The sequence below is a fragment of the Mesorhizobium sp. WSM4830 genome, from assembly GCF_055811495.1.
In genome coordinates, this window is sequence record NZ_JBVVQI010000003.1 from 262,599 (window position 1) to 317,859 (window position 55,261).

A 55,261-nucleotide genomic window follows, 5' to 3' on the forward strand; every position below is an offset into this window, starting at 1 on the left:
CGAAGGCGGTCAGCCTGTTTGCGTGGGACTCGGCAACGATCAGCGTCTTGTTGTCAGGCGTCACCGCCATGCCATTGGCGAAGGCGAGGTTCTCAGCCACCTGCTGAACCGAGCCATCAGGTGCGACTTGCACGATGGTGCCGGGGCCGAAATGCTGGCCGGGAGCCGGAGCAGGCCCACCGCCATTGACGTAGATATTGCCGCGCCCATCGACCACGATCTCGTTCCACGGGCTCTTCGACAGGTGTCTCAGATCGGCATGGGTGACCAGCCTCTCGCCTGCCTCCTGCCTGAGGACCAGCCCTTCGCGGCCGGAGACGACAAGCAGGCGCCCGTCCGGAAGCCAGTCGATGGAATAGGGCAGGGTGGCCGGCACGGTGAGCACGATCTCGCTGTTGCCTTGGGCGTCAACGGCGATGATCTGGCCTGTGCCCCAGTTGCAGAACCACAGCCGGCCATCGTGCCAGCGCGGCGACTCGCCGAAGGCCAAGCCGTTCATCACCACTCGCACTTGCCTAGCTGCTGATTTCTGCATGGGCCGAGAACCTCCGGGTTGGCGCAAATCGTCCTGGCCGAAAGGCCAATGAGAGGCGCTGTCTTACCAAGGACGGGCGAGAGTGCTGCGTTCCGACAACGAGGATTGCGACGGCGTCGTTTATATTTGACCTGAGTAGCCGCACGGAACCGCGCGATGCGCCGTGCGCATCCACGGTCGCTGTCGACCTCTTGCTGCGCAGGGCCGGGTTCGATCCGACCGATGCTGTCGTCTCTGCGAACTCGGTCGTGCCTATGGAAGGCGGCGCGGTTGTGAACTGGGTGGTTATGGCCGACGAGCATGTATTCCTCCTCCAGTCGACCCCGAGAGGCGGCGTGCTACGCGGCAGCCACGAAGAGAGCTTGGCGGAGGCCGATCGGCGCGAGCTCGAGGAGTATTTCGACCAAGCGGCGGCAGCGGGTGCCTGAGGGGATTTCGCTTGGCCGTTCTGAGACGGCGACGACCGCCACCTCCAAGCGCTCCCATTGTCGCGTTGCGAGCGCGGGGTGTTTCCGCTATTGAAGCCGGACTTGGAAACCAAGGTTATCCTCATCCCATGAGCCTCGTCGACACGATCAAGAATGCGTTCGTTCCGATCCATCGCGAGGGTTATCCCTTTATCGCTGCGTTCGGCGCGGCGACGCTCTTTCTCGGCTATTTCTCCTCGACCCTGTTCTGGATCGGTCTCATCCTGACCGCCTGGTGCGCCTATTTCTTCCGCGATCCCGAGCGTGTCACGCCGATCGACGACCGGCTGGTTGTCAGCCCTGCCGACGGCATCGTCTCGGCGGTCGGCCCGGCCGTGCCGCCGCGCGAGCTTGGCCTCGGCGGCGGTGAAATGACCCGCATCTCGGTGTTCATGAACGTCTTTTCCTGCCACGTGAACCGCTCCCCGGTGCGCGGCCGCATTTCCAGGATCGAGCATCGGCCAGGAAAATTCCTCAATGCCGAACTCGACAAGGCAAGCACCGAGAACGAGCGCAACGGGCTGGTCATCGAAAGCCCCAATGGAACAGTCGCCGCGGTGCAGATCGCCGGCCTGGTAGCGCGGCGCATCGTCTGCTGGGCCGAGCCCGGCGGCGCCATCGGCACCGGCGAGCGCTTCGGGCTGATCCGCTTTGGCTCGCGCGTCGATGTATTCCTGCCCTCGACCGCGACGCCGCGCGTCGCCGTCGGCCAGACCGCGGTCGGCGGTGAGACGGTGCTGGCGGAATTCGGCGGCGTTGCCGCAACGCCGCTCGTGCGGATCTCCTGACCGGTGGCGCCGCCGTTCAAGAAATTCGAGGCGCATGGCGGCGGTGGCCCGCGCATTCGCGAAATCCCGATGCGCATGGTGCTGCCCAACCTGGTGACTGTGCTCGCCATTTGCGCCGGCCTGTCCGGTATTCGCTTCGGCTTTGAGGGCCGCTTCGAGCCAGCGGTGGTGATGGTACTGCTCGCCGCCTTCCTCGATGGTATCGACGGCCGTCTGGCGCGAATGCTGAAGGCGACTTCCAAATTCGGCGCCCAGATGGATTCGCTGGCCGATATCGTCAATTTCGGCGTGGCACCGGCGCTGGTGCTCTATGCCTTTCTGCTCGACAGGGCAGGTTCGCCGGGCTGGATCGCCGCCCTGCTGTTCACCATCGCCTGTGGGATGAGGCTTGCCCGTTTCAACGTGCTCGACGAAGAGCTCGACCGTCCGCAGTGGCAGACCGAATATTTCGTCGGCGTGCCGGCGCCGGCGGGTGCGGTGCTGGTGATGCTGCCGCTCTATCTGTTCTTCCTCAGGCTTGGGCTTGAACCCAGCCGCCTGGCGGCCTTCATTGCCACCGGCTTTACAATATTGGTGGCGTTCCTGCTGGTCAGCAGACTGCCCGTCTATTCCGGCAAGAGCGTCAGGATACCGGGCGACAGGGTGCTGCCGATCATCCTCGCAGTCGTCCTCTACGTCCTGCTTTTGATGACCTATCCCTGGTATACGCTGACGGCCTCGGTTGCCGGCTATCTGGTCTTCTTGCCGTTCAGCGTGCGCGCCTATTCGAGACGCGCCAAGCGCGAAGGCGAGAAGGTGCCGTCCTCGGATATTGGCTGACAGATTTGGTGCCAGTTCGCGTTGCGCCTGGCAGTGCATGATTCCGAAAAGGGTCATCCGTTTAGACTTAGGACCGGCTCGCAGAGCGCGCGGCGCTGTGGAATGCACCTCAAAAACCCGTTTTCGGAACTTGCTGGGCGGCTAGACCGTTTGTGTTTGGTAGGTCCGTTTTAAGCGGCAGCTGTTAGTGCGCGGTCAGCGTCGCGCAAGCTCCCGCATCGGGCGCAGAACATCGGAAACGAGGAGAAATGGCTGTCATCCTCATCGGCGCGTTACTGACTGTCGCCGGCCTCGTCTATATGGCGGTTGCAGCCATCATGCGCGGGCGGCTTAGTGAGCCGGCCGCTGTCTCCACCGCGCCGGACAGTGTGACGCCCAATCTCGCAACACCAGTTCCGACTCTGGAGCCGCGGCGGCGCGGGCTCCGTTTTCTCGGCCTGTCGCAGAACTGGCCGGGCCTGCTGATGATGGCCGTCGGCGCCATTCTGCTGTTGTCGGTGGTGGTCTTCTAATGCATATCGCGCAAAAGCATGCCCTCGGGCTCGACCCGAGGGTGTGCAGCGGTTTTGCGTAACGGCATGCATAAAAAGCAAGAATCCAAAGCGCGTCGCATTCGACCGGTCGAACGCGACGCGCATCTAGAGTTTTCGACAGCAAACCTCAGGCGGCTGCGCTCAGTCCCAGCCTCTCTAGTGCCAGCTTTCTAGTCGAGACATAGTCGGTCTTGCCCGAACCCAGCACCGGGATCTCCTCCACCTTGACGATGTCGTTCGGTACCATCAGATCGGCGGCACCTGCTTGTTTACCGAATTTGCGCAATTCGTCGGGATCGGCGTCAGTGGCGGTGGTGACCAGCACGATGCGTTCGCCGCGGCGCCTGTCCGGCACTGCCACCACGGCGTGATGCTCTTCCGGCCATAGCGACTGCACCAGCATCTCGACGGCACCCAGCGACACCATCTCGCCGGCGATCTTGGCAAAACGCTTGGCCCGCCCGCGAATGGTGAGGAAGCCTTCGCGGTCGACCGAAACGATGTCGCCGGTATCGTGCCAGCCGTCGAGCGGCTGCAATTCGCCGGGCCGATCTGACGTCATGTAGCCCATCATCAGGTTTGGCCCATCGAGCCACAACCGTCCGGCGCCGCTAATGCCCTCGATCGGTTCGAGTTTCATGCGCATGGCAGGCAACAGCCGCCCAACCGTTCCGTCGCGGCCGTGGATGGCTGTATTGACGGCAACGACGGGCGCTGCCTCGGTCAGCCCGAAACCCTCGATGATCTCGGCCTGGAAGCGCTCACGGTAAACGCGGCGTGTCTCCGGTTTCACCGCCTCGGCGCCGGCGACGACGAAGCGCAGGCTGGAAAAATCGCCGTCCTTGGCGGTGCGGGCATAGTTGGCGAGGAACGTGTCGGTGCCGAACATCACCGTCGGCCGGACCTTGCGCGCCACCTCCGGAATAAGTTTGTAATGGAGCGGTGAGGGGTAGAGGAACAGCTTTACTCCGGTGACCAGCGGCAGGATGGTGCCGCCGGTCAACCCGAACGAGTGGAATACGGGCAGCACGTTGAGCAGGATGTCGACCGGCGAGATAGTGATGCGGGCTTCCGCCTGCATCGCATTGGCAAGAAGGTTCCGGTGCGACAGCACCACGGCCTTGGGCGTGCCTTCCGAGCCGGAGGTGAACAGGATCACCGCCGGCTTGGCTGCATCCTGGCGCTGCAACGGCCAGCGCCACAGCAAGCCGGCTGCGGCCTTGTCCAGCACGGTCACGCTTGCGCGAATATCCTCCAGCCACAGCAGTTTCGCCCCGCCCTTTTCCACCGCCTCGATGATGTCGGCGAGGTTAGCCTTTTCGACAAAGGCGCGTGAGGAGACCACTGTGCGGATCATCGCCGTGCGGATGGCGGCGGTGACGCTGGCCGGGCCGGCGGTATAGTTGATCATTGCTGCGACCCGAGCAGCCGACAGAAGTCCGACGAACGACAGCACGACGCCATTGGCGTTGGGCAGGAGCAGCCCAACCGCTTCGCCCGGCGCTGTTATTGCCTCAAAGCGGCGGCCCAAAACCCTGGCGCCGATGAACATTTTCCGGTAGCTCAGCGCACCGCCAATGACGTCCTCGATTATTGGGTGCGAAGCGCCAACACGGTCGGCCGCATCGCGCATGGCGAGGAACAGCCCTCGGTCGAGATCACTGCCGAAAAGCCTGGCCTCGGCGAAGCGATCAAACAGCGCATTGGTGTTGGAGGCCTGATCTGAGTTCCGCGCCACCAGCTCGGCGATGGTCATCGGCTCCAGCGCGCTGATCGACAGCTGCGGAAACCAATGGCGCGGCGCCTTGTCCGCCGGCGTCAGCGAGGCCGGCAGGCCGCGTGCGCCGGCGACGAAGATCGGCACGATGCGGGCGTCGGCCTGCATGGCGATACGGGTGATGGCGCGAAACAACCGAAACGACTTGACGTCGGGCTCGACCGCATCCGGCAGGTAAACGGCGAGCCGGCCCTTGCCCTTCAGCACCCGCACGAGTCTGCGGCTGACGAAGACATGCTCGGCGTTGAAGGCGATGGTACGGCCGAGCTCGCGCCACGGCTCCAGCCACGGCGATCTGGCCGAAGCCTGGTCGAGGATGTGCAGCGTGTCCTCCGGCAGCAGCGACAGCATCAGCGCCGGCTCAATGCGTGACTGATGCCAGATGACGTAGATGACGGGGGCCGCCGACCTGCGGGCAATCTTGATGCGCTCGTCGCTGATCCGGTAGGCGAGCTTGAACGGCACGTAGAGCAGCGCCTGGCTCAAGCGCAGGCCGAGGCGGAACTTCTCCACCACGCCGATCAGCAGCCAGGCCGCGACAAGACCCGCAAGCAGCGCCAGTGTCAGGATCATCGCCGCATCTCCCAACAATCTCACGTCGCGGCTCTTCACTGGCCGCTTCGGGTGAGAACCTAGCCGAAGTTGGATCAACGTCAATGCGGCTCCATTTTTCCTTCTCTCCTGTCATCACTTGGCTCGGCTGCCTATCGCAGCTACGCCGCTTTCATCCTTCCGCTGATGAAGCGGAATTCCTGCGTCTTGCCGCCAAAGCCATAGGCGGCCGCAGGCACTTCATGCACGAGGGCGTAGCTTTCCTCATGCACCTTGCCCAGCAGCCGGCCGAATGCCGCGAAAATTGCCTGCAGATACGCCTCCAGTTCGAGCTTGGTGTTGGTGCCGTCGACAACCTTGATGTCGAGCCAGGCCGTGTTGGTGCCATGCTCGGCCAGCGACTTGCCGCCGGCGAACCAGTGCTCGGGGTCGTGATAGGACATGGCAACAGCTGTGATCGTCGCGTCCTTGCGCAGATGCGTGGCCGTCAGTTCGGTCACTTCCTTGGCAATGGCGGCGGACAAAGCGGCATCAGGCTTGCCGGTAACGCTGACATTGATAATCGGCATATTTCTTCTCCTCGGTTTCAAGCGGCGTCTCTTCGCCGTCGAGAAAATCATGCCATCGTCCTTTGATCAAAAAAATCGAATTGTTTTTGATAAACACTTTGATAATATCGAATTATGCAGATGTTCGATCCCGACCTCCTCAAGACTTTGCTCGCTTTCGTCGATGGCGGTTCCCTGGCGCGGGCTGCGTCGATCGTCGGCCGCTCGCCGTCCGCAGTGACCGCGCAGATGCAGCGGCTGGAGGATGTTGTCGGCGAACCGCTGCTGGTGCCGCAGGGGCGAGGGCGCGGTCTGACGCCGGCAGGCGAGGATCTGGTCGGCCACGCGCGTCGCATCCTTGCCGCACATCGCGAGGCGTGGCTGGCCCTCAAAGGGGCGCACGCCGACGGGCGCGTCGCCATCGGCACGACGCAGGATTTCGCCGACAGCGGCTTGCCGCAGCTGCTCAGGGCTTTTGCTGTCAGCTATCCGCGCGTCAGGATCGAACTGCGCGTCGGCCGTTCCGCCGAACTGGCGCAGGCTTTGCAGGCCGGCACCCTTGATCTGGCCATTGCCATGCGGCAGGTGCCGACACGGGACGAAGTCGGTGTGCTCAAGGAACCAATGATCTGGCTTTGCTCACAGAACGGGCTGGCCACCCGCCACGACGAACTGCCCTTGGCGCTGCTCGATCCCCATTGCGGGTTTCGCGAAGCGGCGACCAGCGCACTCGATGCGGCCGGCCGTCGCTACCGCATTGCTGCCGGCAGTGCCAGCCTTGCCGGCCTGCGCACGGCGGTGCACGCCGGCATTGCCTTGACGTTGAGGACGGCGCGCTTCGCTCATTCCGGCATCGTCGAGGCGCCGCGCGATCTTGATCTGCCGCCGGTGCCGGTCGCCGAATTCGCCGTCCGCTTGCGTGAGGATGCCGACCGGCCGGCGCAGGATCTGGCCACGTTGTTGAGCGGCAACCTGGCCCTGGCCAATTAAGACAGCAAAGAAAAAGCCGACCTTGCGGTCGGCTTCTGAGTAAGACGGGCCGAGGGGTTTGGGGGGACTTGGGGTGGCCCGTCACAGCCATAATGCCTGAGCCCTATGATGGTTCCATGACTTTTCAAATTTATTTTCAGGAACGGATTTCTCGTGATCGAACCACCAACTCGCGCTCGGACGCGGCAAGTATTGGTCGTGCCTCCGCTGCGCGTTGCCTGGCCATCAGCCAGTCGCGGCCGGCGTGAGCGAACACCGCGCAAAGCACGATGGCGCCGCCGACCATGCTGGCTGCCGGCGGGATCTCCGCCAGGAACAGGAAGGCAAATAGGATCGCGAATGGCACTTCTGCCGAGCCCAGCAACCCGGACTCGGCCGCCGGAATAAGCCGGGTGCCCTCCGTCCACAGGATCGAGGCCAGCGCGAACGAGGCGCCGAAGGTGGCAAGAAGCACAGCGTCCCTGGCCGAGACAGCCAGCGGATCGGTGATGAACCAGCCGAGCACGAACAGAAGGAACGCCGACACCGCACCAGCCCACACCACCGGCGTCTCGCGGAAGGCGCGCACCATGATCATGTAGAGAGCGCTGCCGATCGTCATCAGCAGCGCCAGCCCGTCGCCGAACAAATGGCCGGTGCCGAAGCCGGACCAGACCATGATCGCCACACCGCATAGTGACACGGCGGCGGCGGCAACCGTCTGCAGCCGGAACGGTTCGCGGACCAACAGGAGGGCCAGCAGCGCGGTGACGAAAGGGGCGGTGGCATAGATGATCGCGACATTGGCGACAAAGGTGAACTTGAACGCCGAGATGAAGGCGATGCTGGCGAGCGCGCCCTCGATCGCCAGCAGCCAGCCGCGCCAGCCGAGCCGCAGGCTGTCGCGACCGCCGGAGCGCTGGCGGCGCCATAGCACATAGAGGCTGATCAGGATCGAGCCGACGAAGCCGCGCCAGCAGGTAATGGTCAGCGGGTCGGCATGGATCGATTTGGTCAGCACGCCGGTGAGGCCGAAGACGGCCGCCGATGCCGAGACCAGGATGATGCCGAGGGTACGTTCGCGGGCGCTTTCCGCTGTGCCCGGCATATCAAGCGATTCCGTCATCTCACCAGCCTACTCTGCCCCGTCCTGACACCATTGTGTCAGCTTGATCGAGGCGTCGAAACAGCAGACCGGCAGCCCCGGTGAACAGGATGCCGGCGAAACCCTTTCGCGGGTTTCGAGGATGGCGATATCGGCCATATGCCCGGCGGCCTTACGAATGTGTTGCGAGACAGGGTTTGAAGGCGTTGGATGCTCCGTATCGTCAGGCTATACGGGCAAAACCCTGCCAAGCGCTGCGCCAGCGCGGACTTGCGTTTGGGGCAGGCGGCATAGCCGTAAAGCAGCGAAGCCAGGGCAATTATGGGAGAGAAATGAAATGGATGCGATCGCATTGAAGGCCATGCAGACGCCGCTGAAGGAGGCCTATCGCGACGACGCCTCGCGCGCGCTGATTACCCTTAGGGCCAAGGGATCGATCGACGACCAATCGATCGCCTGCAAGGTCGAGACAGGCAGGGCGATCGCCATTGCCGGGCTGCATCCGGCGACCGGCGGCACCGGGCTCGAACTCTGCTCCGGCGACATGCTGCTGGAGGCGCTGGTGGCTTGCGCCGGCGTCACGCTGAAGGCGGTAGCGACGGCGCTGGAATTCAAGCTTGGGGCCGCCACGGTGGAGGCCGAAGGCGATCTCGACTTTCGCGGCACTCTTGGTGTGGCGAGGGATGCGCCGGTTGGCTTCCGCGCCATCCGCCTGACATTCGGCCTCGACACCGACGAGCCGCAGGACCGCATCGATGCGCTGCTCAAATTGACCGAGCGCTACTGCGTGGTGTTCCAGACCATCAGCCAGAAACCGGAGCTGACGGTAAGCGCGCGACGCTGAGGCTGCTGATCTCCCCCCTTGAGGGGGAGATGTCGCCGAAGGCGACAGAGGGGGTTGTCTCGCGTGAAGCGCCAACCGCTGCAGCAGGCCGAGCCCGGTCGGACCAACCCCCTCTGGCCTGTCGGCCATCTCCCCCTCAAGGGGGGAGATCACGCTGTCCTACTGCGCCGACGGCTCCTCGGCGTCGCCCTCATCGGCGAAGGGAGAGGCGCTCGGCACGCACTGCACCGACCAGCCGGTCGGCGTCGGTTGCTTCTGGTATTCGGTTATAGCGAACGTGCACTGTTCGCGGGTGTCGAATGTGCTGGGCAACACGACCATGCCGCCTTGCGGGCCGGCGATCACCAGATACCAGACTAACGCTACGCTCGGTGCCGCCATGGGTATTTCCTCGCTCTGCTTGTTTTGGGAGTCGCACGATCCTAGCAACTCTGGCCCAGCGGCGAAAGCTGGGCCAAAGCGCGGCCTTAAGCCACGGCATCACAGCCGCGTGATGTTAGGCCGCTTACTCCGGCTGCCGGTAGGCGACAAAGCGGTTGTGCTTGGCCTGGAAGATCAGCCCCGTCTCCTTGAGCGTGGGGCTGGCAAGCGGCACGATACGCTTGGCGATCTCCGAGGGGTGCGGCAGCGTTTCCGGATCCTCGCCCGGTACGGCCTGCGCCCGCATCGCGGTGCGCGTTGCCCCGGGATCGGCGGCGTTGACCCTGAGCGGCAGGTTTTCGGTCTCATGTGCCCATGAACGCGTCATGGCCTCGACCGCCGCCTTCGACGCCGCATAAGGCGCCCAGAAGGCGCGTGCAGAATGGGCAAGGCTGGAGCTCAGCACGATAGCGCGGCCGGCATCGGAAAGCCGCAGCAGCGGGTCGACCGAGCGGATCAGCCGCCATGTTGCGGTGACGTTGATGGTCATCACCTTCTCGAAGGTCTTGGCCTCGACATGGCCGATCGGGGCGATGACGCCTAGCACAGCGGCGTTGGCGACCAGTATGTCGAGCTTGCCCCAGCGCTCGTGTATGGCGCCGCCCAGTCGGTCGATCCCCGCCATGTCGGCAAGATCGAGCGGTACCAGCGTCGCCTGTCCGCCACCTGCCTTGATCTGGTCGTCGAGCTCTTCCAGCCCGCCGACGGTGCGGGCAACCGCAATCACATGTGCACCGGCCGCGGCAAGCTCCCTGGCGATGAAATAGCCGATACCGCGCGAGGCGCCCGTGACGACCGCAACGCGGCCGGAGAGGTCAAGGGTCATGCTTGAACTTCCATGAGGTCGGCGTGAGGCACCCCCCTCTGCCCGGCAGGGAAGAGGGGATAACCTGGCGAAGACAAATGGCGATCCGGCAACCTTACGACCCGCCGGCCGCCAACAGCGACAGCGTGCGCACATTGTCGGAGCCTTCGAAGTCGGCAAGCCGGGTCGGATACTGGCCGGTGAAGCAGGCGTCGCAGAATTGCGGCTGCTCGTTGTCGCGGCCGGCCTCGCCGACGGCGCGGTAGAGCCCGTCGATCGACAGGAAGCCGAGCGAATCGACGCGGATGAACTCGGCCATCTCCTCCACCGACATGCGCGACGCCAGCAGCTTCGACTTTTCCGGTGTGTCGACGCCATAAAAGCACGAGGCGCGCGTCGGCGGCGAAGCGATGCGCATATGCACTTCCTTGGCGCCGGCATCGCGCACCATCTGCACGATCTTCTGGCTGGTGGTGCCGCGCACGATCGAATCGTCCACCAGCACCACGCGCTTGCCTTCGATCATGCGGCGGTTGGCGTTGTGCTTGAGCTTGACACCCATGTGGCGGATCGAATCGCCGGGCTGGATGAAGGTGCGGCCAACATAGTGATTGCGGATGATGCCGAGCTCGAACGGAATGCCCGCGGCCTGCGAAAAGCCGATCGCCGCCGGCGTGCCCGAATCCGGCACCGGCACGACGATGTCGGCCTCGACCGGACTTTCCTGCGCCAGCTCGGCGCCGATGCGCTTGCGCACTTCGTAGACGTTGCGGCCTTCGACCGACGAATCCGGCCGCGCGAAATAGACATATTCGAAAATGCAGAAGCGGGTCTTCTGCGGCTCGAACGGGAACAGGCTTTCGATGCCCTTGCTGGTGACGACGACCATTTCGCCGGGCTTCAGGTCGCGCACGAAACGCGCACCGATGATATCGAGCGCGCAGGTCTCGGAGGCGAGAATCCAGGCGCCGTCGAGATCGCCGAGCACCAGCGGGCGGATGCCGAGCGGGTCGCGGCAGCCGATCATCTTCTTGGACGTCATCGCCACCAGCGAGAAGGCACCTTCGACCTGGCGCACCGCGTCGATGAAGCGCGAATTCAGGTCACGCTCCTTGCTGGTGGCGACCAGGTGCAAGAGCGTCTCGGTGTCGGAGGTGGAAGAGAAGATGGCGCCTTGCTTCTGCAGTGCGCGCTGCACGGTCATGGCGTTGGTGAGATTGCCGTTATGGGCGACGGCAAAGCCGCCATCGGCAAGTTCGGCGAAGAAAGGCTGAATATTGCGCAGGCCGGCGCCGCCGGTGGTGGCATAGCGTGTGTGGCCGATGGCACGGTTGCCTTGCAGGCTGTCGATGACACGCTGCTTGGTAAAGGTGTCGCCGATCAGGCCGACATGGCGTTCGACATGGAATTGGGTGCCGTCATAGGAAACGATGCCGGCCGCTTCCTGGCCGCGATGCTGCAACGCATGCAGGCCGAGCGTTACGATGGCTGCGGCGTCCTGCCGGCCGAAAATGCCGAACACGCCGCATTCATCATGGAAATGGTCATCGGCTTCGGTGGAAAGCACGTCGTCTGCGTCTGCCACTGAGGCTGCCATTGGGGGCTCAAGCTCCGCTAAAGTCGCCATATAAGGTCATAGCGCATCGAAAGCAACGCACGTCGTGCGGCATTCACATGATCGACAGTCTTGAGCCTCGCCAAGTCGGCAGATTGGCAAGTCTGCCGAAATCAGTTTGCCGGCGCCGGGTTTGCAGGTACCGGGGTCGCGGGCGCATTGTCGGCCGGCGGCGCATCGCTGTCGTCGGGTGCCGGAGCGGTGGCGTCGTCGCCGGCGGCAGGGGCTTCCGCTGCAGGCGCATCGGGGGCAAGAGGCGTCTCGGTGGCCGGCTGATTCGGATTGAGCTTGTTGAGGATGGCGTTTTCCGGATCCTCGGGCAGCAGGCTTTCGAGCTTGGCGCCGATCGATTCGAGCAGCGGCTTTGACTTGGCGTTGGCAATCCAGCCTGGAGCCTTGGCGCCGGCCAGCCAATTGAAGAAAAGCAGCGCAACAGCGACGACCAGGATGCCGCGCGCCGCGCCGTAGAGGAAGCCAAGTGTGCGATCGAGCGCGCCGATCCTGGAATCGATGATCCAGTCGGCAAGCTTCATGGTGATGACCGAAACGACGATCAGCGCGACAATGAAGACGATACCGGCGGCCGCCGCCATGGCGGCCTTTTCGTTGTCGATATAGGGCTGAATGTAAGGCAGCACCGGCTTGTAGAAGAAGAAGGCCGCCGCAGCAGCAGCTGCCCAGGAGATGATCGACAGGATCTCGCGCGAAAAGCCGCGAACCATAGCGAGCATCGCCGAGACTAGGGTGAAGCCGACGAGAATTCCGTCAAGCAGCGTAATCGGCATGTTTTTCGCCCCACTCCGATCTCTTTTTCACGGCTCGACGAGCCGCATCACTCTTGCTCGTCGGCGCGGCTGCGCCGTGAGCCGGCTATGCGCGCCACGAGATCGGCCAGCTCGGTGGGCTGGAAAGCGCCGGCTCCGATCCCCCCGACCCCATTACCACCAGCAAGTTCCTCGCTGCCCAAGGGCAGAACCGCGCTTCCGAAACCCAGCTTTTCGGCTTCCTTGAGGCGCTGCTGCGCATGCGCAACCGGCCTCACTGCACCGGAAAGGCTGATTTCGCCGAAATAGACGCAATCGGCGGGAAGGGCAAGACCGGTGAGCGAGGAAACCAGTGCCGCCGCCACGGCCAGGTCGGCCGCCGGCTCCGAAATGCGGTAGCCGCCGGCAACGTTGAGATAGACGTCGTGCGTGCCGAAGCGGACGCCGCAATGGGCTTCCAGAACCGCCAGGATCATCGACAGCCGGGCACCGTCCCAGCCGACGACGGCGCGGCGCGGTGTGCCCAGCGTCGACGGCGCCACCAGCGCCTGGATCTCGACCAGCACCGGCCGTGTGCCTTCCATGCCGGCGAAAACCGCGGCACCCGGCGACTTCGCATGGCGTTCACCGAGGAAAAGCTCGGACGGGTTGGCGACTTCCCGCAAGCCTTTGTCCGACATTTCGAAGACGCCGATCTCGTCGGTTGGCCCGAAGCGGTTCTTGACCGTGCGCAGGATGCGGTAGTGGTGGCCGCCTTCGCCCTCGAAATAGAGCACCGCGTCGACCATGTGCTCGACCACCCGTGGTCCGGCGATCTGGCCCTCCTTGGTGACGTGGCCGACCAGAACGATCGCCGCTCCTGTAGATTTTGCATAGCGGATCATCGCTTGGGCGGCGGCACGCACCTGGGTGACCGTGCCGGGTGCCGAATCGGCCATGTCGGTCCACAGCGTCTGGATCGAATCGAGAATGACCAGATCCGGCCGCTTGCCGTCGGCGATGGTGGCGAGGATGTCCTCGACATTGGTCTCGGCGGCGAGTTCGACCGGGGTGCCGGCGACGCCGAGCCGCTGGGCGCGCAGTCTGATCTGGGCAACCGCTTCTTCACCCGAGACGTAGACGATGCGGTGGCCCTTTGCTGCCAGTGCGGCGGCGGCCTGGGTGAGCAGCGTCGATTTGCCGATGCCTGGATCGCCGCCGACCAGCAGCGCCGAGCCGCGCACGAAGCCGCCGCCCGTGGCGCGGTCGAGCTCGCCGATGCCGGAGACGATGCGCGGCGCATCCTCGATGTCGCCGGAGAGGCTGGTCAGCACCACCGCGCGGCCCTTGCGGGCGTTGCGCGTATTGGCCGGGCCGGAACCGATGCCGCCCGACGTGCCTTCCTCGACCAGCGTGTTCCACTCGCCGCAGGCATCGCATTTGCCGGCCCAGCGCTGATGCACCGAACCGCAATTCTGGCAGATGAACTGAATGCGGGATTTGGCCATCAGCGTCGCGTCGCTTGCCAATTGCCGAGGCTCGGCGATCCGGCCCACCCCCCTCTGTCCTGCCGGACATCTCCCCCGCAAGGGGGAAGATTGGCTGTCATCGACGCTGTCGCCAATCTCTGATGTCGCAGGAAGAGAGCCGGCGGCAAAACTGCCGATCTCCCCCCTTGCGGGGGAGATGGCCGGCAGGCCAGAGGGGGGTGTGACGGAGCGCGACGGTTGGTCAAAAAGCTACTCGAACCGATCCGGCAAATGATGTTCCTCGGCAAGGTCCGAGAATCGGGTGAATTCGCCTTGGAAGGCGAGGCTGACCGATCCGGTTGGCCCATGGCGCTGCTTGGCGACGATGACCTCGGCCTTGCCGCGCATCTCGTTCATCTCGTGTTCCCATTTGATGTATTCGTCGGTGCCTGGCTTCGGCTCGCGGTTCTTCAGATAATATTCCTCGCGGTAGACGAACAGCACCACGTCGGCGTCCTGCTCGATGGAGCCCGATTCGCGGAGATCCGAGAGCTGCGGGCGCTTGTCGTCGCGGCTTTCGACCTGGCGCGACAGCTGCGACAGCGCGATGATCGGCACCGCCAGCTCCTTGGCCAGTGCCTTGAGGCCGGTGGTGATCTCGGTGATTTCCTGGACGCGGTTTTGCGACGATTTCGCGCTCGATCCCTGCATCAGCTGGATATAGTCGATGACGATGACGTCGAGGCCGCGCTGGCGCTTCAGGCGACGCGCGCGGGCCGACAGCTGAGCGATGGAAATGCCGCCGGTCTGGTCGATGAACAGCGGGATTTTCTGCATTGTCTGCGAGCAGGCGACCAGCTTTTCGAAATCCATCTCGCTGATCTCGCCGCGGCGGATTTTCGACGACGGGATTTCCGTCTGTTCGGAAATGATGCGGGTGGCCAGCTGTTCGGATGACATTTCGAGCGAAAAGAAGCCGACGACGCCGCCATTGGCCGCCTTGAACGAGCCGTCCGCCTGCTGCGCCGGGACATACGCCTCGGCGATGTTGAAGGCGATGTTGGTGGCGAGCGAGGTTTTGCCCATGCCGGGGCGGCCGGCAATGATGATCAGGTCGGACGACTGCAGGCCGCCCATGCGGCGGTCGAGGTCGCGCAAGCCGGTGGCGACGCCCGACAAATGCCCGTCACGCATATAGGCGGCATTGGCCATGTCGACGGCGGTCTTGACGGCATCGGTGAAGCTTTCGAAGCCGCCATCGTAGCGGCCGGTTTCGGCCAATTCGAACAGGCGCCGCTCGGCATCCTCGATCTGGTCGGAGGGCGACATGTCGACCGGCGCGTCATAGGCGATGTTGACCATGTCCTCGCCGACAGTGATCAGCGCGCGCCGCGTCGCCAGATCGTAGATGGCGCGGCCATAGTCGGTTGCGTTGACCACCGTGACGGCCTCGACCGCCAACCGCACGACATATTGCGCCACCGTCATGTCGCCGACCTTCTCGTCGGCCGGCAGGAAGGTCTTCAGCGTGATCGGCGTCGCGATCTTGCCCATGCGGATGAGCTCGGCCGCGACCTCGAAGATCTTTCTATGCAGCGGCTCGTAGAAATGGCCGGGCTTCAGGAAGTCGGAGACGCGGTAGAAGGCATCGTTGTTGACCAGTATGGCGCCGAGCAGCGCCTGCTCGGCCTCGATATTGTTAGGCGCCTCGCGATAGAGCGGTGTTTCCGCCACGCCGAATTTTCGTGCTGCCTCTGCCATGATGTCCCCGGTCCTGATCCCCGTCTCTCGATATCAGAACGAGACAAGTCGGTGATGACTTATCTGCATCAGTCCCCAACCAACCAACTTTGATGCCCGCGATTCACAACCAGGATCTTTCGGTGGAAAGAATCTCGATTGACTCGAATCAAGATGGCGAGCCTAGCCGTTCTCAGGCGAGAACAAAACAGGAAAATAGCTGCCCGTCATTCCGGCAAGGCATCACCCCAATCCAGTCGCCGCGCGGCCTTGAACGTCTCGCCGTCGCGTTTGGTGAACAGTCGCTCGGCAGCACTCCCATCCTGTTCGCAAAGCTTCAGCAAGACCTTGCCGGAGCCCGACTTCGGCGGTGCGATCACTCGCGCTCGAGGCGGAGCGGCCGGATGGCGGGAGGCCGCGACAAAGATGAATTTCTCGTCCTCCCACGGCACCTCGGCATCCTTGGCCAGACGGTGTAGGCGCGAGCGGGCGACGCGGCGGGCGAAATGGCACCAGTCGGGGGCGACGAGCGGACAGGGCGCCTCATGCGGGCAGGGCGCAAGCACGTGCGCCCCCGCCTCGATCAGCTGCCGCCGCACGGCAAGAATACGCTGCCAGCCGGCCGGCGTGCCTGGCTCGACCACCAGCAGCGTGTCTGCGGTCAACTGCCAGAGCCGATCGACGAGTTTTGCCAGCGATGCCGGCGCGATCTCATCCAGCACATAGGCTGAAGTCACCAGCTCGGCCGGCCCGAGATCGACCAGGTCTATGGTGATGTCGCCGGTCCGCCAGGCGGTCCTGGCCGTGATCGCATCCGCGGCAAGTGCTTCGCCGACCCGTCGCACCGCGGCGCCGGCCTCAAGCAGCACCGCCTGTTCGAGATCGGGCCAGAGATCGATTGTGGCCCAAAGCACGGTGCCAGGGCCGGCGCCGACATCGAGCAGGGTCCTCGGAGCATAATCGGGCCGCGCCTCGCTTACCGCATCGAGGCTGGCGCGGACGGCAGCATAGGTCGCCGGCAGCCGCGTTGCCAGATAGGCCTTCACCGCCATGTCTTCGGCCATGTGCAGGCGGCCGTCGCGCAACTCGGCGCGGTAGCGGTCCGACAGCGTCTTTGCCGCTTGCTTAAGCATCGGCAGCGGCACCTGTTCGAGAAGGCGGTCGACGCCTTGTCTGAGTAAGACGGGCAGTTCCATCGCTCACGCGGTCCGAGGTGCGAGCAGAATGACCGAGGCGCCAATGATGCAGATCGCGGCACCGGCAAGATCCCAACGGTCGGGGTGCACGCCTTCCGCCAGCCACAACCAAGCCAGCGAGGCGGCAATGTAGATGCCGCCATAGGCTGCGTAGGCCCGGCCCGCCGCGCTGGTGTCGACCAGCGCCAGCAGCCACGCGAATAGCACCAGCGAGACGAGACCGGGCGCCAACCACAGCGGCGATTTTTCCAGCCGCCACCATGCCCAGAACGAAAAGCAGCCGGCGATCTCGGCAAGTGCGGCGGCGACGTAGAGGAGGTAGGTCATGAAAAAGGTCCCGCGTTGACGGGACCCTTTTCAGCGTGCCAGCCGGCAATGGCAAGCGGCAATGGCGCGATCGCCGCCCTTCTACTCCGGATCCGCCACCTTGCGGCGGCGAGCGGGCTTGGCCGCCGGAGCTTTTTCGCGACGTCCAAGATCGCGCATCTCCAGCGCCTTCTCGCAACTGGCCATGTAGTCGCGCGTCACCGGCAGCGTGTCGTTCTTCTTGGCGATCTGGATCTGGAAGATCACCAGATCCTGCCAGCGGAAGGCAGCTTCCGAGGCGGCAAGATAGAACTCCCACATACGGCAGAAGCGCTCGTCATAAATCGCCTTGGCCTTGTCGCGGTTGGCGGCGAAGCGCTCGCCCCAATGCTTCAGCGTCTCGGCATAATGCAGCCGCAGAACCTCGATGTCGGTGACGACGAGCCCCGATTTTTCGATCGCCGGCATCACTTCGGAGAGCGACGGGATGTAGCCGCCCGGGAAGATGTACTTGCGGATGAAGGCGCTGGTTGCCCACGGCACGCCGGAGCGGCCGATCGTGTGCAGCAGCATGACGCCGTCCGGCTTCAGCAGCGTCGCCGATTTGTCGAAGAAGGTGCGGAAATGATTGACGCCGACATGCTCGAACATGCCGACCGAGACGATGCGGTCGAAACGCTCATTGAGCTCGCGATAGTCCTTGATGTCGAAATGCACCCGGTTTTGCAGGCCTTGCGCATGAGCACGGTCGGTGGCGACGCCGTGCTGCTCGGTCGACAGCGTCACGCCCTGTACGTCGACGTCGAATGCCTTTGCGAGATAGAGGCCAAGCCCACCCCAGCCCGAGCCGATATCAAGCACCGTCTGGCCGGCCTTCAGCCTGAGCTTGGCGGCTATGTGGCGCTTCTTGGCCGCTTGTGCCTCGTCGAGCGTCATGTCCGGTTGCTCGAAATAGGCGCAGGAATATTGCATGTCCTCATCGAGGAAGAGGCGGTAGAGGTCGCCCGACAGATCGTAATGGCGCTGCACGTTGCGACGCGCCCGCGACGCCGTGTTGATCTGCTGCAGGCGTCGGAAGGCGTGGCGCAGACCCTCGATCGCCTTCGACCAGGTGGCATCGATACCGCCGCTGCCCATGTTCTGGAAGGCAATGCGCATCACCCCCAGCACACCGCCCTCGAGAATGTCGAGTTCACCATCCATGTAGGCTTCCGGCACCGCCAGCATCGGGTCGAAGGTTATTGCGCGCTCGGCATGCCTTGTCTTGATATGCATGTGCACCGGCTCGCCGCTGCCGTCACCGAAAGTCACCATCGAGCCTTGCGGCCCTGTCACCTTGAGATTGCCTGTGCGGACCAGGCGGTCGAGAACGCGCTTAAGCAGAATATTCATGACCAATTGTCCCCTCTCGGCCAGACATGCTGTCCTATTCTGCATCAAGATATAGGGGTTCGAAAAGTTCCATTTGGCATAAAAATGCCCGGGTGCGAGGCCCGGGCATTGGTCCAGAATAGCGATTAGCCGGCGAATGCCGACGAATGACGATCAGCCGTTGTCTTCGCCGCCTTCGAACTCCGCATTCGGATCGAAGAAGTTTTCCGGCCGCGCATTGTCGTTGATGTCCTCGCCGTAAATGGCTTCGGCGGTGGTCAGCGTTTCGCCCTTGGCCTGGCGCTCGGCTTCGTCGGCCGTGCGGGCAATGTTGAGCGTGATGGTGACCTCGACTTCCGGGTGCAGCGCGATCGCCACATTGGTGACGCCGATGGTCTTGATCGGCTGGTTGAGCAGGATCTGGTTGCGGTTGACCGAAAAACCTTCCGCCGTCACCAGCTCGGCGATGTCGCGCGTCGAGACCGAACCATAAAGCTGACCGGTTTCGCCGGCCGAGCGCACGGCGATGAAGCTCTTGCCGTCGAGCTTTTCGGCAATCTGCGCGGCCTCGGACTTGCGCTCCAGGTTGCGGGCTTCGAGCTGGGCGCGCTGTCCCTCGAACTTCTTCTTGTTAGCTTCGTTGGCGCGCAGCGCCTTGCCTTGCGGCAGCAGGAAATTGCGGGCGAACCCGTCCTTGACCTTGACGGTGTCGCCCATCTGGCCGAGGCGGGAAACGCGTTCGAGAAGAATGACTTCCATGGTTTTGTTCCTTCGCTTGGGCGCTATCCTCAGGATTGGCGCCGAATTGTCTGGAACAGGTCAGGAAGCTCGGGCGTCGCCGCCTATGTCGCTGTCCTGCCTGTCGCGGCAGTTAGGATCTCTTGTCGAAATCCAACCCGGGATTTGGTGTCCGATCCGGCTACGCCCGTCGTGGCCGGTGAAAAAAGCGGGCGGCGAACCGCCCGCGTAGATTTTAGCGGACCACGTAGGGCAGCAGGCCGAGGAAGCGGGCGCGCTTGATCGCCTTGGCGAGTTCGCGCTGCTTCTTCTGGCTGACGGCGGTGATGCGCGATGGAACGATCTTGCCGCGCTCGGAAATGTAGCGCTGCAGAAGCCGCACGTCCTTGTAGTCGATCTTCGGTGCATTGGCGCCGGAGAACGGGCAGGTCTTGCGGCGTCGATGGAAGGGGCGCCGTGTTGGGATCTGATTGATGTCGACCATTATTCTGCGGCTCCTTCAAAGCCTTCGCGCGGACGGCGCGGGCCACGATCGGCACCGCCATCGCCGAAGCTGCGCGGCGGACGATCACCACGGTCACCGCGATCGCGGTCGCCGAATGAGCGCGGGCCACGATCGCCACGGTCGCGATCGCCGAAGCCGCCGCGTTCCGAGCGCTCTTCGCGCTTCTGCATCATTGCCGACGGACCTTCCTCATGCGCGTCGACCTTGATGGTCAGGAAACGCAGCACGTCCTCGGACAGGCCCATCTGGCGCTCCATTTCATTGAGCGCGGCCGGCGGGCAGGTGATGTCCATGAGTGTATAATATGCCTTCCGGTTCTTGTTGACCCGGTAGGTGAGGGACTTCAGTCCCCAGTTCTCGACCCGGCCGACGGACCCTCCATTCGCGGTGATGACGCCCTTGTACTGTTCGACAAGCGCATCGACCTGCTGCTGCGAGAGGTCCTGCCGGGCAAGAAACACATGTTCGTATAGTGCCATAGTGTTCGTGCCTTTCTTCGTTTCTCTCCCGGTTCCCGGCGGCAAAAGCCTCTGCAACTTCTCTGACCCGCAATCCTTGCGAAGGCGGGGAAGAAAGGAGCATGACGAGACGGTCGAGAGCGGAGACACGGGAGGCGGAAGCGCTTCTGGCTTCACGCGAAGGCTTCGAAAAACCTCCGGCCCTCCGTTCAGCCCCCAGCAAGGACCGGCAGATTGCGGGCGTCTATACAGGAATTTGACCGCAAAGCAAGGCCAAACCACGAAGCAAACGGCCCTACCGTCCCAGAGCGCCACGGGCCTCGATGGCGGTGTTTTCACGGATTTCTTGAAACCGGACCTTAACCACCATGCGAAGTTCCAGCACCGGCGGGCGTGGCGGCAACCCGTCGTTCATCATGCGGATGCAAAACCAACAGCCTGCGCGAGGTCGGCAGCAAGGCGGTTTTGGGGATAAAAATGCTTTTCGACAAATTCTGCCGTTCGAAGAGCGGCAACTTTGCCCTGATGCTGGCGTTCGGGCTGCCAGCGGTTCTGACCGCCGTGGCCTTTGCCGTGGACGTGTCCACCTTGATGAGGGCCAAGGTCAGCTTGCAGAATGCGCTCGATGCCGCGAACCTTGCGTCTTCGCATCTCGGCGACATCGAGGCTTCGCGCAAGGACGTCTTCGACCGCTACTTCCAGACCAATGTCGCCGGTCACAGCGAGTTGAGGAACGCCGAAGCGACGCTTGCCGTGGAAAGGGGCCTCAATTACATCCAGACAAAGGCTGTCGCCACGGCGGACGTCAACTTGAACTTCGCCTTCCTGTTCGGCAACGACAAGCGCATCACCGTCGATGCCGGCGCCGTCGAATCGACCAATCAGCTCGAAGTCGTGCTGGTGCTCGACAATACCGGATCGATGGCCAGCAACGATCGCATCGGCGCATTGCGGACGGCGGCGACGGCCCTGATCGATATGCTCGAAGCGGCGAAGTCGCCGACGCGCAGCGTACGTGTCGCGGTGGTGCCGTTCGTCACCGCGGTCAACGTCAAGGGCGAGGACTACGATCCGGCCTGGATCGACATGGCCGGCAAATCGCCGAACAATGGCGCCAATTTCCCCTTGGTCGGCGGCAAGCGCGTCAACCATATGGACCTGTTCAAGCAATTGGCCGTCGAATGGAGAGGCTGCGTCGAAGCGCGGCCCGGAACCAACAATGTTTCCGACATTTCGCCCGACCAAAACAAACCGGACACCCTGTTTGTACCCTATTTCGCTCCGGACGATCCAGGTAACGCTAAAAATCCAAACAGCTCCTACGGCAATTCAGCGACCGGCTACAACAATTCCTATCTCGACGATACCGTTGTCACCCTGCTTCCCGGCCTCACCAGCGACATGGCGAAGTACAGTGTTTCGACGATGAAACTGATCAACGACAAGAGAGGCCCGCTGACTATCGGCCCCAACCGGGCCTGCCCGACGCCGATAGTGCCGCTGACCGACGATTTCGACAAGTTGCGTAAGGCCGTCGGTGAGATGATCGAATGGAACGGTTCCGGGACCAATGTTTCGGAAGGCTTGTCATGGGGGATGCGGGTGCTCTCGCCGGAACCGCCTTACAGCGACGGCGCGCCTTTCAGGGCGTCAGGCACGACCAAAACGGTGCTGCTGCTCACCGACGGCGAGAATGTTGTCTATGGCGCGAAGGATACGCCACAGAAGTCGGACTATGGCTCCTACGGATTCCTGGCCTCGGGTCGGTTTGGATCCAGCGACCAGACCGCGGCTGCGCGCAATGTCGACGATTGGACAACCAATATATGCAACACGCTGAAGAAGCAGGACGTGCAGATCTTCACAGTGCTGCTGCAGGCCGACACCGCAGCCAACCGCAAGCTCTACGAGGCCTGCGCATCGTCGCCGTCGGATTATTACCCGACCAACGACGTCAGTCAGCTCGAAAGCGTCTTCCTGAAGATCGGAAGCTCGATTTCGCAGCTGCACTTGACGAACTGAACGACGTCGGCCGCTCTCCCGCCGCCACCGCTCAACTCGTGTGTGCAGCCACTTTGCCTGTGGTTTCGGGGAAGAAATCGGGTGCCGCGTGGCGCTTGCCGAACATCATGTCGTATTGCAGCAGACGGAAGTCGCGGATTGCCGGATCGATCTCTTTTCGACGCGACCAATCCGGGGTGGCGTCGCCCCCCGGTGCCAAAAGCAGATTGCGGTCGATAACGCGGTAGCGATCCCGCAACTGGCCGAGGAAGCCGGTGTAATAGGGATGACTGATGCCGGCCGTCTTGAGGATATGGTAGGGCAGAAAGGCCGGGCTGACGGCGCCCAGATCCTCGGCCGGGCCGCTGCGGTTCGACCAGACGATCAACGGCGTCTGGTGGTGCAGCAGCATCTGGTCGGCCGCCTCCTTGCGCGGCGCGACATTGTCCTTCAGGAAGCCGGTCTCGACGTAGACCGGCCCAAGCGGCGGCAGATGGTCGCCGAAGAAGGCGATGACGGTCGGCCGCTCGCGTTTCTTCGCCCATTCGATCAGCCGCTCGAGGCCGCGGTCCGCGTCGGAAGAGCCTTCGGCATAGCTCAACAGCGATTCACGCGCCCATTGGCTGATCGGCGCCTGCACCTTGTGGGTCGGATTGTTATAGCGATACGGCTCATATGGTCCGTGGTTCTGCAGGCTGACGGCGAAAAAGAAGACCGGCTCGGCGCTGGTATCGGCCTCGTGGATGATCTCGTCCGTCATAGCTGCGTCCGACGCGAGCGGTCCGCGCTTCTGCATGGGCGGCAACGTCTCCTCGGATTTGAAGTCGTTGAAGCCGAAATCGGCATAGACGGCTCCCCGGTTCCAGAACCAGTTGGTTCCGGGATGGATGGCGCGTGCCCGGTAGCCCTGACTTTTCAGGAAGGTCGCCAGCGAGGGGGTCGGTGTCCGCACATATTGCTGGTAGGGAATGCTGCCCGCCGGCAGGAAGGCGTTGGAAAAGCCGGTCAGGGCCTCGAACTCGATGTTGGCCGTCATGCCGCCGAACTCGGGCGAGAACATGTAGCCCGTGCGCAGTGCCCGCACATTGGGGATAGGGTCGGGCGTGATGGTGACACCGGGCAGCTTGGTCGGATCCCAGAAGGATTCGCTCATGACGACGATGATGTCGGGCTTCTCGGCGGGTACCGAGGCCGTTACCTGCGGTTTGCCTATCGCTTCGATCGCCTTGTCGGAATAGCCGGGCGGCGCCGAGACGTGGGCCATCGGGACGTTCAGCGCGAAGGCGAGCGCAAAACCGTTTGAGGCATAGTTTTCCTTCTGGTCCCACATGATCGGGATGATCTGCAGCCGGTCGCGCGTCCACGAGAAAGTGGCATAGTCCATGATGGAGACGAAGAAGGCGATCAGCGGCACCGTCAGCGTCAGCCGGGCAAGGCGGCCCTTGTGGCTGAGTGCCGGAACGCGGCGGCGCCATAGCCGCCAGCCATACACGAGCAGCGACAGCCCGCCGACAATGCCGATCGCCAGGGCAATGGCGGTTCCCGGGCGATCGCGTACCAGGAGCGGCATCAGTGCCACGATCTGCCGGGAATAGAGGAAATCGGTCGGATAGAGCGGATCGCCGAGATAGAGCGACTTCTGGTGGCCGACGAACGCCAGCGACAATGTCAGCGGCGCGACGATCATCAGGCTCTGATGGCTGCGGCCGAGCACGGCGTCGAGGCCGATGAGGATCAGCGCAAAAATGATGATCGTGGTCCAGCCGGGTTTGAAAGGCTGCAGAAAGAAATCAATGGTGCCGGCAAAGTTGCCGCGCACGATCAGTTCGATGGCAAACACCAGGATCGCCGCAGCCAGCAAGCTGATAAGGCCATAGCGGATGACAGGCCATTTGCGCGCCGGTAGATAGCCGGTCGACGGATCGCCTTCAAGAAACTGTGGCGCCGCCTCGGCTGCGCTCTGCTTGGTCTTTGCCACTTCAATAGTTCCCCGGCCCGCAACAAAAGCGTCACTCGATTGTCATCGAACTGTCACGCAAAGCCTAGCGTCTGCGGCGGAAATAAGAAGAGCCAGCAAACAAATCGTGAGCGGTTTTCATCATGAGTGATCGCCAAAAAGCCTGCCGAAACAGGCACTCGGCCGACATTACGTGGTCAAGGTTGGGCTTGACTTGGCCGCACGCCTTGCGTCACAGGCAACGAGAACCAGCAGCTGGGAGCCGACGATGGCCATCGCATTCACCTTTCCGGGGCAGGGCAGCCAGGCTGTCGGCATGGGCAAGGACCTCGCCAATACTTTTGTGGAATCGCGGCGGATCTTCGAGGAAGTCGACGACGCGCTCGGCGAAAAACTATCGCAGCTGATCTGGGAAGGCCCGGAAGAGACGCTGACGCTGACCACCAATGCCCAGCCGGCGCTGATGGCGGTGTCACTTGCCGCAGTCCGGGCGCTGGAGGCGCGCGGCTTCTCGCTGAACGGCGAGGTCACCTATGTCGCCGGCCACTCGCTCGGTGAATATTCGGCACTTGCGGCCGCTGGTTTCGTTTCGGTCGCCGACGCCGCCCAGCTGTTGCGTATCCGCGGCAATGCCATGCAGGCGGCTGTACCGGCCGGCGAGGGCGCCATGGCGGCGATCATCGGGCTGGAACAGGCCGACGTCGAGGCTGCTTGCGCAGAGGCCGCCCAGGGCGCCGCCAAAGATCCCGCGCAAGCCTTGGTTTGCCAGATCGCCAATGACAATGGCGGCGGCCAGCTGGTGATCTCCGGCGCCAGGCCGGCGGTCGAACTGGCGGCGAAGCTATGCACGGAGAAGGGCGCCAAGCGGGCGCTGATGCTGCAGGTCTCGGCGCCCTTCCATTCGGCATTGATGAAGCCTGCGGCCGAGATCATGCGGGAGGCGCTGGCGGCCGTGACGAAGAGTGCGCCCGCCGTGCCGCTGGTCTCTAATGTTACGGTGACCCCGACGAGCGATCCCGACGAGATTGCCCGCCGCCTCGTCGAACAGGTGGTCGGGCGCGTGCGCTGGCGCGAAACGGTGGAGTGGTTCGGCAGCAATGGCGTCGGCACACTTTACGAAGTGGGCGCCGGCAAGGTGTTGTCGGGGCTGGCCCGCCGCATCAACGGCGACATTGCCACCGCTGCCATCGGATCCGCGGCGGATGTCGAGGCGGCGCTGGCGAAGCTTGCATAATCAACTGGCGATTTGACACCGCTCCATGCGAAGGGTGTTCGCTCAGATCAGGAGGCAAGAATGTTCGAATTGACCGGCCGCAAGGCGCTCGTCACCGGCGCATCGGGGGGCATCGGCGAGGCGATCGCCCGCGTGCTGCATGCCCAGGGCGTCATCGTCGGCCTGCACGGCACACGTATCGAGAAACTGGAGGCGCTGGCCGCCGAACTGGGCGACCGGGTCAAGCTTTTCCCGGCCAATCTTTCCAATCGCGACGACGTCAAGGCGCTCGGCCAGAAGGCGGAGGCCGATCTCGAAGGCGTCGACATCCTCGTCAACAATGCCGGCATCACCAAGGACGGGTTGTTCGTACGCATGGCTGATGCCGACTGGGATAGCGTGCTCGAGGTCAACTTGACCGCCGTGTTCCGGCTGACCCGCGAGCTTACCCATCCGATGATGCGGCGCCGCCATGGCCGCATCATCAACATCACCTCAGTGGTCGGCGTCACCGGCAATCCCGGCCAGACCAATTACTGCGCCTCCAAAGCCGGTATGATCGGCTTTTCCAAATCGCTGGCGCAGGAGATCGCCACCCGCAATGTCACCGTCAACTGCGTCGCCCCAGGCTTCATCGAATCGGCGATGACCGCCAAGCTCAACGACAAGCAGAAGGAGGCGATCATGGCGGCGATCCCGACCCGGCGCATGGGCACGGGCGCCGAAGTCGCCTCTGCCGTCGCCTACCTAGCTTCCAACGAGGCAGCCTACGTCACTGGCCAGACCATTCATGTCAATGGCGGCATGGCAATGATCTAAACACTTGGGAAAACGCTTCATTCCGTCTTGGATGCACGGGATTTTTCGTGTAATGCCGCCCGCAACCCGGCGGTTCGGGCAAAAACCGGTCCTGTTCCGCTGCGTTTCCGGCAGGACCATCTTTCAGCTTGATTAGCGGCATTCTGCCCGCTAACGAAGACAGACAACCAAAAGACGAGGATGCCCAAATGAGTGACACCGCAGAGCGCGTCAAGAAGATCGTCATCGAGCACCTTGGCGTCGATGCCGACAAGGTGACGGAGCAGGCGAGCTTCATCGATGATCTGGGCGCGGACAGCCTCGACACGGTCGAACTTGTCATGGCGTTCGAAGAAGAGTTCGGTGTCGAAATCCCGGACGACGCCGCCGAGACCATCCTGACTGTTGGCGATGCGGTGAAATACATCGACAAGGCCTCCGCCTGACGCTATTTGCAGTCATCACCGGGGAGGACCTGCGATGAGGCGTGTCGTCGTCACGGGCCTTGGGCTGCTTTCGCCGTTCGGCATGGGCTTCGAGCACAGCTGGAAGGAGCTTCTGACCGGCCGCAGCGCAGCCAAGCGCATCACCGAATTCGAGGTGGAAGATCTTGCCTGCAAGGTCGCCCACGTCATTCCGCGCGGTGACGGCTCCAATGCCACTTTCAATCCTGAAGCCGTTCTCGAGCCGAAGGAGCTGCGCAAAGTCGGCGACTTCATCCTGTACGGGATCGCGGCCGCCGACGAGGCACTCAAGGATTCCGGCTGGCAGCCGAAGACGCATGAGGAACAGTGCGCCACCGGCGTCCTGATCGGTTCGGGCATCGGCGGCATCGAAGGCATCGCCGAGAATGCGATGATCCTCAAGGAACGCGGTCCGCGCCGCATCAGCCCGTTCTTCATTCCCGGCCAGATCATCAACCTCGTTTCCGGTCAGGTCTCGATCCGGCATGGGCTGAAAGGCCCCAACCATGCCGTCGTCACCGCTTGCTCGACCGGTGCGCATGCCATCGGCGATGCCGCCCGGCTGATCATCTGGGGCGATGCCGACGTTATGGTCGCGGGCGGCGCCGAAGCGCCGGTGACGAGACTCTCGATCGCCGGGTTCGCCGCTTGCCGCGCGCTCTCCACCGAGCGAAACGACGCGCCGCAAACGGCCTCACGCCCCTATGATCGCGATCGCGACGGCTTCGTCATGGGAGAGGGCGCCGGTGTTGTCGTGCTCGAGGAACTCGAACACGCCAAGGCCCGCGGAGCCAAGATCTATGCCGAGGTCACCGGCTACGGTCTGACCGGTGACGCCTATCACATCACCGCGCCCGCCGAGGATGGCGACGGCGCTTTCCGTTGCATGACCGCGGCGCTGAATCGGGCGAAGCTGACGCCGGCCGATGTCGACTACATCAACGCGCACGGCACATCGACCATGGCCGATACGATCGAACTCGGCGCCGTCGAGCGGCTGGTCGGCAACGCCGCCTCGAAGATATCGATGTCGTCGACCAAATCGTCGATTGGCCACCTGCTGGGCGCGGCTGGTGCTGCCGAGGCGATCTTTTCGATCCTCGCCATTCGCGACAACATCGCGCCGCCGACCATCAATCTCGACAATCCGGAGCGCGAAACGGCGATCGACCTGGTGCCGCACAAGCCGCGAGCCCGGCAGATCGACGTGGCGCTGTCCAACTCCTTCGGCTTCGGTGGCACCAACGCCTCGCTCGTCTTCCAGCGCTACAATGGCTGACCGCTCCGCCGGTTTCCGTCTGCCGTCAATTTTGCCATATTCGCCCCTACTCTGCCCGAGGGGATTCGTCGCAAGATCAATTGGTAGGGCGCTATGAACACAAATCCGGCCGATAACGGGGAATTCGGGCAACGGGCAGCAACGCCCGGCCCGATCGTGCCGAAGACGGCCAGCGAGGCGTTGCGGCCCGAGGCCGGCACGCCGCCGCCGAAGCGCTCGCGTGCCTCGCGCAGCCAGTTCGTCGTGTTCATGAATTTCGTCATCTCTTCGGTGATGCTGATGGTCCTTGCGGCAGGCGTTGCGCTGTATTTCGGCAAGCAGGAGTTCAACGAGCCCGGCCCGTCGGCCAATGGCGACACTTTCCTGGTCAAGCCGAATAGCGGCGTCCAGGAGATCGCCGACCAGCTTGAGCGGCGAGGGCTGATTAGCGACGCTCGCATTTTCCGCCTTGGCGTGCGCGCCTTCGGCAATGATTCCGCCCTGAAAGCGGGCGAATACGAGATCAAGCCGCAGGCGTCGATGCACGACATCATGGAACTGCTGAAGAGCGGCAAGTCGGTGATGTATTCGCTGACTATCCCCGAGGGGCTGACGGTCGAGCAGGCGCTGCAACGGATCGCCGAGCAGGACGCGCTGACCGGCGACATGCCGTCGACCACTCCACCTGAGGGCAGCCTCGCCACCGACACGCTGCGCTTCACCCGCGGCGCAACACGCCAGCAGATGGTCGACAAGCTTCTTGCCGACCAGAAGAAGCTGGTCGACGAAGTCTGGCAGCGCCGAGCGCCGGACCTGCCGATCGCCAACGTTGAGGATTTTGTCACCCTGGCCTCGATTGTCGAGAAGGAGACCGGCAAGGGCGATGAACGCTCGCGTGTGGCCGCTGTCTTCCTCAACCGGCTGGCCAAGGGTATGCGGCTGCAGTCGGATCCAACCATCATCTACGGCCTGTTCGGCGGCAAGGGCAAACCCATCGACCGCCCGATCTATCAGTCGGACATCCAGAAGCCGACGCCCTACAACACCTATCTGATCAACGGCTTGCCGCCGACGCCGATCGCCAATCCCGGCCGTGCAGCGCTGGAGGCCGTCGCCAATCCGTCGAAAACCAGCGATCTTTACTTCGTCGCCGACGGCAGCGGCGGGCACGTCTTTGCCTCGACGCTCGATGAGCATAATGAGAATGTCGCCCGCTACCGGGCACTGCTGAAAAAGCAGGCGCAGGACGCCGCCAAGGCCGGGGCAACCAATACCGGGGCCGACACGCCGGCGGGAGCCATCGTTGACGATGCGGGCGCCACCGCCGCCCAGTAGGGCCGGACGCCATCAGGTTGGCCCTGTGCATGTCCGGGTGGATGTGCAAGGGCTGCTGTGGCATTGAAATTCACGTGATCCTGTCCGGAGAAATCGCTCCGGCTTGAGGGGCATTCGGCAAAGGGACGCACGGCTACATGAACTTGCAGAGCATGACCGGTTTTGCGCGCAGTGTCGCCGAACACGACGGCACTTCGATTGCCTGGGAAGCCAAGTCCGTCAACGGCAAAAGCGTCGAGGTCAGGCTGCGGCTGCCGCAAGGTTTTGACCGGCTGGAGCCGGCCGTCCGGCAGACGGTGCAAAAGCGTTTTGCGCGCGGCAATTTCCAGATGACGCTGACCATTGGCCGCGCCGCCGGCGCTCAAGCGCAACCCGTGGTCAACGAGGCTTTCCTGACGGATCTGGCGGGCTTGGCCAAGCGGCTGCAGGAGCAGTTCGGAGTAGCACCTGCGGCGGCCGACGGGCTGCTTGCGCTGCGCGGCGTGCTCGACATTCCCGAAACCATCGAAACCGAAGAGGCGCGCAGTGCGCTCGATACCGCGATACTGTCGGCGCTGGAAGCTGCACTGAGCGGGCTGCAGCAGGCGCGCCAGAGCGAAGGTGCCGCACTTCGTTCCCTGCTGTCTGGCCATATCGATGCCATCGAGGCGCTGACGCTGCGGGCCGAGGCCGATCCATCACGCGAACCGGCCACGATCCGCGAAAGGCTCGCCGAGCAGATCCGCCTGTTGATGGACGCGTCTGCCAACCTGGATGCCAGCCGGCTGCATATGGAAGCGGCGTTCCTGGCCACCAAGGCCGACATACGCGAGGAAATCGACCGGCTGAAGACGCACGTGGTGTCGGGGCGGGCACTGCTCGCCGGCGGTGGCGCCATCGGCCGCAAGCTCGATTTCCTGGCACAGGAATTCAACCGCGAATCGAATACGCTGTGTTCCAAGTCGAATGCTGCCGCGGTCACCGCCATCGGGCTGGAACTGAAGGCGGTCGTCGACCAGTTTCGCGAACAGGTCCAGAATCTGGAATGATCCCGATGCCAAGCCACATGACTGCCAAGCCCCATGACCACTAGGGATGTGGGTTCCCGCATTCGGCGCCGCGGGCTGATGCTGGTCTTGTCGTCGCCGTCAGGCGCCGGCAAGTCGACGATTGCGCGCAACCTGCTGGAGAGCGATTCCAGCCTCGAATTGTCGGTCTCGGTCACCACGCGGCCACGCCGCGGCAGTGAGATCGAGGGCGTCCATTATCACTTCCGCACCATGCGCGAGTTCGAGCGGCTGCGCGATTCGGACGCGCTGCTCGAATGGGCCGAGGTACACGGCAATTGCTACGCGACGCCGCGCGAGCCGGCTGAACAGGCGCTGGCCGAAGGCCGCGACATGCTGTTCGACATCGACTGGCAAGGCGCCCAGCAGCTCAAGGAGAAGATGCGCGCCGATATCGTCTCGATCTTCATCCTGCCGCCATCGATGAAGGAATTGAAGGCGCGGCTGAAGCGTCGCGCCGAGGACCAGGAAGCGGTGATCGAGACGCGGCTCAAGAACGCCCGCAACGAGATCGAGCACTGGAAGGAATATGATTTCGTCATCGTCAACGACGATCTCGACCGCGCTTTCGCCGAGGTGCGCGGCATCGTCACGGCCGAACGGCTCAGACGCGATCGCCGGCCGGGCCTGTTCGATTTCGTCTCGGGGCTGCTCGACGAAAAGACGGATTGATCAAGGCGCTGTCCCCGCGACCAGGATCAGATTGCGGCTGAGCGCGGCGTCGCGCAGTTCCAGTGCCGCGGCATATTCTGGGGAGCGGTACCAACGCCGCGCCGTGTCCATGTCGGGGAATTCCACGATGATCAGCGGCCCGGGAGACCAGTCGCCTTCCAACATTTCCACCTCGCCGCCGCGTACCAGATAGCGCCCGCCATGCTGGGCGATGGAGGCAGCCGCGCGGGCGCGATAGGCTTCGATAGCCTCTGCGTCACGGATTGTGACGTCGGAAATGACATAGGCGGCCACTGTTTGTCTCCGGGCAGGGTCTGTCTGGCTATCTATGCCATGAGTGCGGAAATTCCACGCGGACGCTTCCCGGCATCACACCGCATTCGTCAGCCGCACGAATTCCTCGACGCTGAGCGTCTCCGCACGCCTGGTCGGATCGATGCCGGCGCGGGTGAGCAGTGCCTCGCCACCGAGGCTTTTCACGCTCTGCCGCAGCATTTTCCGGCGCTGGCCGAATGCCGCTTCGGTGACGCGGCTGAGCCGTTTCACCTCTGCCGGCAAGGGGTTGGCGCGCGGCACCAGATGCACCACCGAGGACGTCACCTTGGGTGGCGGCGTGAACGCCTGCGGCGGTACGTCGAAGGCAATCCTCGCCTCCGTCCGCCAGCCTGCCAGCACGCCGAGCCGGCCATAGGCCTCGCTGCCGGGGCTGGCTGCAATGCGTTCGGCGACCTCGCGCTGGAACATCAACGTCATCGATGCGTAGAAAGGCGGCCACTCGATAACGGTCAGCCAGCGGATCAGCAATTCGGTACCAACATTGTAAGGCAGGTTGGCGACGATTTTCGCCGACCCGCCGCTTCCCGGCACGCCTTTGGCAAGCGCCGCAAAATCAGTTTTCAGCGCATCGCCGGCTACGATCTCGAGCCGACCCGGATAGTGGTTCGCTATCTCGGCCAAAGCCGCCAGGCAACGCTCGTCGCGCTCGATCGCGACGACTCGCCGGGCGCCGTTGAGGAGCAGGGCTCGAGTCAGCCCGCCCGGGCCGGGACCGACCTCGATAACCGTAACATCGGAAAGGTCGCCGGCGGTTCGCGCAATCTTGCTTGTCAGGTTAAGGTCGAGCAGAAAATTCTGGCCGAGTGCCTTTTTCGCCTGCAGCCCATGGCGCTCGATCACCTCGCGCAGGGGCGGAAGGCCGTCTATGCTCATCGGGCTGGGCTCATCGGGCTGGGCTCATCGGGTTAAGCCCATCGAATTGGGCTCATTGGGCTCAGTGGCCTACGGCCTTTTCCCGGTATCGGCAAGCAGGCGCGCGAGTTTCAGCGCCGCAATCAGGCTGTCGGCACGGGCGATGCCCTTGCCGGCGATGTCGAAGGCGGTGCCGTGGTCGGGCGAGGTGCGGACGAAGGGCAGGCCGAGCGTGACGTTGACCGCCTCGTCAAACGCCAGCGCCTTGGCCGGGATCAGCGCCTGGTCGTGATACATGCAGAGCGCCACGTCGTAGCCGGCGCGGGCGCGAGCATGAAACAGCGTGTCGGCCGGCAATGGCCCGAAGGCGTCGATCCCTTCCTGCCTCAGCCGGTCGATCGCCGGGCGCACGATCCGCTCGTCTTCGGTGCCCATCGCGCCGCCTTCGCCGGCATGCGGGTTGAGGCCGGCAACGGCGAGCCGCGGCTTGGCAATTCCGAAACGGTTTGCAAGGTCGGCGGCGGTGATGCGGCCGGTGGCGACGATCAGGTCGGTCGTCAGCGCCTTCGGCACCTCGGCCAGTGCGATGTGGATGGTGACCGGCACGGTGCGCAGGTCCGGGCCGGCAAGCAGCATTACCGGTATCACTTCAGTGCCGGTGTGAAGCGATACCAGATGCGCCAGATATTCGGTGTGGCCGGGAAAGCGAAAGCCGGCATCGTAGAGTGGCTTCTTGGCAATGGGGCAGGTGACGACCGCGGCAGCCCGGCCGGCGAGGCAGTCGGCAACGGCGCGGTCGATCGCCTCGATGATGCCCGCGGCGTTGGCTGGATCCGGGCGGCCGGGACTGTCGACGAAACGGGCAGCAAGCGCCACCACCGGCAGCGCGCGCGAAAACACCCCCGGCGCTTGCGCCGGCGTCGTCTCGGCAATCGCGATATCGGTGCCGAGCCTGTGCGCCCGCGCGGCAATCAGTGCCGGATCGGCAAGGAGATAAAAAGACGGAACGCCAGCGCTATCGCGGGCCTGCCAGGCGGCGATGGCGATGTCCGGCCCTACGCCGGACGGATCGCCGACGCTCAACGCCAGCGGAAGCTCTGGGTCAGGCACGGCGCTTCGACTTCAGCGCTCGATTATGCGGGCTTTCTTCCGCAACTCCTCGACATATTTCTTCGAGAGTTCGTCGGCGTTCTTGTCGCTCGAATCTTCACTCTGGAACACCATCTGCGCGGCTTTGTCGTCTGACACTTCGCGCGACGAGCAGATGCCGATGAATTCGACACCGCGGTCGGTTTCGCGGGTCGTGGTGGCGCCGCCGACCTTTGTAGCCTTTATCTGCTCGGCCCAGTCCGCCGGCAATTGCGGCGCCAACACCCGGCCGAGATCGCGAACGGTGACATCGATCAGGCCCTTGGCGAATTCGCGCGTGGTGTTGCAGCCGTTGAAGCGGGCGCGCATGGCGTCGGCTTCGCGTTTGCGCTTGGCCAGCGTCGCGCTTCGCTCGGCGGCCGGCACCACGAAGATGACCTGCTGCAACATGTACTCTGTGGCGCTCGGTTTGCTACCGCCTTTTTCGAGCATGCGCTTGACGAGGTCCTGCTCGCCCATTGCGCCGCCGCCGTCGCTAGAACGGTGACGCGCGGTCAGCGCCTGGTTCCAGGCCATCTGCGCCCGGATAAAGTCCTTGAAATGCTCCTTGGTGACGCCGGATTGCGCCATCGCGCCGTCAAGCTGCTTGAGCGGCATCTTGTTGCTGGTAGCGAAACGCTGATAAGCGGCATCGACCTGCTCGTCGCTGATACGGATGCCGAGCCGCCGGGCTTCGGCCAGACGCAGCGTCTGGTCGATCATTTCCTGGCCGGCATCGCCCTTTCTGTGCTGCAGGCGCAGGAAAGCGGCCCGATGCTGGATGTCGCCGGTGGTGATCGGTATGTTGTTGACGACGTATTTGATCTCGGTGGCGAAAACTGGCTGCGTCACTGCGGTGGTCGAGAACGCCACCAGCAGCGCGAACCCTGCTGAAAAGAGGTATTTCCTCATCGAAAGCATCCCAATTCCATCCCGATTCGGCCCAACCTATCCCAGTTCAGGCCGCCAAAATTCGTGCCTGCTCTATGCGGCGAAACAATGTCGTCCGCCAGCCGCCCCGTTGCCGACCGCTGCCCGTTATTGGATGGTGTCGATGGAGCGTTGCGACGAGCCGAAATCGCCGAGCGTGCGGAACGACAGGTTGAAGCCGACGTTCTGCGATACTTCCTTGGTGTTCAGGTCACGTCTTTCCGAAAACGTCATCAAATAGGTAAAGCATGAATCACTATAGGCAAAGCCGACCCCGTCCTTGACCAGAACGCTCTGCTCCAGATCATATGTGCCGGTGCCAAAGACGCGCCAATTCTCAGCAAGATGTGTCGAGGCGCCGAGCGTAACCTCATGGCGATCGGTCGAGAAGCCATAGAGCGGCTGCGCCTGGATGAAGGCGTATTTGGCGCTCAGCGATACCGGCAGGCCTGAAAAGGCGGCCTTCACCTCAGCGCGGCGGATCTCGAAGCTTTGCTCGTCGAAACGGCCGCTGACCGAGCCGGAAAACCCGCTGGGGCTGTTGAAGCCGACAAGGCCGACATAGTCGGAGGTTGCAGTTTCAAGGCCTGAATAGGCGCCGACATTGACCAGGTCCGGCGTGCCGAACGAGTTCTGGCCGCCGAGCTGGTAGGATTGGCCGAACACCGCATTGGTGCCCCAGCCATTGTCGTATGCGCCGGAATAGCGCAGCCCGACATTGGCGCGTGTGCCGCCTTCCATGCGGTCATAGCCCGAGAATTTGTCGCGCTCGAACAGCGTCGTGGCGTCGAAGACGAAGCTCTGGGCGTCCTCGTTGGGGACCGCCAGCCCGCCGACATATTGCTCGTTCGGACGCATGAATACCTGCGCCATCGGTTCGAAAACATGGCTGGAACTGGTCATCGAGAACAGCACCGGCCAGCGCATCTCAAGGCCGGCGGTCGCCATGTAGCGGGCAAGCGATGAACGCATATCGTCCTCGACGCCGAGATTGGTCGCCATCTGGTTGATGGCGTCGAGCGAGGCCGAGGAGGCGTTGACGTAGCCGGCGTCGCCGCGCAGCGCCAGGAGCGGTGTCAGCAGCAGCCCGCCATCGGTGGTGAAGGTGCGCTTCCATTCCGCTTCCGCGGTAAGGCGGCCGGATTGACCGTCGATGCCGCGGACGTTGTTGACGGACGAAGGGATGCCGGAATTTGCAAGAGCCGTATCGAGCCTGTCGCGGTCAATGACCCGCGCGTTGACGTCGAACGACAGCTGCCCGCCGGCCACCGGCATGTCGGGGATATAGGCATAGTCGAGCGAGGGCAGCACCCAGGGCTGCTTGGCGGCGCGTGCGGTCGGATCGCTGGCGAGCGTGTCTTCCTGAACGTCGAAGTGCATGGCGCGCACATCGAAGTAATTGCGATCGTTGAGCCCCGTCAGGTACACCTCGGAGCGGTGCACGCTATCGTTGAAGCCATCGATGTCATAGGTGCGCGCGAAATTCTTGTCGCTCTGCAGCAGGATGTCCCAGCCGAAGTCCCAGCGCGGGTTGATGGCGAACTGGCCCTGGGTGCCCATCATGCCGCGGAACCTGTTCGGGTCGCCTGCTGTACCCGAATTCACGTTGTGGCCATTGTCGTCGATGAAGGCGTCGGGATTCTCCTGCCGGATGCCCGCAATCTTCAGGCTGTACTGACCGTTGTTGAAGCGCTGCCGCCACTCGGCCTCACCGAGGAAACCTTGCTTGGTATAGCCGCTGCCGGTGACAGTGAGATCGTAGGTCGGCGAGAGCGCGAAATAATAGGGGACTTTAACACCGACGCCGAGATCGCTCTTGTAGGCGACGCCGGGGATCAGGAAGCCGCTCTTGCGCTTGACCGTTGGGTCGGCGATCTCGAAAGCCGGCAGATAGGCCAGCGGAAAGCCGAAGAACTCGAAATTCGAGTTCTCGAAGCGAACCGTCTTCTTCTCGCCGTTCCAGATGATCTTCCTGGCCTTGATACGCCAGGTCGGCGCTTTGTCGGGCTGGTCCTCGCACGGCTCGCAGGCGGTGTAGACGCCATTGTGGAACGTCGTCAGCACGCCGCCCATGCGCTCCGCGCTTTCGGCGGCGAAATACGCCTTGTCTATGGTCTCGACACGCAGCGCGTTGACAAAGCCGTCCGCGAAATCGTCGGTGATGTCGGCATGCTGCGAATAGATTTTGGTGCCGTCGCTATTGACGAGTTCGACATTGCCGCTGGCGACGAGGCGTTTGGTGTTGCGGTTGTATTCGACCCGCTGGGCAACGAGACGGTTGCCGCCGTAGTCGATCTGGACGCCGCCGACGGCCGTCACGGTCTGCTTGTCGTTGTCGTAGACCAGCGTATCGGCTGCCAGCAGCATCTGCGTGCCGCTCGGAACCTTCGTTGCCAGGTCACTGACGTCCTGGGCAAAAGCCGAAGCAATCGGGGCGACGCTGGCAAGCAGGCATGCCAAGGCGCTCGCCGCAGAGAGGCGTGCCAAACCGGCGTGCCTATGGCTGCGCAAAACCGCCTCCCTCACTAGCCGTCTTCCTTGTATAGCAGGAATGTCACCCCGAAGAACATAGCCACGACAACCGGGACCCAAGCCGCTACGGCAGTGGGTACGAATCCCGCTACGCCGAATGCCTTGACCAGCACCGAAACGACATAAAGCAGAAAGCCGGCCACGATGCCACCCAGAATCATCGTTGCCGACTGCCCCATCCTCGCAAATCGCATTGATACCGTTGCCGCAATCAGCGTCATCGCGACAAGCAGGAAAGGCAGCGCAATCAGGGAATTGAACTGCATCGCGAAGGCATTTGCCTTGAGGCCGAAGGAGCGGGCCACTTCGATCTTGCCGGGCAGATCGTAGAAGGGAATGGTCTCAGGGCGCGCCAACCGCTCTTGCACGAATTCCGGCTTGAGATTGGTCGGCAGCCGATCGCTGGGTAACGACTGGATGGTGCCATCCCGAAACACCTTGACGTCCTGCAATTCCCAGTAGCCGTCCCGCAAAAAGGCGCGCGCCGCATCCTTGCGCTCGATGATGTCGCCTTGCGGGCTGAAACTGAAGAAGACCGCGTCGGCCATCTCCAGGCCTTGATTGAGAATGGCGCGTGCGCCGATGATGGTGTCGCCGGCGCTGGTTTTCTGCCTGATCCAGGGCGCGGCATCGGCCGAGACGCTGTTCGACTTGCCCGAACGGAGCTGGGTCTCGATCTCCTCGGACCAGGAATAGGCGTGCGCGGCTACCGGATTGATGACGCCGACCGACAAGGCTCCGAACAGCAGCGCCCCGATGCAGCATGGCAGCAGGAACTGCCATGCAGAGACGCCGGCGGAACGGGCGATGACCAATTCATACTTGCGGTTGAGCGACACCAACGTCGCCATCGCCGAGAACAGGCCGACGAACGGCACCGTCTGCAGCATGATCATCGGCATCCTGAGCCCCGAAATGGCGAACGCGGTTGCGTAGGTGAAGCCCGGCACGCCGGTCGTGCGGCCGGAAAGCTCGGTGAAATCGATCAGAAACACCAGCGCCAAGAGGCCGATGAAGAACCAGATGGTGATCGTCACATAGCGAAAGAAGAAGTACCGACCCAGAGTCCAGCCCATCAGCCGGCTCCCTGTCCGGATGCGCCACGCCTGGCAAAACGGAGCTTGATGGCGCTCCAGCCGTCACTGAAGCGACCGGCAAGATTGGTTATCCAATCGGCCCAGGCAACCGGCAGTTCCATGGTCCGGTTGGACACGATGAACCAGATGGCGATCGCCGATGCCACGATCGGGACGCCGTAGACCATATAGGCATATTGCGGCACCTTGTCGGCCTTGCCGGCGGCAAAGAACCCGAGCCAGCGCACGAACAGTGCGATCGCGATTGCCGTGATCAGCGGGTGCACACGCGCCTCGCGATGCGAGCGCGCATCTCCGGCGACGGCGAGCGCGATCAGCGCGAAGACGAGCGAATAGGACCACTCGGAAAAACGCTGGTTGAGCTCGGCCAGGTACCGGTTCGGCTTTTGCTGGTACATCTTGTCATTCGGACTGGGATTGAACAGATACTGGGTCGTCCGGTCCTTCGGTAAAAGCAGGATGTCAGATGATGCCGACATGAAAGCGGACAAGTCGAAGGCATAGGAGGTGAACCGGATCACCGAGAGGTCGCCGGTCATGGTTTTGCGATGGATGACGCCGTCATTCATCATCAGCACCTTCTCGTCGCCGCGTTCGATGATGCTGCCAGTCTTGGCATAATAGACGAGATTGACGCCTTCTTCGCGCGAATCGGCGACGAAGATGCCGCCGAGGCGATTGTCGGGAAGCCGTTCGCCGACCTGCAGGAACAGGCCGTCATCAATCTTGCGGAAGGTGCCTTCCTGGATGATCAACGACAACAGATCGGCACGCGACGACGCAATCAACTCGCGGTTCTTCTGGCGTGCGTATGGGTCGACGCCATTGTCGACGGCGAAGGAAAAAACGCTGGCTGCGAGTGCCAGAAGCATGATCGGCCTGACGATGGTCCAGCGTGATGCGCCGGCGGCATTGATGACGGCCAGCTCCGAATCCGAATTCATCACGCTGAGGATCTGGGCGACCGCGACTACCAGGGCGAACGGCACGACGATCGGAACGATCGTCGGGATGATCAGCGCTGCGACTTCGAAGAAGGTGAGGGCCGACTGACCGCTATCGGTGACGAGGTCGATGCGGGCGAGCACCTGAGTCGTCCACACGATCGCCAGCGTCCAGACGAGCGCCAGCGCGAATACCGCGAAAGCACGGCGCATGATGTAACGTTCAACGACCTTCATGAAGGCTTTTCTCGGCGATTTCGAACGGCATCATGCCTTGGAACAAGGTAGTCGTCCGGCGCCGGCTGCACAACTGGCTCAGTTTGGCGGTTCGATCTGGGTTCTGTTCCGGATCGCAAAGTCCGCTGGGCCGGAGTGTCGGCGGCAATGGATAAGAAAGGGCGAACATTGTTGGTTAACAACAGGTTGCGGCGGGAAGCGGGGCCGTGCCGCGACGAATCGTGGATGGTTCGATATCGCATATGGGAGCGATTTCGGCCAAAGTCTTGTCAAATGCGGCAAAACGACCAAATGTCGCGCCGGTCGCGACCGCCGCGGCGTGATAAGACGGGTCAGGATCTGTTGAGCCCCAGCATGGAAGCGGAAAAATTGCGCAGTCAAACCGGTCGGGAAACCGTCTTTGACGGCGCGATCGTGGTCGGCGCCGGCGCGGCCGGCCTTGCCGCCGCCCACGCCTTGATGAAGGCCGGCGTACCGACGCTCGTCCTGGAAAGGGAGAGCCGGCTTGCCGAACCCTGGCATCGGCGGCACCAGCGGCTGCACCTCAATACGCATCGCGATCTCTCGACGCTGCCCGGCGTCGGCTATCCCGCAGGCACCCCGGCTTTTCCGCATAAATCGGCCGTCATTCGCCATCTGAACGATTTCAGCAAGGCGCATGGTCTGCCGGTTGCATTCGGCGTTTCCGTTGAAGAGATCACGTTCGACGGCGATCACTGGACCGTGCGGACGAACGCCGGATTCCGTCCGGCGCGCCATGTCGTCGTCGCCACCGGGCGCGACCGGCAGCCGTTTATCCCCGCGTGGAAAGGCATGAACGATTTTGCAGGCCGGATTATCCATTCGGCCGATTTTGGCGAGGCGAAGGACTATGCCGGCAAAAAGGTGCTGGTGGTCGGTGCCGGCAATTCGGGGTTCGACGTACTCAATTATCTTGCGAATGCAGACGCCCAAAGCATCTGGCTGTCGGCCCGCAACGGCCCGTCACTGCTGCCGAAACGCATCGGCAAAGTCGCCGTCCACAGGCTTTCACCGTTAATGGCGAGCTTGCCGGTGCGGCTGGCCGACGCGGTGATGGCGACAACCCAGCGCCTGGTTTTCGGCGACCTGACGAAATTTGGGCTTCCGCCGGCCCCCATAGGCGGTGCGAGCCGTCTGAGCGCCGACTACACCGCGATCGCAGCCGATGACGGCGCGGTTCGCGCTATCAAGGCAGGCACGATCGTGGTGGTGCCACCATTGCGGGAATTTACCCAGGACGGCATCGTGTTGAATGACGGCAGGTTGATCACGCCCGATATCGTCATTGCGGCGACCGGCTATCGCACCGGTCTGGAACAGATGGTCGGCAAACTCGGCGTGCTCGACGGCAAGGGCGTTCCAATTTTCAACGGCGGCGATGCCGATCCGAAATTGCCCGGTCTGTGGTTTACCGGCATGCGGCCGAGCATTCGCGGTTGTTTCGCCAACGCCGGCATTCAGGCCAGGGCGATAGCGGCGCGGATTGTCAAGCAGCGATGATGAGCCGGACTATGCCGACTGTTCCGCCCACAATGGACACGCCTTGTTGAAACGTGCTCGAACTGAAAGGTCAATGATCATGACGCCAGTCAGCATTCGCTACATGGTCGATGATGTCGCCGCCTCGATCGACTTCTACTGTGGACATCTGGGCTTCGCTGTTGAACAGGACGCGCGACCGGCTTTTGCTTCGGTCACACGCGGCGCGTTACGGCTCCTTCTAAGCGGACCCGGCAGTTCGGGCGCACGGGCGATGCCGGATGGCCGGCAGCCGGTGCCGGGAGGCTGGAACCGCATCCTGTTGGTGGTTTCGGACTTGAAAGAAGAGGTTGCGCACCTCAAGAGTGCTGGACTTGTCTTTCGCAACGATATCATAACGGGCGTCGGCGGCTCCCAGACCCTGCTCGAAGACCCATCGGGCAATGTCATCGAGCTGTTTCAAGCCGCCGCTCACTGACGCAACAACACGGCACCTTCGGTCCGATCTGCCCAATCTAACGCCTCCCGCGATAATCCAACGCACTTCCCCGAAAGCAGGACATCATGAATTCGAGACCCTCGATCGCCTTCGCCAAATTCGCCGCGCCCAAAAAGGGCAGCGTTTTCGTTCTGGTGGCCGACGAGGGCGGCCTCAGCGATGCCGCCAGGGCTTGCGATCCGGCAAACACCCTCGATCGGGCTTTTCCGGTCGCCGACTTTACCGGCAAATTCGCCAGCCTGGTCGAAGTGCTGGCACCCGAAGGGACATCGCTCGAGCGGCTGGTGGCGGTCGGCGCCGGCAAGGGCTCCAACCTCGATGACTACGCCTGGCTGAAGCTCGGCGGCACGATTGCCGCGTCCTTTCGCAAGGCAACCGAAGTGGCCGTCGTGCTCGATCTTCCCGGTGCCGCCGTCAGCGGCAGGCAAGCCGTTCAGCTTGCAGCAGGCATCCTGCTGCGCAGCTATTCCTTCGACAAGTACAAGACCAAAAAGAACAATGGTGACGACAAGCGCGAGCCAAAAAAGCCGGTCAAGGTGACTATTCACACCGCCGATCCGGCAGCTGCAAAGAAGGCCTTCGCCGAAGAAGCGGCGGTGATCGACGGCGTCTTGCTGGCGCGCGATTTGGTCAATGAGCCGGCCAATGTTTTGGGACCGGTGGAATTCGCCGCCCGCATCGCCGAACTGGAGGCGCTCGGCGTCACGGTCGAGATCCTGGCCGAGAAGGAGATGAAGAAGCTCGGCATGGGTTCGCTGCTGGGCGTAGCGCAGGGCTCGCCGCGTGGCGCCCGCATCGCGGTCATGCGGTGGGACGGCGGCAAGGCCAAGGAAAGTCCGGTCGCCTTCGTCGGCAAGGGCGTCACCTTCGACACTGGCGGCAATTCGATCAAGCCCGCCTCCGGCATGGAGGACATGAAGGGCGACATGGGCGGCGCTGCTGCCGTCACCGGGCTGTTGCACGCGCTGGCCGCGCGCAAGGCGAAGGTCAATGTCGTCGGCATCGTCGGGCTGGTCGAAAACGCCGTCGACGGCCACGCTCAGCGACCAGGCGACATCGTCACCTCGATGTCGGGCCAGACCATCGAAGTGCTCAACACCGACGCCGAGGGCCGCCTGGTGCTGGCTGATGCGCTGTGGTACTGCAACGACCGCTTCCAGCCGAAATTCATGATCAATCTAGCGACGCTGACCGGCGCCATCATGGTCGCGCTCGGTCAGCATTATGCCGGCTTGTTCTCCAACAATGACGAGTTGGCGGACCGGCTGACGGCGGCCGGACAGGCGACGCAGGAGCGGGTATGGCGCATGCCGCTCGGTGCCGAATACGACAAGCTGATCGAGTCCAAGAATGCTGACATGAAGAACATCGGCGGCCGCCATGGCGGCGCCATCATCGCCGCGCAGTTCCTGCAGCGCTTCGTCAAGGACACGCCCTGGGCGCATCTCGACATTGCCGGCACCGCGATGGGCGCGCCTTCCAGCGAGATCAACCAGTCATGGGCTTCCGGCTTCGGCGTCAGGCTGCTCGACCGGCTGGTGCGCGATCATTACGAGCAATGAGTGGGGCGGGACTCCGACAATGTAGACTGAACGCATGGCCGAGATTCTGTTTTATCACCTGACCGAATCGACGCTGGAGGATGCGCTGCCCGGCCTCCTGGAGCGCAGTGTCGATCGCGGCTGGCGCGCCGTGGTGCAGACCGGCACCGAGGAACGGCGCGACGCGCTGGACCAGCATTTGTGGACTTTCCGGGACGATTCGTTCCTGGCCCACGCAACGGATCGCGAAGCCCATCCCGCCGAGCAGCCGGTGCTTCTGACCGTCGGCCCTGACAATCCGAACCAGGCGCAGATACGCTTCCTGGTCGATGGGGCGGTGCCGCCGGAGCTTGGCGGCTACCAGCGCGCCGTGTTCCTGTTCGACGGCCACGATGCAGCCCAGCTGGAGGCGGCACGCACGCATTGGAAGACAATGAAGGAGGCCGGCCACACCGTGACCTACTGGCAGCAAACGCCCGACCGGCGCTGGGAACGCAAGGCTTAGAGAATTTGCAGCCAAGTGGAATCACTGGCGCCGCAAGAATGCGACGACAAGAAGATGGACCGCCGGCTATTCAAAAGACCTGAGCAAGCCCGATGCCGACCGATGAACGAACATCAAGCATGCCGATAGATGCCGCACTTGTTCGCCGGCTGATTGCTGCGCAGTTCCCCAAATGGGCGGACCTGCCGGTAGAGCCGGTCGAGCCTGGCGGCTGGGATAACCGCACGTTCCGGCTGGGCGATCGCATGTCGGTGCGGCTGCCGAGCGCTGCCGCCTATGTCGCCCAGGTCGAGAAGGAGCACCGCTGGCTGCCCCGCCTGGCGCCTCACCTGCCTCTGCCGATACCCGTGCCGCTGGCCAAAGGCGCGCCCGGGGAAGGCTATCCATGGCCTTGGTCCGTCTATCGCTGGCTTGGCGGCAGACCGGCGGCTGGTGGACTGATTGCCGATCTTACTGAGTTCGCCCGTTCGCTGGCCGGCTTTCTGGTGGCGCTCTACCGGATCGACGCTGCCGATGGGCCACCGGCAGGGCAGCATAATTTCCACCGCGGCGGCCGGCTTTCGGTCTACGACGCCGAGACCCGAGCCGCGCTCTCGGCGCTCGGCGGCCGCATCGACAAGGCCGCAGCCGAGGCCGTGTGGGCGACTGCGCTTGCCTCGCGATGGCAGGGGCCGCCGGTCTGGGTCCATGGTGACGTCGCCTCGGGTAATCTGCTCGTCGAAGATGGCAAGCTCTGCGCGGTCGTCGATTTCGGCAGTTCGGCTATCGGCGATCCTGCCTGCGACCTGGTGATCGCGTGGACGGAATTTTACGGCGAGAGCCGCCAGGCGTTCCGCGACGCCATTGCCCTTGATGAGCACAGCTGGGCGCGCGCTCGGGGCTGGGCGTTGTGGAAGGCGCTGATCGTCGCTTCGGGACATGACGGCAACCAGCGCGAGGCGGAAAAATTGTGGCGGGTCATCAATGAGGTGCTGGCGGATCACACAAACAGTCGGAGCGGGATGGCTAATTCAGTCTGAACGCATCCAGCTCTAACAACGAAAAGCATTACTGCCCGCCCATCTCCTTCTTGAATGTATCGAAATCGACCTGCATGCCGCTGAAGATGGTGCTCCAATGGCGGGTCAGCGCTGAAACGGCGACCGCCTCCTGGATCTCGTCGTCGGTGGCGCCGGCGCGCCTGGCATCCTGCGTGTCCGACCAGATACAGTAGTTGCACGGGATTTGCGCTGCCACCGCCAGCGAGATCAGCGACTTGACCTTCGGCGGCAGCGCCGTCTTGTCGCTGAGCTGGATGGCCTTGACCTCGGCCCATGCACCGGGCAGACCGGCTTTCGGGAACTGCTTTACGAAACCGGGCACCCCGCCCATGGTCGACTGGATGTCCTTGACGGTTGCGTCATACTCGTCGGCATAGGAAGGAGCTGCAGCCAGCGTCAGCACACAGGTGGCGGCGAGCAGGCAGGCACGGCGGATGGAAGAATGCGTTGATGAAAGAGCACGATAGACAGACATGACATTCTCCTCTGGTCTTTGCTAGCCTTACGGTGTAAGGTAATGTCGAAAAATGAACCTTACAGTGTAAGTTGTCAAGCGGCACCATGGACACATCGATCAAAAAAAAGCGACCGCGCGGCCGGCTTTCTCGCGAGATGATCGAGGATGCGGCTTTGAAGGTGATCGAGAGCGAGGGCCTAGCCGGGTTTTCGATGCGCAAGCTGGCGGCAGAACTCGGCTGCGAAGCCATGAGCATCTACCACCACTTTCCTTCGGCGGCGCAGCTCTTCGAAGCCTTGGTGGACCGGCTGATCGGCTCCATCGAAATGCCCGACGCGGATTTGCCCTGGCGGCAAAGATTGCGCAGCGCCGTGCTGGATTTCCGCCGCGTCGCGCGTGAGCACCCGGCCTTTGCCACGTTCCTTGTAACCTACCGGATGAATTCGCCGACCTGTCTCACTTGGCTGAACGGCATCCTTGGCCTGTTCGAGGCCGGCGGCTTCGGACCGGAGCTGGGTGCGCGGCTGTTCCGCACTACCGGCTATTATCTGATGGGTGCCATCCTCGACGAGACTGCCGGCTATGCAAAGGGGCCTTCGGGCGTGACTATCGTCAGCGACGAGCAACTGGCGCAGGATTTTCCAAAAGTAGCTGCCGCCGGGCGTTATTTCGGCACCGCCGAATTCGACCGGACGTTTGATCTCGGCCTTGACATGCTCCTGGACGAAATGGAGCGCGCCCGCGACGGCGCCAGCGCGCCGAACACCAGGTCTTGACCTCATGCGCTCTCTGTTCGCCCTGATACTGCTCATTGGTACCGGCATCGGCGTCGTCTATCCCTGGGCGATGACCAATTTCTCCGGCCGTGAGATCGGCACCTGGCGGGTTTACGACCAGGGCCGGTTCAAGCCGGTGACGGTGGCCCTGAGCGCACGCGACGGGCCGCTACGCGTGCTGGTCGATCTTACGGCAAGAGCCGAGCGCATCGTCTCGCAGCAGCGCACTGTGTTGACCCTGACTGCCACCACCGGCGGCAGGACGGTGCTCGCCTCGACGCTGCAGTTCAACCATTCCGACAATCCGCGCCAGGTCAGTCCGCAGCTGCCGGACAGGATCTTTCGCGATGAAGCCGGACTGATCCCGACCGTTACCGCCGGCCCCTACATCTTCACCGTCGGTCCGGGCGACGCCGAGGGCATTCCGATGCGGGCCGTCGACCTCGTCCTGCGCTCGGGTGCCGGCGAGGTCGACCGCCGGGCGCGGCCGGTCGGTTTTTCCCTGATGGCGGCCGGCCTGGCCGGGCTGGTGCTGGCATTCCGTTTCGGCGGCCGCCGGCCGGAAAATCCGAACTCGCAGCCGCCACCGCCGCGCTGGGGCAGGGGCTCCAATTGAACTATCGCCACGCCTACCATGCCGGGAACTTCGCCGACGTCGTCAAGCATGTCGTGCTCAGCCGGCTGATCGAATATCTGAAGCTGAAGGACAAGGCGTTTCGGGTCATCGACACCCATTCCGGAATCGGCCGCTACGATCTGTCCTCGACCGAAGCGCAAAAGACCGGCGAATGGCAAGGCGGCATCGGCCGGCTGGTCGATGCGGCCCTCGATGCGCCGGCGGCAGCACTGCTGGCGCCGTATCGTGAGGCTGTCCGTTCGCTCAATCCGGACGGCGGGGTGAAAAAATACCCGGGTTCGCCGCTGATCGCCCGGCACCTGATGCGCAAGCAGGACCGGCTGTCGGCGGTCGAACTGCACGCTAAGGATGCTGCCAGGCTGAAGGCGCTGTTCGACGGTGACTTCCAGACCCGGGTGATCGAGCTCGACGGCTGGCTGGCGCTCGGCGCGCATTTGCCGCCAAAGGAAAAGCGCGGCCTCGTGCTGATCGATCCGCCTTTCGAGGAAGAGGGTGAGTTCGGTCGCTTGGTCGACGGGCTGCAAAGAGCCCATCGGCGCTGGCCAGGAGGAATTTACGCACTGTGGTATCCGCTCAAGGACCGCAAGGCGGTCGCCGCCTTCCGCAAGGCGCTGAAGCAGACGGGCATTCCGAAGCTGCTCGATATTTGTTTTGAGATCAGGCCGGCCTCCGTCGAGCCGAGCCTCGACGGCTGCGGCATGGTGGTGGTCAATCCGCCCTTCACGCTGGAAGGCGAGTTACGGACGCTGCTGCCGGCGCTGCACCGACTGCTTGCACTCGAGCAGCCGTCGCATTGGACGCTGGACTGGCTGGCGGGAGAGTAGTTTGAGATGCGGCCCTGCCATTCAGACAGCGCAACAATCGTCGCCACAACCATGGTCGCTACAACCGCTTGACCGCGCGTCAGCGAATCCGCACAGTGCGCGCAGTCGACCTTGAGAGGCTGCCATGACTCGCTTCGCCCAATCCGCCCTTGCCGCACTGCTCGCCTTGTGCACGCCGTTGGCCGCACCACTTGGCGTCACCCAGGCAGTCCAGGCGGCCGACCTTGCAATCTATACCGACGAGGATAGCGGCGTCTGCGGCGAGGCCTGGGTCCTGGACAAGATCACCGACCGCTTCTCCTATCAGGTGCATCACGTGCCGCATCTGCCCGATGTGCAGATCGTCGACTTCCAGCGTATCCACCAGCATCGCTATCTGCCGGCCGACGACACCTGGCCGATCGGCCGCCGTTATTGCGGTGCCACCGTCAGCCTCTCCGACGGCCGCGCCCGCACCATCTGGTACCTGATCGAAGAAGGCCAGGGCTTTGCCTCGATCGGTGACAATGTCGAATTCTGCGTCTCGGGCTTCGACCGTTGGATGGTCTATAACGGCCGCTGCCGCGTCCTGCGCTGATCGCGCACTCGCTGATTCCGACTTTTTAGCACCGGCCACCTGATCGACCGTCACCGTTTCCATGCGGCGCAGCATTCGCGGGAAGCGCGATCTGCTGTCACGAGTTTGCGGGAAAACAGCACTACATGGATTCGCTTGTTTATACTGTTGCTCTCGGCGCGGTCGTTGCTGGCTTCGTCCAGGGGCTGTCAGGGTTCGCCTTCAGTCTGGTTGCCATGTCGTTTTGGGTTTGGACCGTTGAGCCCCAGCTTGCTGCTGCCATGGCGGTCTTTGGGGCGCTCACCGGCCAGATCATCGCTGCCGTCACCGTCCGCCGCGGTTTCGACCTCAAGCTTCTGCTGCCCTTCCTGATCGGCGGGGCCATAGGGATTCCGGTCGGTGTCGCCGTCCTGCCCTTGCTGGATGTGCAGTTGTTCAAGTTGGTCTTCGGTGCGCTGCTGGTCGTTTGGTGTCCCTTGATGCTCTTTGCGCGTCGCCTCCCTCCCATCACGGTCGGAGGTCCTGTTGCAGACGGTGCGATAGGTTTGGTCGGCGGCATCATGGGTGGGCTTGGCGGCTTCACCGGCCCGGTCCCAACGCTGTGGTGCGTGCTGCGCCAATGGGAAAAGGACAGGCAGCGCATTGTCATCCAGAATTTCAACCTTGTGACCCTCTCCATGACGATGGCCGCCTATCTTGCGGCCGGAAAGATCAAGCTCGAAATGCTGCCGATGTTTGCCGTCGTCGCGCCGGCGATGTTGATACCGACACTGCTTGGCGCGAGACTCTACATCGGCGTTAGCGAGGCGACTTTTCGAAAGATCGTCCTCACGCTCTTGGCCGCATCAGGTGCAGCATTGTTGGCATCGTCCTTGCCGCACCTCATGAGCCGGTTTTGAACGACACACAGAAATCCCCGACTTCCGCCGTGCCATGCGCTATCGACCGATGCGGCCCGCTCCCGATAGGTAGGCGCAGATCAGTTCGACGAGTTGCTTTTGCAGCTCCGGCGCGGCGAGCATGTTCCGGCGTGCCGCGTTGTGGATCACACCTTCGATCGCCGACGACAGCACGCCCGCCACGGTCTCTATGTCGATGCCTTTCCTTGGCTTGCGATAGGCGGCGACGGCAGTCGCATAATGATTGAGGTATTGTGTTTGGAACGACGCATGGGCGGCCCTGGAGCGGCGATCGCCCGGCGCCTCATCGAGCAGAACCTGGTGTAGTGTCGGGTGAATGCTGTGCGCCGCGATCATGCCGTGCACCAGCTCCTGCGCGAATTTCCTGAGCGGCTTTTGGTCTTCCGCCGAATCGTGAATGACCGACAGCACATGATCGAAGTGACGGCGCCGGACGGCTTCGAGAAGGGAAAGCTTGTCGGGAAAATACTGGTAGAGCGTGCCGATGCTCACACCTGCCGTCTCGGCAACCTTGTTGGTGGTGAAGCCGGCCCAGCCTAGCCCGCTCAGAACATGAGCCGCCGCGTCGATGATCGCCTCGACGGTTGCCCTGGAACGCGCCTGGCGCGGCTGCTTGCGCATGCGCGAATGCGGTTTTGCAATGCGAGTAGACACGCCCGCCCATTCTCCTGAAAATATAAACAACATACTCGCATTTCCGAAAAAGGACACTGGCCATGAGTGCGCTCGCTCTGCTTCGCAGCCTGTTTGCCTATCAGGCCTGGGCCAATGACGAACTGCTGGAAAAGCTGGCGAGTCTCGACCCGCATGTTCACGACAAGCAACGGCAGGCCGTGATACGGCTCGTCGATCACAGCCATGTGGTTTCGCGGATATTCTCGGCGCACTTGGTTGGTGCAAGCCATGGCTACTCCGCCGACACCACCGAGGACACGCCGGCGTTCGACGAACTTCGCGCCGCGGTCGCGGCGACCGATCGCTGGTATCTCGATTATCTCGAAACCGTTTCGTCGCGGCAGCTGTCCGAGCCTGTCGCATTCGTGTTCACCGACGGGGATAAGGCATTGATGTCGCGACAGGAAATGCTGACCCACATCGTACTGCACGGCGTCTATCATCGCGGTGAAGCGGGGCGCATCCTGGCGCAGATTTCCGTCATGCCGCCATGGGATACCGTTGCCGTCCATCTCCACAGGGCCGAGCCTTCGCGCCGGCTGCAGATGAGCCGTGAGCCGCTCGGCGCCTGAGCGGCCAAGCGCTTTCGATCACGCGGTCGGCTCGACCGGATCTATCGAGCGATATCCTCTTCTCAGAAATGCGAGCTATCTGCTCACTTTCATCGCGTCGTGCAAGATAGTGCAGCGGCGTGCTCGGCGCGTTGCTTCCTACTTACCTGTAGTTTATCTTTTCGGACAAGACGAGGCGGGCGACCGCCTTCGTTCTTGACAATGTTCGCGCTGAGCGTCGGACGTTGAAGCGCAAAGCTGGGCGAAAAGGTCCTGAGCTTGACGAGAAGACCGGTCGAGATAGAGCGACCAGAATTTCTGTCGCAGAACTTCGCTGCGGGGCACAAAGATTCGCAACCGATTTTCGCGCCGGTAAAATGGTCGCCCGCTCGCCGTAACCGAAACTTAAGCTGCAAAAATCATTCTAATGCTTCGCTGGCTAGCAAGCCGCGAGTCAGATATGCAATGCGCGCCGGGTCAATAACGGCCGTCGGCACAACGGAAGGGGCATGATATGGCTAAGCAGTCATCCAAAGCGCCGGCATCCAAGGCACCGGCAAAGTCACCGGCAAAGAAAGCACCAGCAAAAGCAGCCGCGGCAAAGGCCGCAACTGCTGTGAAGAAAGCAGCACCCGCTGCGAAAGCGAAGGCCGCTGCGCCTAAGGCAAAAGCAGCGCCGGCCAAAAAGCCGGCCGCCAAGGCCGCGGCAAAACCAGCCGTAAAGAAAGCAGCACCGGCCAAGGCCAAGGCTGCACCGGCAAAGAAGGCGGCACCGGCCAAAAAGCCGGCTGCAAAGGCCGTGGCGAAGCCCGCTGCGAAGAAGGCAGCACCGGCAAAGGCCGCCGCTGCGAAATCTTCTGCGGCAGTGAAGAAGGCAGCGCCCGCGGCCAAGCCGAAGGCAGCGCCCGCAAAGGCGAAGGCCAAGAAGTAGTCGCGGTCCTGCTACCGCTGGGGACAGTACTCAAGACAGCCAGGGCGGGATGCCGGACAGGCGCCTCGCTTCTTGGTTGACGGTCGGGCAGGACGAGAAAGAGGCGGGAGGAAGACGTCTTTTCGCAACTCCCAGGACTTCGCCATGCGGCGAAGTCCGGTGGGATGTTCGTGGCTGCCGAAAACCAACCTTCGGTGCAAGGCCGAGTTGGTAGTTGCTCGGATCTGGATTGTCCGACCTGCTCGCGTCTGCCGCCGCTCCTCCGGCTCATCGCATCCGAACGCGACACTATGGCTGCACGCTGGCGGCGCGGTTTTCCGCCTCTGGCCGTTGATGAACCCTGCATGATCGGTCAACAGTGCCCGCGCACGAGCCCCTGTCGGAATCGATTTTCGGTAAGGGTCATGCGCGAAGTCACAATGCTACCGCGTCCTTTTGCGCGTCCAACAGGGCAAATGGAGCTGTAGCCGGCAAACAGGAATCGACAATGCCCAGACTGCTCTACGCGTCTACTTCCCCCTACAGTTCCAAGGTGCGCATGGCAGCACTTCATGCCGGCATTGCGGTTGATCTCGTGCCGATAAAGACCGAGGAAAGGCCGGCCGAACTGATCGGCGCCAATCCGCTCGGCAAGATCCCGGTGCTGGTGCTCGATGACGGCCGCTCAGTCCACGACAGCCGCGCCATCACCCAGCATCTCAACCGGATGTCGAAGAACGCATTGTTTCCGCGCAATCCCGATAAGCGCCTCGAGGCGGAGGTGCTGGAGGCATTGGCCGACGGCATCTGCGACTGCGCGCTGTCGATGGTCTATGAGCGGCGCACGCGGCCGGAAGAGATGGTCTACCAGCCTTGGCTCGAGCGCCAGTGGACGAAGATTTCGGCGGCACTCGATCTGCTCAACGCCAACCCGCCGAAGCTGCCGAAGAAAATCACCCTAGGCCAGATCGCATTGCGCGCCTGTCTCGGCTATCTCTCGCTGCGCTTCGCTGGAAAATGGGAAAAGGGCCGCGGCCGGCTGACGCGCTGGGCGGCACGCTTCGACGAGAAGTTCCCGGAGCTGAAGCCCGCCATCCCGGCTTGAGGGCGGGCGGCCTTAAGCCGTGCCACAAAAAAAGCCGGGCGCGAGGCCCGGCTTTTTCGTGTCGTGGCTTGGACGACTTAGAACTTCATACCGACGCCGAAAGTGACGCGATTGTCGGTCGACTTGACCTTGCCGATACCGTCGAAGTCCTTCCTGCCGAAGTCGGTGTAACGATACTCGACACGGCCGAACACATTGTCGGTGATCTTGATGTCGGTACCCACGCCGGCCGTCCAGCCAAACTGCGTGTTGGTGTCGCTGACGCCGGCCGCTTCAATCTTCTGGTTCTTCAGCGCGCCACCGGCGGTGCCGTAGAGCAGGATGTCCGGGGTGACGGCATAGCCGAGGCGGGCACGCAGCGAGCCCTCGAAGCCACCCTTGGCCTCGATGCCGGCATCGTCGCCCTTGACGCCGTTGTAGCCGATGTCGGCTTCGGCACCGTAGACGAAGTTCTCCTGCTGCCAGTTATAGCCGCCGAAGACGCCGCCGACAAAACCCTTGGTGTCGACGTCGACGCCAATATCTTTGGCTTTGGCATGGCCGGCGAAGCCGTAGCCGACGCTCACACCGGCATAGGGACCGGCCCAGGATGCGACCGGAAGTTCTGCAATCGGGGCAGGTGCCGGCGGCTCTTCCTGAACCACGTCCGCGGCATAGGCAGTTCCGCCGAGGGCGAACAGCCCAAACGCCACCGCCAGCGGTCGCGCAAATTTAAGATTGGCTTGCATTGTTCTTTACTCCTTAAGCCACAGGACACAGGCTTGTTTTTCATGAGCGCCCTCAACCCGTCCGGGGGATGAAACGGATCCGGCGTTCAACGGTTGCAAATGTCGTGTCGAAATGCGGCTGAAGCGAACCTGAACTTGGGTCATTCCCTGGCACGAATGAGGCAGAACCTTGACGTTGCATCTTCGCAACAGCGAATGTCAGCAGGTTCGCCGTGCTGCACTGCACACGGCTTGGTATAAGGGCTCCAGCGCCCTATATTGCGGACGGGCTGGCCCGAATTCCGGTCGAGCCAGAACGCCCACCGGCCACTTTGCCACAATCTTGCCCCAGGTGGAAATGGGATTTAACGCTTGGCGGGCCATAATTTGCCGGCGCTATCCCGGCAGGTCGGAATCGGCATCGGATTAAGGATTGACAGATGAGCAAGCTCGCCGCGACGGCACTGGTGACGGGCGGGGCGAAGCGGATCGGCAGGGCGATCGTCGAAGATCTTGCCGCGCATGGTTTTGCCGTCGCCATTCACTGCAATCGCTCGCTGGCCGAGGCGGAGGCACTGGCGGCCGAAATCAACAGTGGTCATTTTGGTCGACATGGCCGGGCGGCTGTGATTGCTGCCGACCTGACCGACATGGACGCCGTCGGCAACCTTGTCGGCCGCGCGGCGGCGGCGCTCGGGCCGGTGTCGCTGCTGGTCAACAACGCCTCGCTGTTCGAGCACGACAGCATTGAGGATTTCGACTGGCCGGCCTGGGATCGCCATTTCGCCGTGCATGTCAAGGCGCCGGCGCTGTTGGCGCAGACTTTCGCGCGGGCCTTGCCGCAGAACAGTGAGGGGTTGATCGTCAACATGATCGATCAGCGCGTCTGGCGGCCGACGCCGCGTTATTTTTCCTATGCGCTGTCGAAGTCGACGTTGTGGGCGGCGACCGAGATGATGGCCCAGGCGCTGGGGCCCCGCATCCGCGTCAACGCCATTGGTCCTGGCCCGACCTTGAAGAACACGCGCCAGCACGACAGCGATTTCGATGCCCAGATTGCCGGCCTGATCCTGAAACGCGGCCCGGAATTGCCGGAATTCGGTGCCACTATCCGTTATCTCTGGGCGGCACGCTCGGTCACCGGCCAGATGATCGCGCTTGACGGCGGCCAGCATCTTGCATGGCAGACGCCCGATGTGACAGGCATGACGGAATGAGCCCCATGGACCAGAAACACAAAACGCGCGGTGGCGCCGACGACCTGCCGCCCGAAATCGACCTCGAGGACGAGGCGGCCGAGGAAGTCGTCGAGCCTGCGGCCAGCGGTCCGGACGTCACCTTCACCGCCATCGACTGGGCGCCGCATGCCGGCGACGCCGACGGCATGGTCGGCGCCGAGGTGATTCAGACGCTGGTCAAACGGCTGCCCAATGCGCCCGGCGTCTACCGTATGATGAATGCCACCGGCGACGTGCTCTATGTCGGCAAGGCACGCAGCCTGAAGAAGCGGGTCACCAGCTACGCGCAAGGCCGGTTCCACACCAGCCGCATCGGCCGCATGGTGCGCGAGACGTCGACGATGGAGTTCGTCGTCACCCGCACCGAGATCGAAGCGCTGCTGCTTGAAGCCAACCTCATCAAGCGCTTGCGGCCACGCTTCAATGTGCTGATGCGCGACGACAAGTCGTTCCCCTATATCCTGTTGACCGGCGATCATGTCTCGCCCGGCATCTACAAGCATCGCGGCGCGCGCTCGCGCAAGGGCGATTATTTCGGCCCCTTCGCCTCGGCCGGCGCCGTCGGCCGCACCATCAACTCGCTGCAGCGCGCCTTCCTGCTCAGGAGCTGCACCGACTCCTTCTACGAGAACCGCACCCGGCCTTGCCTTTTGTTCCAGATCAAGCGCTGCGCCGGCCCGTGCACCGGCGAAATCTCGCATAGCGACTATGCAAGGCTTGTCGCCGAGGCGAAGGATTTTCTCTCCGGCCGCAGCCAGAAGGTGAAGACGGAGATCTCCGCTGCCATGCAGCAGGCTTCGGAAAACCTCGATTTCGAACGCGCCGCCATCTATCGCGACCGGCTGGCGGCGCTGTCGCATGTGCAGAGCCATCAAGGCATCAATCCGCAGACCGTCGACGAGGCCGATGTCTTCGCTATCCATCAGGAGGGCGGCCAGGTCTGCATCCAGGTGTTCTTTTTCCGCACCGGCCAGAACTGGGGCAACCGCGCCTATTTTCCCAAGGCCGATCCGGCGCTCGAAGCCGGCGAGGTGCTGGGGTCGTTCCTGGCGCAGTTCTACGACGACAAGCCGACGCCGCGCACCATCCTGTTGTCGCATGGCGTCGAGGACCAGGAATTGCTGGCGGAGGCGCTCTCCACCCGCGCCGGCCGCAAGGTGTCGATCTCCGTGCCGCAGCGCGGCGAGAAGAAGGACCTGACCGACAATGCGCTGCAGAATGCGCGCGAAGCGCTCGGCCGGCGGCTCGCCGAAACCTCGACCCAGGCGCGGCTGCTCACTGGCTTTGCCGAGACCTTCGGCCTGGAAAAACCGCCGGTGCGCATCGAGGTCTATGACAACTCGCACATCATGGGCACCAACGCCGTCGGCGCCATGGTCGTCGCCGGGCCGGAAGGTTTTGTGAAGAACCAGTATCGAAAGTTCAACATCCGCTCGACCGAGATCACGCCGGGCGACGATTTCGGCATGATGCGCGAGGTGATGCAGAGGCGCTTTTCGCGGCTGTTGAAGGAACATGGCGATGCCCCGCAAACCGGCGGCGCGGGCGAGGCGGGCCCTACCGAACCGGGCGACGATATCGAGGTCGCGGGCGGCTTTCCCGCCTGGCCCGACGTCATCCTCATCGACGGCGGCCAGGGCCAGATGACGGCGGTGCACAAGATCCTCGCCGATCTCGGCATAGAGGACCGCGTGGTGGCCATCGGCATCGCCAAGGG

The 55,261-nt window shown here is 63.1% G+C and carries 56 protein-coding genes (2 of these 56 only partly in view); 29 read left to right on the plus strand and 27 right to left on the minus strand.

The window, feature by feature from the left end:
• Nucleotides 1-535, minus strand: partial view of an SMP-30/gluconolactonase/LRE family protein gene (locus AC0L2Y_RS06140; RefSeq protein WP_473554603.1) — the 5' portion only. It extends 332 nt beyond the left edge of the window; the window shows 535 of its 867 coding nt (coding positions 1-535); the start codon lies at nucleotides 533-535; its stop codon lies beyond the left edge, outside the window.
• 248 nt (nucleotides 536-783) lie between these two features.
• Here AC0L2Y_RS06140 and AC0L2Y_RS06145 point away from each other — a divergent pair, with 248 nt between their 5' ends.
• From AC0L2Y_RS06145 to AC0L2Y_RS06160, 4 genes are all read left to right on the plus strand, one after another.
• A complete protein-coding gene (locus AC0L2Y_RS06145) occupies nucleotides 784-963 on the plus strand; it encodes a hypothetical protein (RefSeq protein ID WP_473554605.1) in 180 nt (59 codons plus the stop codon).
• 128 nt (nucleotides 964-1,091) lie between these two features.
• A complete protein-coding gene (locus AC0L2Y_RS06150) occupies nucleotides 1,092-1,790 on the plus strand; it encodes a phosphatidylserine decarboxylase (protein ID WP_023677729.1) in 699 nt (232 codons plus the stop codon).
• 3 nt (nucleotides 1,791-1,793) lie between these two features.
• Entirely contained in the window at nucleotides 1,794-2,609 is an 816-nt protein-coding gene (locus AC0L2Y_RS06155; RefSeq protein WP_023677728.1) for a CDP-alcohol phosphatidyltransferase family protein, read from the plus strand.
• 248 nt (nucleotides 2,610-2,857) lie between these two features.
• Nucleotides 2,858-3,121 (plus strand): hypothetical protein, encoded by a 264-nt coding sequence (locus AC0L2Y_RS06160; protein ID WP_473554607.1) that lies wholly within the window; start codon nucleotides 2,858-2,860, stop codon nucleotides 3,119-3,121.
• A 148-nt stretch (nucleotides 3,122-3,269) separates the two neighbouring features.
• Here AC0L2Y_RS06160 and AC0L2Y_RS06165 read toward each other — a convergent pair whose 3' ends face one another.
• Both AC0L2Y_RS06165 and AC0L2Y_RS06170 read right to left on the minus strand, forming a co-directional pair.
• On the minus strand, nucleotides 3,270-5,492 hold the full coding sequence (locus tag AC0L2Y_RS06165; protein ID WP_473554609.1) for an AMP-binding protein: 2,223 nt from the start codon (nucleotides 5,490-5,492) through the stop codon (nucleotides 3,270-3,272).
• A 140-nt stretch (nucleotides 5,493-5,632) separates the two neighbouring features.
• Complete coding sequence (locus tag AC0L2Y_RS06170) at nucleotides 5,633-6,040, minus strand: tautomerase family protein (protein ID WP_352490934.1); 408 nt, start codon at nucleotides 6,038-6,040, stop codon at nucleotides 5,633-5,635.
• 114 nt (nucleotides 6,041-6,154) lie between these two features.
• Here AC0L2Y_RS06170 and AC0L2Y_RS06175 point away from each other — a divergent pair, with 114 nt between their 5' ends.
• Complete coding sequence (locus tag AC0L2Y_RS06175; RefSeq protein WP_473554611.1) at nucleotides 6,155-7,009, plus strand: LysR substrate-binding domain-containing protein; 855 nt, start codon at nucleotides 6,155-6,157, stop codon at nucleotides 7,007-7,009.
• A gap of 136 nt (nucleotides 7,010-7,145) precedes the next feature.
• Here the strand turns inward: AC0L2Y_RS06175 and AC0L2Y_RS06180 are convergent, their stop codons facing one another.
• Entirely contained in the window at nucleotides 7,146-8,114 is a 969-nt protein-coding gene (locus AC0L2Y_RS06180; protein ID WP_473554614.1) for a DMT family transporter, read from the minus strand.
• 316 nt (nucleotides 8,115-8,430) lie between these two features.
• On the opposite strand from AC0L2Y_RS06180, the gene AC0L2Y_RS06185 reads away from it, so the two are divergent.
• Complete coding sequence (locus AC0L2Y_RS06185) at nucleotides 8,431-8,937, plus strand: OsmC family protein (RefSeq protein WP_473554616.1); 507 nt, start codon at nucleotides 8,431-8,433, stop codon at nucleotides 8,935-8,937.
• Between the two features lie 159 nt (nucleotides 8,938-9,096).
• On the opposite strand, the gene AC0L2Y_RS06190 is transcribed toward AC0L2Y_RS06185, so the two are convergent.
• The 12 genes from AC0L2Y_RS06190 to rpsF all read right to left on the minus strand — a co-directional run bounded on the left by AC0L2Y_RS06190 (nucleotide 9,097) and on the right by rpsF (nucleotide 20,324).
• Nucleotides 9,097-9,318 (minus strand): hypothetical protein, encoded by a 222-nt coding sequence (locus AC0L2Y_RS06190; RefSeq protein ID WP_473554618.1) that lies wholly within the window; start codon nucleotides 9,316-9,318, stop codon nucleotides 9,097-9,099.
• 124 nt (nucleotides 9,319-9,442) lie between these two features.
• Nucleotides 9,443-10,183 carry an SDR family NAD(P)-dependent oxidoreductase gene (locus AC0L2Y_RS06195; protein ID WP_292662213.1) on the minus strand — a complete coding sequence of 247 codons (741 nt, stop codon included), beginning with the start codon at nucleotides 10,181-10,183 and terminating at the stop codon, nucleotides 9,443-9,445.
• A 94-nt stretch (nucleotides 10,184-10,277) separates the two neighbouring features.
• Nucleotides 10,278-11,759, minus strand: a complete 1,482-nt coding sequence (purF, locus tag AC0L2Y_RS06200) for an amidophosphoribosyltransferase (RefSeq protein WP_473554620.1) — start codon at nucleotides 11,757-11,759, stop codon at nucleotides 10,278-10,280.
• Between the two features lie 131 nt (nucleotides 11,760-11,890).
• Complete coding sequence (locus AC0L2Y_RS06205; RefSeq protein WP_473554621.1) at nucleotides 11,891-12,562, minus strand: CvpA family protein; 672 nt, start codon at nucleotides 12,560-12,562, stop codon at nucleotides 11,891-11,893.
• A gap of 47 nt (nucleotides 12,563-12,609) precedes the next feature.
• On the minus strand, nucleotides 12,610-14,028 hold the full coding sequence (radA, locus tag AC0L2Y_RS06210; protein ID WP_352493164.1) for a DNA repair protein RadA: 1,419 nt from the start codon (nucleotides 14,026-14,028) through the stop codon (nucleotides 12,610-12,612).
• Nucleotides 14,029-14,259: 231 nt separating this feature from the next.
• On the minus strand, nucleotides 14,260-15,750 hold the full coding sequence (locus tag AC0L2Y_RS06215) for a replicative DNA helicase (protein WP_023677714.1): 1,491 nt from the start codon (nucleotides 15,748-15,750) through the stop codon (nucleotides 14,260-14,262).
• Between the two features lie 206 nt (nucleotides 15,751-15,956).
• Nucleotides 15,957-16,925, minus strand: coding sequence for a small ribosomal subunit Rsm22 family protein (locus AC0L2Y_RS06220; protein ID WP_473554624.1), 969 nt, complete (start codon nucleotides 16,923-16,925; stop codon nucleotides 15,957-15,959).
• 3 nt (nucleotides 16,926-16,928) lie between these two features.
• Complete coding sequence (locus tag AC0L2Y_RS06225) at nucleotides 16,929-17,252, minus strand: YnfA family protein (protein WP_352862631.1); 324 nt, start codon at nucleotides 17,250-17,252, stop codon at nucleotides 16,929-16,931.
• An 81-nt stretch (nucleotides 17,253-17,333) separates the two neighbouring features.
• Nucleotides 17,334-18,623 carry a cyclopropane-fatty-acyl-phospholipid synthase family protein gene (locus AC0L2Y_RS06230; protein WP_352862630.1) on the minus strand — a complete coding sequence of 430 codons (1,290 nt, stop codon included), beginning with the start codon at nucleotides 18,621-18,623 and terminating at the stop codon, nucleotides 17,334-17,336.
• A gap of 153 nt (nucleotides 18,624-18,776) precedes the next feature.
• Nucleotides 18,777-19,361, minus strand: a complete 585-nt coding sequence (gene rplI / locus AC0L2Y_RS06235) for a 50S ribosomal protein L9 (RefSeq protein WP_254820243.1) — start codon at nucleotides 19,359-19,361, stop codon at nucleotides 18,777-18,779.
• Between the two features lie 214 nt (nucleotides 19,362-19,575).
• Nucleotides 19,576-19,824, minus strand: a complete 249-nt coding sequence (gene rpsR, locus AC0L2Y_RS06240) for a 30S ribosomal protein S18 (RefSeq protein WP_006203718.1) — start codon at nucleotides 19,822-19,824, stop codon at nucleotides 19,576-19,578.
• Complete coding sequence (gene rpsF / locus AC0L2Y_RS06245) at nucleotides 19,824-20,324, minus strand: 30S ribosomal protein S6 (protein ID WP_292663863.1); 501 nt, start codon at nucleotides 20,322-20,324, stop codon at nucleotides 19,824-19,826. The genes rpsR and rpsF overlap by 1 nt, the downstream gene beginning before the upstream one ends.
• A gap of 456 nt (nucleotides 20,325-20,780) precedes the next feature.
• Between rpsF and AC0L2Y_RS06250 the strand changes: the two genes are divergently transcribed.
• On the plus strand, nucleotides 20,781-22,325 hold the full coding sequence (locus tag AC0L2Y_RS06250; protein ID WP_352567443.1) for a pilus assembly protein: 1,545 nt from the start codon (nucleotides 20,781-20,783) through the stop codon (nucleotides 22,323-22,325).
• 31 nt (nucleotides 22,326-22,356) lie between these two features.
• Here AC0L2Y_RS06250 and AC0L2Y_RS06255 read toward each other — a convergent pair whose 3' ends face one another.
• Complete coding sequence (locus AC0L2Y_RS06255; protein WP_352567442.1) at nucleotides 22,357-24,282, minus strand: LTA synthase family protein; 1,926 nt, start codon at nucleotides 24,280-24,282, stop codon at nucleotides 22,357-22,359.
• A 247-nt stretch (nucleotides 24,283-24,529) separates the two neighbouring features.
• On the opposite strand from AC0L2Y_RS06255, the gene fabD reads away from it, so the two are divergent.
• From fabD to gmk, 7 genes are all read left to right on the plus strand, one after another.
• Complete coding sequence (gene fabD / locus AC0L2Y_RS06260) at nucleotides 24,530-25,495, plus strand: ACP S-malonyltransferase (protein WP_473554627.1); 966 nt, start codon at nucleotides 24,530-24,532, stop codon at nucleotides 25,493-25,495.
• A gap of 60 nt (nucleotides 25,496-25,555) precedes the next feature.
• Nucleotides 25,556-26,293 (plus strand): 3-oxoacyl-[acyl-carrier-protein] reductase, encoded by a 738-nt coding sequence (gene fabG / locus AC0L2Y_RS06265; RefSeq protein ID WP_473554629.1) that lies wholly within the window; start codon nucleotides 25,556-25,558, stop codon nucleotides 26,291-26,293.
• 188 nt (nucleotides 26,294-26,481) lie between these two features.
• Nucleotides 26,482-26,718 (plus strand): acyl carrier protein, encoded by a 237-nt coding sequence (locus tag AC0L2Y_RS06270; RefSeq protein WP_006203723.1) that lies wholly within the window; start codon nucleotides 26,482-26,484, stop codon nucleotides 26,716-26,718.
• Between the two features lie 34 nt (nucleotides 26,719-26,752).
• Nucleotides 26,753-28,015, plus strand: a complete 1,263-nt coding sequence (gene fabF, locus AC0L2Y_RS06275) for a beta-ketoacyl-ACP synthase II (RefSeq protein ID WP_473554630.1) — start codon at nucleotides 26,753-26,755, stop codon at nucleotides 28,013-28,015.
• A 93-nt stretch (nucleotides 28,016-28,108) separates the two neighbouring features.
• Nucleotides 28,109-29,329, plus strand: a complete 1,221-nt coding sequence (gene mltG, locus AC0L2Y_RS06280; protein ID WP_352567438.1) for an endolytic transglycosylase MltG — start codon at nucleotides 28,109-28,111, stop codon at nucleotides 29,327-29,329.
• Nucleotides 29,330-29,466: 137 nt separating this feature from the next.
• Nucleotides 29,467-30,357, plus strand: a complete 891-nt coding sequence (locus AC0L2Y_RS06285) for a YicC/YloC family endoribonuclease (RefSeq protein ID WP_473554633.1) — start codon at nucleotides 29,467-29,469, stop codon at nucleotides 30,355-30,357.
• Between the two features lie 33 nt (nucleotides 30,358-30,390).
• Nucleotides 30,391-31,047 (plus strand): guanylate kinase, encoded by a 657-nt coding sequence (gmk, locus tag AC0L2Y_RS06290; RefSeq protein ID WP_023719822.1) that lies wholly within the window; start codon nucleotides 30,391-30,393, stop codon nucleotides 31,045-31,047.
• On the opposite strand, the gene AC0L2Y_RS06295 is transcribed toward gmk, so the two are convergent.
• From AC0L2Y_RS06295 to lptF, 7 genes are all read right to left on the minus strand, one after another.
• Nucleotides 31,048-31,341, minus strand: a complete 294-nt coding sequence (locus AC0L2Y_RS06295) for a DUF1330 domain-containing protein (protein WP_352667223.1) — start codon at nucleotides 31,339-31,341, stop codon at nucleotides 31,048-31,050.
• A 75-nt stretch (nucleotides 31,342-31,416) separates the two neighbouring features.
• A complete protein-coding gene (gene rsmA / locus AC0L2Y_RS06300; RefSeq protein WP_473554636.1) occupies nucleotides 31,417-32,256 on the minus strand; it encodes a 16S rRNA (adenine(1518)-N(6)/adenine(1519)-N(6))-dimethyltransferase RsmA in 840 nt (279 codons plus the stop codon).
• Between the two features lie 69 nt (nucleotides 32,257-32,325).
• Nucleotides 32,326-33,345 (minus strand): 4-hydroxythreonine-4-phosphate dehydrogenase PdxA, encoded by a 1,020-nt coding sequence (gene pdxA / locus AC0L2Y_RS06305; protein WP_473554638.1) that lies wholly within the window; start codon nucleotides 33,343-33,345, stop codon nucleotides 32,326-32,328.
• Between the two features lie 12 nt (nucleotides 33,346-33,357).
• Entirely contained in the window at nucleotides 33,358-34,284 is a 927-nt protein-coding gene (locus tag AC0L2Y_RS06310; RefSeq protein WP_352493149.1) for a peptidylprolyl isomerase, read from the minus strand.
• Between the two features lie 117 nt (nucleotides 34,285-34,401).
• Nucleotides 34,402-36,819, minus strand: coding sequence for an LPS-assembly protein LptD (locus AC0L2Y_RS06315; protein WP_473554641.1), 2,418 nt, complete (start codon nucleotides 36,817-36,819; stop codon nucleotides 34,402-34,404).
• Nucleotides 36,819-37,904, minus strand: coding sequence for an LPS export ABC transporter permease LptG (lptG, locus tag AC0L2Y_RS06320; protein ID WP_473554818.1), 1,086 nt, complete (start codon nucleotides 37,902-37,904; stop codon nucleotides 36,819-36,821). Before lptG ends, AC0L2Y_RS06315 begins: the two co-directional genes overlap by 1 nt.
• The gene (gene lptF, locus AC0L2Y_RS06325) at nucleotides 37,901-39,103 is read right to left on the minus strand and encodes an LPS export ABC transporter permease LptF (RefSeq protein ID WP_473554642.1); all 1,203 of its coding nucleotides are present in this window, start codon (nucleotides 39,101-39,103) and stop codon (nucleotides 37,901-37,903) included. Before lptF ends, lptG begins: the two co-directional genes overlap by 4 nt.
• Before the next feature lie 354 nt (nucleotides 39,104-39,457).
• On the opposite strand from lptF, the gene AC0L2Y_RS06330 reads away from it, so the two are divergent.
• From AC0L2Y_RS06330 to AC0L2Y_RS06350, 5 genes are all read left to right on the plus strand, one after another.
• Complete coding sequence (locus AC0L2Y_RS06330) at nucleotides 39,458-40,624, plus strand: flavin-containing monooxygenase (protein ID WP_473554644.1); 1,167 nt, start codon at nucleotides 39,458-39,460, stop codon at nucleotides 40,622-40,624.
• Nucleotides 40,625-40,697: 73 nt separating this feature from the next.
• On the plus strand, nucleotides 40,698-41,081 hold the full coding sequence (locus AC0L2Y_RS06335; RefSeq protein ID WP_352710692.1) for a VOC family protein: 384 nt from the start codon (nucleotides 40,698-40,700) through the stop codon (nucleotides 41,079-41,081).
• A gap of 86 nt (nucleotides 41,082-41,167) precedes the next feature.
• Nucleotides 41,168-42,664 carry a leucyl aminopeptidase gene (locus AC0L2Y_RS06340; protein WP_473554645.1) on the plus strand — a complete coding sequence of 499 codons (1,497 nt, stop codon included), beginning with the start codon at nucleotides 41,168-41,170 and terminating at the stop codon, nucleotides 42,662-42,664.
• A gap of 34 nt (nucleotides 42,665-42,698) precedes the next feature.
• Nucleotides 42,699-43,148, plus strand: coding sequence for a DNA polymerase III subunit chi (locus AC0L2Y_RS06345; protein ID WP_352708523.1), 450 nt, complete (start codon nucleotides 42,699-42,701; stop codon nucleotides 43,146-43,148).
• A 119-nt stretch (nucleotides 43,149-43,267) separates the two neighbouring features.
• Nucleotides 43,268-44,167, plus strand: a complete 900-nt coding sequence (locus AC0L2Y_RS06350; protein WP_473554646.1) for an aminoglycoside phosphotransferase family protein — start codon at nucleotides 43,268-43,270, stop codon at nucleotides 44,165-44,167.
• A 28-nt stretch (nucleotides 44,168-44,195) separates the two neighbouring features.
• On the opposite strand, the gene AC0L2Y_RS06355 is transcribed toward AC0L2Y_RS06350, so the two are convergent.
• Nucleotides 44,196-44,663 carry a carboxymuconolactone decarboxylase family protein gene (locus AC0L2Y_RS06355; protein ID WP_473554649.1) on the minus strand — a complete coding sequence of 156 codons (468 nt, stop codon included), beginning with the start codon at nucleotides 44,661-44,663 and terminating at the stop codon, nucleotides 44,196-44,198.
• A gap of 86 nt (nucleotides 44,664-44,749) precedes the next feature.
• Between AC0L2Y_RS06355 and AC0L2Y_RS06360 the strand changes: the two genes are divergently transcribed.
• The 5 genes from AC0L2Y_RS06360 (at nucleotide 44,750) to AC0L2Y_RS06380 (ending at nucleotide 48,337) form a co-directional block, all read left to right on the plus strand.
• Nucleotides 44,750-45,421, plus strand: a complete 672-nt coding sequence (locus tag AC0L2Y_RS06360; protein WP_473554651.1) for a TetR/AcrR family transcriptional regulator — start codon at nucleotides 44,750-44,752, stop codon at nucleotides 45,419-45,421.
• 4 nt (nucleotides 45,422-45,425) lie between these two features.
• On the plus strand, nucleotides 45,426-46,037 hold the full coding sequence (locus tag AC0L2Y_RS06365) for a hypothetical protein (protein WP_473554654.1): 612 nt from the start codon (nucleotides 45,426-45,428) through the stop codon (nucleotides 46,035-46,037).
• A complete protein-coding gene (locus AC0L2Y_RS06370; protein ID WP_473554655.1) occupies nucleotides 46,034-46,882 on the plus strand; it encodes a 23S rRNA (adenine(2030)-N(6))-methyltransferase RlmJ in 849 nt (282 codons plus the stop codon). Before AC0L2Y_RS06365 ends, AC0L2Y_RS06370 begins: the two co-directional genes overlap by 4 nt.
• Before the next feature lie 124 nt (nucleotides 46,883-47,006).
• Nucleotides 47,007-47,459 (plus strand): hypothetical protein, encoded by a 453-nt coding sequence (locus tag AC0L2Y_RS06375; protein ID WP_352567494.1) that lies wholly within the window; start codon nucleotides 47,007-47,009, stop codon nucleotides 47,457-47,459.
• A gap of 125 nt (nucleotides 47,460-47,584) precedes the next feature.
• Nucleotides 47,585-48,337 carry a sulfite exporter TauE/SafE family protein gene (locus tag AC0L2Y_RS06380; RefSeq protein ID WP_473554658.1) on the plus strand — a complete coding sequence of 251 codons (753 nt, stop codon included), beginning with the start codon at nucleotides 47,585-47,587 and terminating at the stop codon, nucleotides 48,335-48,337.
• 39 nt (nucleotides 48,338-48,376) lie between these two features.
• On the opposite strand, the gene AC0L2Y_RS06385 is transcribed toward AC0L2Y_RS06380, so the two are convergent.
• Complete coding sequence (locus tag AC0L2Y_RS06385; RefSeq protein WP_473554659.1) at nucleotides 48,377-49,012, minus strand: TetR/AcrR family transcriptional regulator; 636 nt, start codon at nucleotides 49,010-49,012, stop codon at nucleotides 48,377-48,379.
• Nucleotides 49,013-49,074: 62 nt separating this feature from the next.
• Here AC0L2Y_RS06385 and AC0L2Y_RS06390 point away from each other — a divergent pair, with 62 nt between their 5' ends.
• From AC0L2Y_RS06390 to AC0L2Y_RS06400, 3 genes are all read left to right on the plus strand, one after another.
• On the plus strand, nucleotides 49,075-49,605 hold the full coding sequence (locus tag AC0L2Y_RS06390; protein ID WP_473554662.1) for a DinB family protein: 531 nt from the start codon (nucleotides 49,075-49,077) through the stop codon (nucleotides 49,603-49,605).
• A gap of 493 nt (nucleotides 49,606-50,098) precedes the next feature.
• Entirely contained in the window at nucleotides 50,099-50,515 is a 417-nt protein-coding gene (locus tag AC0L2Y_RS06395) for a hypothetical protein (RefSeq protein ID WP_352567497.1), read from the plus strand.
• A 487-nt stretch (nucleotides 50,516-51,002) separates the two neighbouring features.
• The gene (locus tag AC0L2Y_RS06400; protein ID WP_352680754.1) at nucleotides 51,003-51,599 is read left to right on the plus strand and encodes a glutathione S-transferase family protein; all 597 of its coding nucleotides are present in this window, start codon (nucleotides 51,003-51,005) and stop codon (nucleotides 51,597-51,599) included.
• 77 nt (nucleotides 51,600-51,676) lie between these two features.
• On the opposite strand, the gene AC0L2Y_RS06405 is transcribed toward AC0L2Y_RS06400, so the two are convergent.
• Nucleotides 51,677-52,327 (minus strand): outer membrane protein, encoded by a 651-nt coding sequence (locus tag AC0L2Y_RS06405; protein WP_292662341.1) that lies wholly within the window; start codon nucleotides 52,325-52,327, stop codon nucleotides 51,677-51,679.
• A 419-nt stretch (nucleotides 52,328-52,746) separates the two neighbouring features.
• On the opposite strand from AC0L2Y_RS06405, the gene AC0L2Y_RS06410 reads away from it, so the two are divergent.
• Nucleotides 52,747-53,523, plus strand: a complete 777-nt coding sequence (locus AC0L2Y_RS06410; RefSeq protein ID WP_473554665.1) for an SDR family oxidoreductase — start codon at nucleotides 52,747-52,749, stop codon at nucleotides 53,521-53,523.
• Nucleotides 53,520-55,261: the 5' portion of an excinuclease ABC subunit UvrC gene (gene uvrC / locus AC0L2Y_RS06415; protein WP_473554667.1), read on the plus strand. 337 nt of this gene lie beyond the right edge of the window; 1,742 of the gene's 2,079 nt are visible here — the first part of the coding sequence; it begins with the start codon at nucleotides 53,520-53,522; its stop codon lies beyond the right edge, outside the window. Before AC0L2Y_RS06410 ends, uvrC begins: the two co-directional genes overlap by 4 nt.

Bases quoted from the DNA above. Each gene is read 5' to 3' on its own strand.
- AC0L2Y_RS06395 (WP_352567497.1), top strand. From the start codon at position 50,099: ATGGCTAAGCAGTCATCCAAAGCGCCGGCATCCAAGGCACCGGCAAAG.
- AC0L2Y_RS06250 (WP_352567443.1), top strand. From the start codon at position 20,781: ATGCTTTTCGACAAATTCTGCCGTTCGAAGAGCGGCAACTTTGCCCTG.
- AC0L2Y_RS06165 (WP_473554609.1), bottom strand. From the start codon at position 5,492: ATGATCCTGACACTGGCGCTGCTTGCGGGTCTTGTCGCGGCCTGGCTG.
- AC0L2Y_RS06330 (WP_473554644.1), top strand. From the start codon at position 39,458: ATGGAAGCGGAAAAATTGCGCAGTCAAACCGGTCGGGAAACCGTCTTT.
- fabG (WP_473554629.1), top strand. From the start codon at position 25,556: ATGTTCGAATTGACCGGCCGCAAGGCGCTCGTCACCGGCGCATCGGGG.
- AC0L2Y_RS06360 (WP_473554651.1), top strand. From the start codon at position 44,750: ATGGACACATCGATCAAAAAAAAGCGACCGCGCGGCCGGCTTTCTCGC.
- rpsF (WP_292663863.1), bottom strand. From the start codon at position 20,324: ATGGCACTATACGAACATGTGTTTCTTGCCCGGCAGGACCTCTCGCAG.
- AC0L2Y_RS06230 (WP_352862630.1), bottom strand. From the start codon at position 18,623: ATGAATATTCTGCTTAAGCGCGTTCTCGACCGCCTGGTCCGCACAGGC.
- AC0L2Y_RS06180 (WP_473554614.1), bottom strand. From the start codon at position 8,114: ATGACGGAATCGCTTGATATGCCGGGCACAGCGGAAAGCGCCCGCGAA.
- AC0L2Y_RS06355 (WP_473554649.1), bottom strand. From the start codon at position 44,663: ATGTCTGTCTATCGTGCTCTTTCATCAACGCATTCTTCCATCCGCCGT.
- AC0L2Y_RS06340 (WP_473554645.1), top strand. From the start codon at position 41,168: ATGAATTCGAGACCCTCGATCGCCTTCGCCAAATTCGCCGCGCCCAAA.
- AC0L2Y_RS06285 (WP_473554633.1), top strand. From the start codon at position 29,467: ATGAACTTGCAGAGCATGACCGGTTTTGCGCGCAGTGTCGCCGAACAC.
- AC0L2Y_RS06350 (WP_473554646.1), top strand. From the start codon at position 43,268: ATGCCGATAGATGCCGCACTTGTTCGCCGGCTGATTGCTGCGCAGTTC.
- lptF (WP_473554642.1), bottom strand. From the start codon at position 39,103: ATGAAGGTCGTTGAACGTTACATCATGCGCCGTGCTTTCGCGGTATTC.
- AC0L2Y_RS06215 (WP_023677714.1), bottom strand. From the start codon at position 15,750: ATGGCAGAGGCAGCACGAAAATTCGGCGTGGCGGAAACACCGCTCTAT.
- AC0L2Y_RS06225 (WP_352862631.1), bottom strand. From the start codon at position 17,252: ATGACCTACCTCCTCTACGTCGCCGCCGCACTTGCCGAGATCGCCGGC.
- AC0L2Y_RS06190 (WP_473554618.1), bottom strand. From the start codon at position 9,318: ATGGCGGCACCGAGCGTAGCGTTAGTCTGGTATCTGGTGATCGCCGGC.
- fabD (WP_473554627.1), top strand. From the start codon at position 24,530: ATGGCCATCGCATTCACCTTTCCGGGGCAGGGCAGCCAGGCTGTCGGC.
- AC0L2Y_RS06270 (WP_006203723.1), top strand. From the start codon at position 26,482: ATGAGTGACACCGCAGAGCGCGTCAAGAAGATCGTCATCGAGCACCTT.
- mltG (WP_352567438.1), top strand. From the start codon at position 28,109: ATGAACACAAATCCGGCCGATAACGGGGAATTCGGGCAACGGGCAGCA.
- fabF (WP_473554630.1), top strand. From the start codon at position 26,753: ATGAGGCGTGTCGTCGTCACGGGCCTTGGGCTGCTTTCGCCGTTCGGC.
- AC0L2Y_RS06405 (WP_292662341.1), bottom strand. From the start codon at position 52,327: ATGCAAGCCAATCTTAAATTTGCGCGACCGCTGGCGGTGGCGTTTGGG.
- AC0L2Y_RS06195 (WP_292662213.1), bottom strand. From the start codon at position 10,183: ATGACCCTTGACCTCTCCGGCCGCGTTGCGGTCGTCACGGGCGCCTCG.
- AC0L2Y_RS06150 (WP_023677729.1), top strand. From the start codon at position 1,092: ATGAGCCTCGTCGACACGATCAAGAATGCGTTCGTTCCGATCCATCGC.
- AC0L2Y_RS06220 (WP_473554624.1), bottom strand. From the start codon at position 16,925: ATGGAACTGCCCGTCTTACTCAGACAAGGCGTCGACCGCCTTCTCGAA.
- rplI (WP_254820243.1), bottom strand. From the start codon at position 19,361: ATGGAAGTCATTCTTCTCGAACGCGTTTCCCGCCTCGGCCAGATGGGC.
- AC0L2Y_RS06170 (WP_352490934.1), bottom strand. From the start codon at position 6,040: ATGCCGATTATCAATGTCAGCGTTACCGGCAAGCCTGATGCCGCTTTG.
- rsmA (WP_473554636.1), bottom strand. From the start codon at position 32,256: ATGAGCATAGACGGCCTTCCGCCCCTGCGCGAGGTGATCGAGCGCCAT.
- AC0L2Y_RS06375 (WP_352567494.1), top strand. From the start codon at position 47,007: ATGACTCGCTTCGCCCAATCCGCCCTTGCCGCACTGCTCGCCTTGTGC.
- AC0L2Y_RS06365 (WP_473554654.1), top strand. From the start codon at position 45,426: ATGCGCTCTCTGTTCGCCCTGATACTGCTCATTGGTACCGGCATCGGC.
- AC0L2Y_RS06400 (WP_352680754.1), top strand. From the start codon at position 51,003: ATGCCCAGACTGCTCTACGCGTCTACTTCCCCCTACAGTTCCAAGGTG.
- AC0L2Y_RS06205 (WP_473554621.1), bottom strand. From the start codon at position 12,562: ATGCCGATTACGCTGCTTGACGGAATTCTCGTCGGCTTCACCCTAGTC.
- AC0L2Y_RS06185 (WP_473554616.1), top strand. From the start codon at position 8,431: ATGGATGCGATCGCATTGAAGGCCATGCAGACGCCGCTGAAGGAGGCC.
- AC0L2Y_RS06310 (WP_352493149.1), bottom strand. From the start codon at position 34,284: ATGCTTTCGATGAGGAAATACCTCTTTTCAGCAGGGTTCGCGCTGCTG.
- AC0L2Y_RS06175 (WP_473554611.1), top strand. From the start codon at position 6,155: ATGCAGATGTTCGATCCCGACCTCCTCAAGACTTTGCTCGCTTTCGTC.
- radA (WP_352493164.1), bottom strand. From the start codon at position 14,028: ATGGCCAAATCCCGCATTCAGTTCATCTGCCAGAATTGCGGTTCGGTG.
- AC0L2Y_RS06380 (WP_473554658.1), top strand. From the start codon at position 47,585: ATGGATTCGCTTGTTTATACTGTTGCTCTCGGCGCGGTCGTTGCTGGC.
- gmk (WP_023719822.1), top strand. From the start codon at position 30,391: ATGACCACTAGGGATGTGGGTTCCCGCATTCGGCGCCGCGGGCTGATG.
- AC0L2Y_RS06335 (WP_352710692.1), top strand. From the start codon at position 40,698: ATGATCATGACGCCAGTCAGCATTCGCTACATGGTCGATGATGTCGCC.
- AC0L2Y_RS06390 (WP_473554662.1), top strand. From the start codon at position 49,075: ATGAGTGCGCTCGCTCTGCTTCGCAGCCTGTTTGCCTATCAGGCCTGG.
- purF (WP_473554620.1), bottom strand. From the start codon at position 11,759: ATGGCAGCCTCAGTGGCAGACGCAGACGACGTGCTTTCCACCGAAGCC.
- AC0L2Y_RS06345 (WP_352708523.1), top strand. From the start codon at position 42,699: ATGGCCGAGATTCTGTTTTATCACCTGACCGAATCGACGCTGGAGGAT.
- rpsR (WP_006203718.1), bottom strand. From the start codon at position 19,824: ATGGTCGACATCAATCAGATCCCAACACGGCGCCCCTTCCATCGACGC.
- AC0L2Y_RS06160 (WP_473554607.1), top strand. From the start codon at position 2,858: ATGGCTGTCATCCTCATCGGCGCGTTACTGACTGTCGCCGGCCTCGTC.
- AC0L2Y_RS06410 (WP_473554665.1), top strand. From the start codon at position 52,747: ATGAGCAAGCTCGCCGCGACGGCACTGGTGACGGGCGGGGCGAAGCGG.